At 68.3% G+C, this 55,395-nt stretch carries 57 protein-coding genes (2 of these 57 only partly in view); 34 read left to right on the top strand and 23 right to left on the bottom strand.

Annotation, left to right across the window (positions count from 1 at the left end; translation table 11 throughout):
* The 4 genes from AC1Q6V_RS10700 to AC1Q6V_RS10685 form a co-directional block, all read left to right on the top strand.
* Nucleotides 1-1,593: the 3' portion of a type IV pili methyl-accepting chemotaxis transducer N-terminal domain-containing protein gene (locus tag AC1Q6V_RS10700; protein WP_058697357.1), read on the top strand. 432 nt of this gene lie to the left of the window's left edge; 1,593 of the gene's 2,025 nt are visible here — the last part of the coding sequence; its start codon lies off the left edge, out of view; the stop codon is at nt 1,591-1,593.
* Nucleotides 1,590-2,246, top strand: coding sequence for a response regulator (locus AC1Q6V_RS10695; RefSeq protein WP_010810652.1), 657 nt, complete (start codon nt 1,590-1,592; stop codon nt 2,244-2,246). The genes AC1Q6V_RS10700 and AC1Q6V_RS10695 overlap by 4 nt, the downstream gene beginning before the upstream one ends.
* Nucleotides 2,247-2,446: 200 nt before the next feature.
* Nucleotides 2,447-2,605, top strand: coding sequence for a DUF3309 family protein (locus AC1Q6V_RS10690; RefSeq protein WP_010810653.1), 159 nt, complete (start codon nt 2,447-2,449; stop codon nt 2,603-2,605).
* Between the two features lie 159 nt (nt 2,606-2,764).
* Nucleotides 2,765-2,953 (top strand): DUF3008 family protein, encoded by a 189-nt coding sequence (locus AC1Q6V_RS10685; protein ID WP_010810654.1) that lies wholly within the window; start codon nt 2,765-2,767, stop codon nt 2,951-2,953.
* A gap of 77 nt (nt 2,954-3,030) precedes the next feature.
* Here the strand turns inward: AC1Q6V_RS10685 and AC1Q6V_RS10680 are convergent, their stop codons facing one another.
* The 3 genes from AC1Q6V_RS10680 to AC1Q6V_RS10670 form a co-directional block, all read right to left on the bottom strand.
* Entirely contained in the window at nt 3,031-3,750 is a 720-nt protein-coding gene (locus AC1Q6V_RS10680) for a ParB-like protein (protein ID WP_010810655.1), read from the bottom strand.
* Nucleotides 3,734-4,168, bottom strand: coding sequence for a hypothetical protein (locus tag AC1Q6V_RS10675; RefSeq protein WP_010810656.1), 435 nt, complete (start codon nt 4,166-4,168; stop codon nt 3,734-3,736). The genes AC1Q6V_RS10680 and AC1Q6V_RS10675 overlap by 17 nt, the downstream gene beginning before the upstream one ends.
* A gap of 172 nt (nt 4,169-4,340) precedes the next feature.
* Nucleotides 4,341-5,198: an SDR family oxidoreductase gene (locus tag AC1Q6V_RS10670; RefSeq protein WP_058697358.1), complete on the bottom strand. Its 858-nt coding sequence runs from the start codon at nt 5,196-5,198 to the stop codon at nt 4,341-4,343.
* A 324-nt stretch (nt 5,199-5,522) separates the two neighbouring features.
* Between AC1Q6V_RS10670 and AC1Q6V_RS10665 the strand changes: the two genes are divergently transcribed.
* Both AC1Q6V_RS10665 and AC1Q6V_RS10660 read left to right on the top strand, forming a co-directional pair.
* On the top strand, nt 5,523-6,590 hold the full coding sequence (locus tag AC1Q6V_RS10665) for a BON domain-containing protein (protein WP_010810658.1): 1,068 nt from the start codon (nt 5,523-5,525) through the stop codon (nt 6,588-6,590).
* A gap of 7 nt (nt 6,591-6,597) precedes the next feature.
* Complete coding sequence (locus AC1Q6V_RS10660; RefSeq protein ID WP_010810659.1) at nt 6,598-7,233, top strand: ParB-like protein; 636 nt, start codon at nt 6,598-6,600, stop codon at nt 7,231-7,233.
* Between the two features lie 47 nt (nt 7,234-7,280).
* On the opposite strand, the gene AC1Q6V_RS10655 is transcribed toward AC1Q6V_RS10660, so the two are convergent.
* The 7 genes from AC1Q6V_RS10655 to AC1Q6V_RS10625 form a co-directional block, all read right to left on the bottom strand.
* Entirely contained in the window at nt 7,281-8,147 is an 867-nt protein-coding gene (locus AC1Q6V_RS10655; protein ID WP_010810660.1) for an alpha/beta hydrolase family protein, read from the bottom strand.
* Nucleotides 8,134-9,327 (bottom strand): DUF3182 family protein, encoded by a 1,194-nt coding sequence (locus AC1Q6V_RS10650; RefSeq protein ID WP_011617801.1) that lies wholly within the window; start codon nt 9,325-9,327, stop codon nt 8,134-8,136. The genes AC1Q6V_RS10655 and AC1Q6V_RS10650 overlap by 14 nt, the downstream gene beginning before the upstream one ends.
* 54 nt (nt 9,328-9,381) lie before the next feature.
* Nucleotides 9,382-9,948 (bottom strand): low affinity iron permease family protein, encoded by a 567-nt coding sequence (locus AC1Q6V_RS10645; RefSeq protein ID WP_037024718.1) that lies wholly within the window; start codon nt 9,946-9,948, stop codon nt 9,382-9,384.
* A gap of 772 nt (nt 9,949-10,720) precedes the next feature.
* Nucleotides 10,721-11,194, bottom strand: a complete 474-nt coding sequence (locus tag AC1Q6V_RS10640; protein ID WP_010810663.1) for a PRC-barrel domain-containing protein — start codon at nt 11,192-11,194, stop codon at nt 10,721-10,723.
* 86 nt (nt 11,195-11,280) lie between these two features.
* Entirely contained in the window at nt 11,281-11,655 is a 375-nt protein-coding gene (locus AC1Q6V_RS10635; RefSeq protein ID WP_010810664.1) for a hypothetical protein, read from the bottom strand.
* A 201-nt stretch (nt 11,656-11,856) separates the two neighbouring features.
* Entirely contained in the window at nt 11,857-12,663 is an 807-nt protein-coding gene (locus AC1Q6V_RS10630; RefSeq protein WP_011617805.1) for a sensor histidine kinase, read from the bottom strand.
* A gap of 140 nt (nt 12,664-12,803) precedes the next feature.
* Entirely contained in the window at nt 12,804-14,204 is a 1,401-nt protein-coding gene (locus AC1Q6V_RS10625; RefSeq protein WP_454750106.1) for a sigma-54-dependent transcriptional regulator, read from the bottom strand.
* Between the two features lie 356 nt (nt 14,205-14,560).
* Between AC1Q6V_RS10625 and AC1Q6V_RS10620 the strand changes: the two genes are divergently transcribed.
* Nucleotides 14,561-15,625, top strand: coding sequence for a sigma-54 interaction domain-containing protein (locus AC1Q6V_RS10620; RefSeq protein WP_454750107.1), 1,065 nt, complete (start codon nt 14,561-14,563; stop codon nt 15,623-15,625).
* Here AC1Q6V_RS10620 and AC1Q6V_RS10615 read toward each other — a convergent pair.
* A complete protein-coding gene (locus AC1Q6V_RS10615; protein ID WP_454750108.1) occupies nt 15,610-17,622 on the bottom strand; it encodes a hybrid sensor histidine kinase/response regulator in 2,013 nt (670 codons plus the stop codon). The two genes, AC1Q6V_RS10620 and AC1Q6V_RS10615, sit on opposite strands and share 16 nt — an antisense overlap.
* Nucleotides 17,623-17,780: 158 nt before the next feature.
* On the bottom strand, nt 17,781-18,788 hold the full coding sequence (locus AC1Q6V_RS10610) for an SDR family oxidoreductase (RefSeq protein ID WP_454750109.1): 1,008 nt from the start codon (nt 18,786-18,788) through the stop codon (nt 17,781-17,783).
* Between the two features lie 253 nt (nt 18,789-19,041).
* On the opposite strand from AC1Q6V_RS10610, the gene ligD reads away from it, so the two are divergent.
* The 4 genes from ligD to ku all read left to right on the top strand — a co-directional run bounded on the left by ligD (nt 19,042) and on the right by ku (nt 25,860).
* Nucleotides 19,042-21,774, top strand: a complete 2,733-nt coding sequence (gene ligD, locus AC1Q6V_RS10605) for a DNA ligase D (protein ID WP_454750110.1) — start codon at nt 19,042-19,044, stop codon at nt 21,772-21,774.
* Nucleotides 21,775-21,914: 140 nt separating this feature from the next.
* Nucleotides 21,915-22,310: a hypothetical protein gene (locus AC1Q6V_RS10600; protein WP_010810672.1), complete on the top strand. Its 396-nt coding sequence runs from the start codon at nt 21,915-21,917 to the stop codon at nt 22,308-22,310.
* A 306-nt stretch (nt 22,311-22,616) separates the two neighbouring features.
* Nucleotides 22,617-24,626 (top strand): response regulator, encoded by a 2,010-nt coding sequence (locus AC1Q6V_RS10595; protein WP_010810673.1) that lies wholly within the window; start codon nt 22,617-22,619, stop codon nt 24,624-24,626.
* A 214-nt stretch (nt 24,627-24,840) separates the two neighbouring features.
* Entirely contained in the window at nt 24,841-25,860 is a 1,020-nt protein-coding gene (gene ku, locus AC1Q6V_RS10590; RefSeq protein ID WP_058697362.1) for a non-homologous end joining protein Ku, read from the top strand.
* A gap of 83 nt (nt 25,861-25,943) precedes the next feature.
* On the opposite strand, the gene AC1Q6V_RS10585 is transcribed toward ku, so the two are convergent.
* On the bottom strand, nt 25,944-26,384 hold the full coding sequence (locus AC1Q6V_RS10585; protein WP_058697363.1) for a BON domain-containing protein: 441 nt from the start codon (nt 26,382-26,384) through the stop codon (nt 25,944-25,946).
* Between the two features lie 287 nt (nt 26,385-26,671).
* On the bottom strand, nt 26,672-26,932 hold the full coding sequence (locus AC1Q6V_RS10580) for a hypothetical protein (protein WP_037024800.1): 261 nt from the start codon (nt 26,930-26,932) through the stop codon (nt 26,672-26,674).
* A 236-nt stretch (nt 26,933-27,168) separates the two neighbouring features.
* Here AC1Q6V_RS10580 and AC1Q6V_RS10575 point away from each other — a divergent pair, with 236 nt between their 5' ends.
* From AC1Q6V_RS10575 to AC1Q6V_RS10535, 9 genes are all read left to right on the top strand, one after another.
* A complete protein-coding gene (locus AC1Q6V_RS10575; RefSeq protein WP_454750111.1) occupies nt 27,169-28,125 on the top strand; it encodes an oxygenase MpaB family protein in 957 nt (318 codons plus the stop codon).
* A gap of 752 nt (nt 28,126-28,877) precedes the next feature.
* Nucleotides 28,878-29,204, top strand: a complete 327-nt coding sequence (locus AC1Q6V_RS10570) for an RNA chaperone Hfq (RefSeq protein WP_439669415.1) — start codon at nt 28,878-28,880, stop codon at nt 29,202-29,204.
* 225 nt (nt 29,205-29,429) lie between these two features.
* Nucleotides 29,430-30,908, top strand: a complete 1,479-nt coding sequence (locus AC1Q6V_RS10565; RefSeq protein WP_454750112.1) for a flagellin N-terminal helical domain-containing protein — start codon at nt 29,430-29,432, stop codon at nt 30,906-30,908.
* A gap of 139 nt (nt 30,909-31,047) precedes the next feature.
* The gene (locus tag AC1Q6V_RS10560) at nt 31,048-31,398 is read left to right on the top strand and encodes a flagellar protein FlaG (RefSeq protein WP_454750113.1); all 351 of its coding nucleotides are present in this window, start codon (nt 31,048-31,050) and stop codon (nt 31,396-31,398) included.
* 33 nt (nt 31,399-31,431) lie between these two features.
* Nucleotides 31,432-32,838 carry a flagellar filament capping protein FliD gene (fliD, locus tag AC1Q6V_RS10555; protein WP_454750114.1) on the top strand — a complete coding sequence of 469 codons (1,407 nt, stop codon included), beginning with the start codon at nt 31,432-31,434 and terminating at the stop codon, nt 32,836-32,838.
* Nucleotides 32,839-32,860: 22 nt separating this feature from the next.
* Complete coding sequence (fliS, locus tag AC1Q6V_RS10550) at nt 32,861-33,280, top strand: flagellar export chaperone FliS (RefSeq protein ID WP_454750115.1); 420 nt, start codon at nt 32,861-32,863, stop codon at nt 33,278-33,280.
* A gap of 1 nt (nt 33,281) precedes the next feature.
* Nucleotides 33,282-33,623 carry a flagellar protein FliT gene (locus tag AC1Q6V_RS10545; protein ID WP_454750116.1) on the top strand — a complete coding sequence of 114 codons (342 nt, stop codon included), beginning with the start codon at nt 33,282-33,284 and terminating at the stop codon, nt 33,621-33,623.
* A gap of 70 nt (nt 33,624-33,693) precedes the next feature.
* On the top strand, nt 33,694-35,019 hold the full coding sequence (gene fliK / locus AC1Q6V_RS10540) for a flagellar hook-length control protein FliK (RefSeq protein ID WP_454750117.1): 1,326 nt from the start codon (nt 33,694-33,696) through the stop codon (nt 35,017-35,019).
* Nucleotides 35,016-35,309 carry an EscU/YscU/HrcU family type III secretion system export apparatus switch protein gene (locus AC1Q6V_RS10535; RefSeq protein ID WP_058697365.1) on the top strand — a complete coding sequence of 98 codons (294 nt, stop codon included), beginning with the start codon at nt 35,016-35,018 and terminating at the stop codon, nt 35,307-35,309. The genes fliK and AC1Q6V_RS10535 overlap by 4 nt, the downstream gene beginning before the upstream one ends.
* 84 nt (nt 35,310-35,393) lie before the next feature.
* Here the strand turns inward: AC1Q6V_RS10535 and fliE are convergent, their stop codons facing one another.
* On the bottom strand, nt 35,394-35,717 hold the full coding sequence (gene fliE, locus AC1Q6V_RS10530) for a flagellar hook-basal body complex protein FliE (protein ID WP_058697366.1): 324 nt from the start codon (nt 35,715-35,717) through the stop codon (nt 35,394-35,396).
* Between the two features lie 406 nt (nt 35,718-36,123).
* Between fliE and fliF the strand changes: the two genes are divergently transcribed.
* From fliF to AC1Q6V_RS10480, 10 genes are all read left to right on the top strand, one after another.
* Nucleotides 36,124-37,854, top strand: coding sequence for a flagellar basal-body MS-ring/collar protein FliF (gene fliF / locus AC1Q6V_RS10525; protein WP_010810687.1), 1,731 nt, complete (start codon nt 36,124-36,126; stop codon nt 37,852-37,854).
* Nucleotides 37,841-38,851 carry a flagellar motor switch protein FliG gene (fliG, locus tag AC1Q6V_RS10520; protein ID WP_010810688.1) on the top strand — a complete coding sequence of 337 codons (1,011 nt, stop codon included), beginning with the start codon at nt 37,841-37,843 and terminating at the stop codon, nt 38,849-38,851. The genes fliF and fliG overlap by 14 nt, the downstream gene beginning before the upstream one ends.
* Entirely contained in the window at nt 38,838-39,656 is an 819-nt protein-coding gene (gene fliH, locus AC1Q6V_RS10515; protein WP_011617819.1) for a flagellar assembly protein FliH, read from the top strand. Before fliG ends, fliH begins: the two co-directional genes overlap by 14 nt.
* Nucleotides 39,649-41,124: a flagellar protein export ATPase FliI gene (fliI, locus tag AC1Q6V_RS10510; RefSeq protein WP_058697368.1), complete on the top strand. Its 1,476-nt coding sequence runs from the start codon at nt 39,649-39,651 to the stop codon at nt 41,122-41,124. The genes fliH and fliI overlap by 8 nt, the downstream gene beginning before the upstream one ends.
* Nucleotides 41,102-41,560, top strand: coding sequence for a flagellar export protein FliJ (gene fliJ / locus AC1Q6V_RS10505; RefSeq protein WP_035823346.1), 459 nt, complete (start codon nt 41,102-41,104; stop codon nt 41,558-41,560). Before fliI ends, fliJ begins: the two co-directional genes overlap by 23 nt.
* Nucleotides 41,561-41,586: 26 nt before the next feature.
* Nucleotides 41,587-43,005 (top strand): flagellar hook-length control protein FliK, encoded by a 1,419-nt coding sequence (locus AC1Q6V_RS10500; protein ID WP_454750118.1) that lies wholly within the window; start codon nt 41,587-41,589, stop codon nt 43,003-43,005.
* Nucleotides 43,006-43,201: 196 nt separating this feature from the next.
* Nucleotides 43,202-43,378, top strand: a complete 177-nt coding sequence (locus AC1Q6V_RS10495; protein WP_439672183.1) for a type II toxin-antitoxin system HicA family toxin — start codon at nt 43,202-43,204, stop codon at nt 43,376-43,378.
* Between the two features lie 50 nt (nt 43,379-43,428).
* Nucleotides 43,429-43,845 carry a type II toxin-antitoxin system HicB family antitoxin gene (locus tag AC1Q6V_RS10490; RefSeq protein WP_010810694.1) on the top strand — a complete coding sequence of 139 codons (417 nt, stop codon included), beginning with the start codon at nt 43,429-43,431 and terminating at the stop codon, nt 43,843-43,845.
* Between the two features lie 30 nt (nt 43,846-43,875).
* Nucleotides 43,876-44,538 (top strand): DNA oxidative demethylase AlkB, encoded by a 663-nt coding sequence (alkB, locus tag AC1Q6V_RS10485; protein ID WP_454750119.1) that lies wholly within the window; start codon nt 43,876-43,878, stop codon nt 44,536-44,538.
* 84 nt (nt 44,539-44,622) lie between these two features.
* The gene (locus tag AC1Q6V_RS10480) at nt 44,623-45,111 is read left to right on the top strand and encodes a GFA family protein (protein ID WP_041688226.1); all 489 of its coding nucleotides are present in this window, start codon (nt 44,623-44,625) and stop codon (nt 45,109-45,111) included.
* A gap of 49 nt (nt 45,112-45,160) precedes the next feature.
* On the opposite strand, the gene cysK is transcribed toward AC1Q6V_RS10480, so the two are convergent.
* From cysK to AC1Q6V_RS10460, 4 genes are all read right to left on the bottom strand, one after another.
* The gene (gene cysK, locus AC1Q6V_RS10475) at nt 45,161-46,078 is read right to left on the bottom strand and encodes a cysteine synthase A (protein ID WP_454750120.1); all 918 of its coding nucleotides are present in this window, start codon (nt 46,076-46,078) and stop codon (nt 45,161-45,163) included.
* Nucleotides 46,079-46,233: 155 nt separating this feature from the next.
* Entirely contained in the window at nt 46,234-46,851 is a 618-nt protein-coding gene (locus AC1Q6V_RS10470; protein WP_439669422.1) for a DUF938 domain-containing protein, read from the bottom strand.
* 74 nt (nt 46,852-46,925) lie between these two features.
* Nucleotides 46,926-47,438, bottom strand: coding sequence for a GNAT family N-acetyltransferase (locus tag AC1Q6V_RS10465; RefSeq protein ID WP_011617843.1), 513 nt, complete (start codon nt 47,436-47,438; stop codon nt 46,926-46,928).
* Between the two features lie 111 nt (nt 47,439-47,549).
* Nucleotides 47,550-49,535 carry a PhoX family protein gene (locus tag AC1Q6V_RS10460; RefSeq protein WP_010810700.1) on the bottom strand — a complete coding sequence of 662 codons (1,986 nt, stop codon included), beginning with the start codon at nt 49,533-49,535 and terminating at the stop codon, nt 47,550-47,552.
* A gap of 294 nt (nt 49,536-49,829) precedes the next feature.
* Between AC1Q6V_RS10460 and AC1Q6V_RS10455 the strand changes: the two genes are divergently transcribed.
* Both AC1Q6V_RS10455 and AC1Q6V_RS10450 read left to right on the top strand, forming a co-directional pair.
* Complete coding sequence (locus AC1Q6V_RS10455; protein WP_058697406.1) at nt 49,830-50,447, top strand: IMPACT family protein; 618 nt, start codon at nt 49,830-49,832, stop codon at nt 50,445-50,447.
* Nucleotides 50,440-50,754 carry a 2Fe-2S iron-sulfur cluster-binding protein gene (locus AC1Q6V_RS10450; protein ID WP_058697407.1) on the top strand — a complete coding sequence of 105 codons (315 nt, stop codon included), beginning with the start codon at nt 50,440-50,442 and terminating at the stop codon, nt 50,752-50,754. The genes AC1Q6V_RS10455 and AC1Q6V_RS10450 overlap by 8 nt, the downstream gene beginning before the upstream one ends.
* Nucleotides 50,755-50,917: 163 nt before the next feature.
* Here AC1Q6V_RS10450 and AC1Q6V_RS10445 read toward each other — a convergent pair whose 3' ends face one another.
* A complete protein-coding gene (locus tag AC1Q6V_RS10445) occupies nt 50,918-52,015 on the bottom strand; it encodes an extracellular catalytic domain type 1 short-chain-length polyhydroxyalkanoate depolymerase (protein WP_454750121.1) in 1,098 nt (365 codons plus the stop codon).
* Between the two features lie 132 nt (nt 52,016-52,147).
* Here AC1Q6V_RS10445 and AC1Q6V_RS10440 point away from each other — a divergent pair, with 132 nt between their 5' ends.
* Together AC1Q6V_RS10440 and AC1Q6V_RS10435 are read left to right on the top strand one after the other, a co-directional pair.
* On the top strand, nt 52,148-52,348 hold the full coding sequence (locus AC1Q6V_RS10440) for a DUF3606 domain-containing protein (protein WP_010810704.1): 201 nt from the start codon (nt 52,148-52,150) through the stop codon (nt 52,346-52,348).
* 313 nt (nt 52,349-52,661) lie between these two features.
* The gene (locus AC1Q6V_RS10435) at nt 52,662-53,411 is read left to right on the top strand and encodes a carbonic anhydrase (protein ID WP_010810705.1); all 750 of its coding nucleotides are present in this window, start codon (nt 52,662-52,664) and stop codon (nt 53,409-53,411) included.
* Between the two features lie 96 nt (nt 53,412-53,507).
* On the opposite strand, the gene AC1Q6V_RS10430 is transcribed toward AC1Q6V_RS10435, so the two are convergent.
* The 3 genes in view from AC1Q6V_RS10430 to AC1Q6V_RS10420 are tightly spaced (at most 27 nt apart) and all read right to left on the bottom strand, a layout consistent with a single transcriptional unit that may run on beyond the window.
* Nucleotides 53,508-54,263, bottom strand: coding sequence for a sulfite exporter TauE/SafE family protein (locus AC1Q6V_RS10430; RefSeq protein ID WP_454750122.1), 756 nt, complete (start codon nt 54,261-54,263; stop codon nt 53,508-53,510).
* A 12-nt stretch (nt 54,264-54,275) separates the two neighbouring features.
* Nucleotides 54,276-54,632 (bottom strand): antibiotic biosynthesis monooxygenase family protein, encoded by a 357-nt coding sequence (locus AC1Q6V_RS10425; RefSeq protein ID WP_010810707.1) that lies wholly within the window; start codon nt 54,630-54,632, stop codon nt 54,276-54,278.
* A 27-nt stretch (nt 54,633-54,659) separates the two neighbouring features.
* A protein-coding gene (locus AC1Q6V_RS10420; RefSeq protein ID WP_454750123.1) for a cytochrome P450 family protein crosses the window boundary here: on the bottom strand, nt 54,660-55,395 show its 3' portion. 389 nt of this gene lie beyond the right edge of the window; only the last 736 of its 1,125 coding nucleotides appear in the window; its start codon lies beyond the right edge, outside the window; it ends in the stop codon at nt 54,660-54,662.

Genomic DNA, 55,395 nt, shown 5'->3' with positions numbered 1-55,395 from the left:
ACGGGCGAGCACGCAGCGCCGGCAAGCTATATCGCCGCACTGCCCGGCTTCGTCGCGCAGGCCGATCGCCTGGTTGGCATGATCGAGCATGACAGCGCGCGCAAGACCGACTGGCTGCGCTTGTCGCAGATCGCGCTGGCGGCAATGGCCTGCGTCGGCACCGTGGCCGTGATCTACCTGCTCTACCTGTGGATCATCCTGCCGGTGCTGCGGCTGCAGGACGGCCTGCGGCGCATGGCCGCGCGCGAGTTCTCGCTGCGCCTGCCGGTGGAAAGCCGCGACGAGTTCGGCACCCTCAGCGAAGGCTTCAACCGCATGGCCGGCGAACTGCAGGGGCTGTACCACGACCTGGAGACGCGCGTGGCACAGAAGACCGCCGAGCTGGAACGCCAGAACCGCGACCTGGAGACGCTCTACGACATGGCCGCCTTCCTGAACCAGGCCGCCGATGCCGAGGCCATGGCGCGCGGCTTCCTGGAACGCGTGATGCGCCAGTTCGATGCCGATGGCGGCAGCGTGCGCGTGCTGGACAGCCGCCATGGCAGGATGCACCTGCTGGCAGCCGCCGGCCTGCCGGCCGCGCTGGCAGAATCCGAATCCTGCGCGGCGGCCAACGCCTGCCATTGCGGCGACGCCACGCGCGAGGCCGTGGTCGCCATCGTCGACCTGCGCGCGGCGCAGCGCCAGGGCGCCGCCGGGGATGCCACGCCCTGCAGCCGCAACGGCTTCCAGTCGCTGGCGGCCTTCCGCATCGAAAGCCAGCGCGGCGCCACCGGCGTGTTCGCGCTGCACTTCCGCACGCCGCGCGCGCTGCCCCCGTCAGACCGCCAGATGCTGGAAACACTGGGCCAGCACCTTGGCACCGCGCTGGAACACCTGCGCCTGTCCGCGACCGCGCGCCAGCTGGCGGTGGTGGAAGAGCGCAACCTGGTGGCGCAGGGCCTGCACGACAGCATTGCCCAGGGCCTGAACTACCTGAACCTGCAGGTGCAGCTGCTGGACGCCGCGGTCGAACGCGACGACCTGGCCGAGACCCGTGAGATCGTGCCGATGCTGCGCCACGGCGTGGAAGAGAGCTACCAGGACGTGCGCGAACTGCTGAACAACTTCCGCTCGCGGCTCGGCACCGGCGAGCTGCGACCGGCGGTGGAAGAGACCGTGGGCCGCTTTCGGCGCCAGTGCCGCACCGAGGCCACGCTCGCCATTGACGAGAGCGGCGGCGCCTGGCCGCTGGCGCCGGAGCAGCAGCTGCAGGTGCTGTTCATCCTGCAGGAGGCGCTCTCCAATGTGCGCAAGCACGCCATGGCGGCGCACGTGGCGGTGGCGCTCAGCCACGGCCGCGATTTCCGGCTGGTGGTGCAGGACGACGGCGAGGGCTTCGATCCGGAGGAAATCGCCACGCGCGCCGAAGCGCATATCGGCCTGAACATCATGCGCGAGCGCGCGGCGCGGCTGGGGGCGCAGCTGCACGTGCAGGCCCGCCCCGGCCACGGCGTGCGCATCGAACTGGTGCTGCCCGCCGGCCGCTCTTCCGGCGCCCGCGAGTTCGCCGACACCCGCCCCGCCCCCACGACCACCGAGACCCAGCCATGACCATCCGCATCCTGCTGATCGACGACCACACCCTGTTCCGCTCCGGCATCCGTGCGCTGCTGCAGCGGCAGGCCGACTTCGAGATCGTCGACGAAGCCGCCGACGGCGTGGAAGGCATCAAGCGCGCCAAGCAGCACCGTCCCGACGTGATCCTGCTGGACCTGAACATGCCCGGCCTGTCCGGCCTGGAGGCCCTGCAGCTGCTGGTGGAAGACCTGCCGCGGACCGCCGTGATCGTGCTGACCGTGTCCGAGGAAGCCGAGGAACTGGCTGCCGCGCTGCGCGGCGGTGCGCGCGGCTACCTGATCAAGAATATCGAGACCGAGGCGCTGATCGCCGGCATCCGCCGTGCCGCGGCCGGCGAGCCGGTCATCTCCGACAGCATGACCGCCAAGCTGGTGGCCCAGTTCCGCGCTCCCGCACCGGTGGCCGCGGCGCGCCAGGACGAAGCGCCGCGGCTGACCGCGCGCGAGCGCGAGATCGTGCAGGGCCTGGCGCGCGGCGAAAGCAACAAGGAGATCGCGCGCGACCTGGGCGTGGCGGAAAGCACGGTGAAGATCCACGTGCAGAACATCCTGAAGAAGCTGAACCTGGCCAGCCGCGTGCAGGTGGCCGTCTATGCCGTCGAACACGGGCTGAACGCAGCGTGCTGAACGCGGCGCAGTGACCGCCACGACAGCCCTGCATGTTGCGCGCCCGACACCCCAACGTCGTCCGATTCCTACAGCGATTTCAGCCCTAGTCCGGGGGGACGCCGGCGCCCCCTGATCTAGGCTGAACTGTAAGCAGTTGGCTCTCCGAGGCCACCCGGTCCGGAAGCCCGGCTTGCCAGATCCACAACAAGGAGCACGCCATGGGAATCGGCACCATTCTCCTGATCATCCTTATCCTGCTGCTGATCGGCGCGTTGCCGGCCTGGCCCTACAGTTCCGGCTGGGGCTACTGGCCTAGCGGCGGCCTGGGCCTGATCGTCCTGATCGTGGTGCTGCTCGTGGTGCTTGGCCGGATCTAGCGTTCCCGGCCAGCCTGCGGGCAACGCACGCCGGCTGGCGCACGCAGCGGCGCCAGCGCGGGGCTACCCTTGTCGCTGCCGCGCCGGCGCCCTATAACGAAGCGCGGGCGTGTGCCACCGCATCGCCCGGTTCCTTCCCCCATTTGCAAGGAGACCCAGATGCCAGCCAAATCCAAGGCGCAACAGCAGGCCGCGGGAGCGGCGCTCTCCGCAAAGCGCGGCGAAAAGAAGGCCGGATCGCTCAAGGGACCTTCCCGCTCGATGTATAAATCGATGAGCGAGAAGGAACTCGACAAGATGGCTTCGACCAAGACCAAGGGCATGCCGAAGCACAAGTCAGACAGTTGATCGGCAAGCTTGCTCACTCTCCCGCCCGTGGGCGAGCGAGCAAGCCCAAGCGGGCTGCCAGGGCCAGCCACCACCTGCTATCTGGCACCGCCCTTCTTTCCCCCGACCCTCCCCCTCGCCGGCCCGCCGCAATAGCCGGGCAAACGTCTTGCCCGGGCGCTGCGCGCCAGCCGGATCGACTCCGCCAGCGCCAGCCCGAATCCCGCAACGCTGCCCAGGTCCTGTTCCACCCGCTCGCGCAGGAAGGCGGCCCAGGAGAAATCGCCGGCAGCGCTGCCAGGCTTGCGGTAAGCCCCGGCCTCGCGCGCAAAGGCCGCCAGGCTGCGATAGGGATCGTCGCGCATGCCCCGCACAGTGGGCGGCAGCGCCTTCGGGCCCAGCAGCTTGCCGTGCTCGTCATAGGGATGGACATGGCCGAGACGGCGCATCCGTTTCCAGAACGCCGACGGGCTCAGGCGGCTGAAGTCATGCAGCACGCGCACCGGTGCCTGCTCGTAGCCGAGATCCAGCCACGCCCGCGCCCAGTGATGGTGATCGATGATATAGAGGCTGCCGCCCGGCCCGGCCACGGTCTTGACGCGATGGCGGCGCATGAAGCGCCGCAGCGCCGCGTGGTCGTCCGGGTTCGCGTGGCGCTGCGTGACATCCATCTTGTAGCTGACGTGGGCATAACCGAGCGTCAGCTGGGTCGGGCGCAGGCGAGCCAGTTCGGCAACGGCGTTGCCTCGCGCGCTGCGCGGCGTGCCTGGTTCAGCGCTGTCGGCTGCGGCGACGCGGCGCTCAGTCGTTCTCGGCACGCTTCTGGTCGACGAAGTGCTCAAGCTCGCTGCCCGGGTCTTCGTTGCCGGTGCTCTCTTCGGCAACCGCCTCGCGTGCGAGCGGGCGTGGCCAGTACTCACCCTCGCCGCCGCGTATGGGCTCGCCGTGGCGGGCGGGATTGAAATCCGTCCACTGGCCGCATTCCCAGTTGCCTTGCGCGCATTCCAGTGCGCTCGCCCCGGCTTCACGCAGCACGTCCACGGCAACGGAATCGAGGCCGTTGTTGACGCATGCCGCCAGCATGACGCGGTCCACCGCGCCGCTTTCCGGCGCACTGTCCGGCCCCACCGACATGATGGATACGTCCCACACGGAGAAGCCGCGCGAGAACAGGGTACGTGCCACGTCTTCGGCGCTGGCAATCGAATCGAAACGTCCGGCTACGATCGATGACATGATGACTGACTCCCATGATGGTGGCGATGGTCATGACTGCTGTCATCCACATTGCAAGAGCCACGCCTGCGCCTGCTGTGCGGCACGCCGCGCGCACGGCCTGCATGGCGCGCACGCCGGCGTGCAATATTTGCAAAGGCGGCCCCGGAACTACATGCCCCGCCCTGGCGCCTCAGCCGTTGACGACCTCGCCGCCGTTGATGTGCAGGATCTGCCCGGTGATATAGCTGGCCGCGTCGGACGCCAGGAATACAAAGCCCGCCGCCACCTCGAACGGTTGTCCCGGGCGGCCCATCGGCGTCTTCTTGCCAAACTCGGCCACTTCCTCCGCGGTGAAGGTCGACGGGATCAGCGGTGTCCAGATCGGGCCCGGCGCGACGCCGTTGACACGGATGCCGCGCTCGACCACCTGCAGCGCCAGGGAACGCGTGAACGATACGATCGCACCCTTGGTGGCGGAATAATCCAGCAGGTGCTTGCTGCCGCGATACGCGGTCACCGAAGTGGTGTTCAGTATTGACGCGCCCGACTTCAGGTGCGGCAGCACCGCGCGCGTCAGGTGGAACATCGCAAACACATTGGTGCGGAAGGTGGCCTCCACCTGGCTGGCGTCGACCTCTTCCAGCGAGGCCTTGGGGTGTTGCTCGGCGGCGTTGTTGACCAGGATGTCGAGCTTGCCGTACTGCTGCAACGCCTGTCGCGCCACGGCCTCGGCATGCGCGCGGTCGGCGAGGTCGCCGGCGATTGCCAGGCATTTGCGGCCCGCCCCCTCCACCAGCTCGACGGTCTCGCGCGCATCGGCATGCTCATCGAGATAGGCGATGGCGACATCGGCGCCTTCACGCGCAAAGGCCACCGCAATGGCCCGGCCGATGCCGCTGTCGCCGCCGGTAATCAGCGCCGCGCGCCCGCGCAGGCGGCCGCTGCCGACATAGTCGTCAGCGCCGCTGTCCGGCTGCGGCCGCATGGCGGACTCCAGGCCAGGTTGTCGCGACTGGTGCTGGGGCGGGATGCTGGTCGGTGTGGACATGGCTGGCTCCTGTCTGCGCGGCCGCATCGCGGCCCTTGCAGGTGCCGCGCAAATTCCATGCCGCAAACGGCGAGCCCGGGCCACGCCGCGGCCCGCGGCCGTGGCTGACACGCCGCCCGTAACCCTTACATCGCCCGGCAATCCTTACAGCGATCCGGGACGGCCAGCCCGCCTGGCCCCCGCGCGCGCGTCGGGGCACGGATATTGCGGCCATTGCAGGCATGAACATCACCGGCCCGGCGCGCCTGCGGCGGTTGCCGCACGGGCCCGCCGCACCAGGCAGTGCGGCGGAGGACGCCCGGGCCCCACAGCCAGGAGGCAACCATGTTCAACTTCCGCAACGAGCGCAGCCGCAGCGGCCCCCGCAGCGGCAGCGAAACGCAGCGCCGCGAGCGCGGCCCGGCGCAACGGACGCGCGACCAGGGCCGGGGCAGCGGCTCGGAGGACTGGGGACAGGAATGGGGCGAGGACTGGCGCGGCGACAGCAGCGGCCAATCCGCGCCTCCGGGCCGCGAACGCGAGTCCGATCTCCATGGCGGCCCGTGGTACCAGCAGGACACGCCTGCCGGCCAGCGCCGCGGCAGTTGGGGCGAACCGGGCTATGGCGCGGCCGACACGGGCGGCACCGGCCATCCGTACAGCAGCGGCTATGGTGGCTACCGGCCGGCCCCGCAGGACAGCGGCTACCGCAGCGAAGAACGCGAATCGGGCTATGGCTACCGCGATGAAGACCGCTTCGGCCCGCGCGGACGCCGCAGCGAACTCAGCGATGAGGATGACCCGCGCCAGCCTGGCCGCGGCTGGCATGGTGGTGAAGAAGAATGGGGTGAACGCGGCGGCCGCGCCATGCACTGGCGCGAAGGCATGGAACGCGACCGCGCGCAGCGCGCCGGGCAGCCGAGCTATGGCGGCGGCTATTTTGGCGATGCCGGCAGCGGTGGCCAGTCGTACAGTGGCGGCCAGCGTGTGTACCCGGATGATCCGGGCTACCGGCGCCACGCGTCCTATACGGCGCAAGCGGGAGCGCCAGGCGGCCAGCGCGCCGGGCGCCGTCCGGTCGGCCCCAAGGGCTACCGCCGCGCCGATGAGCGCGTACGCGAGGATGTGTGCGAACGCCTGGCGATGAACCCCTATGTCGATGTCCACGATGTCAGCGTGGAAGTGGCCAACGGCGTGGTGACGCTGGACGGCACCGTGCGCGAGCGCCGCGAGAAGTACGTGATCGAGGACATCGCCGATGCCGTGTTCGGAGTCACCGAGGTGAATAATCACCTGCGCGTGCAGCGCCAGCCAGGCGCCGCGTGGGCGGCGGGCTCCGAGGTCGGCGGCGACGATGCGGCCGGCACCGATACTTCGGGGATCTCGCCTGAGCGCACGCTGAACAAGAGTTGATGCGCCCATGCGCCGCCAGCCTCGCAAGCTGTGCCCGGACAGCAAGCTGATGGTGCCGCTGGATGCCCTGCGTCCCACCCAGATCACAGTAGGCGGCTACCACGTCGCGCAGAAGGTCCATGTCACCCGGCGCGTGCCGCCGGAGGACCGCGCCGCGTTCCTGGACCGGCACCGCGTACACCTGGTGATCGGTCCTGAACAGGCCCTGTACGTGGTCGATCACCATCACTGGGTGCGCGCCTGGCACGATCTGGGGCTCACCCATGTGCCGGGCGTGGTGCGCGCCGACCTGAGCGACATGGACGTGCCGGCGTTCTGGCGCCACATGGTGGCCGAGCACATGGTCCACCCTTACGACGAACACGGGCGCCGCCGTCCGCTGACGGAACTGCCTGCCGGCATCCACGACATGCGCGACGACCCGTATCGCAGCCTCGAGGCCTTCGTGCAGCTGGCCGGCGGCTATCGCAAGGTCAAGACCGCCTATATGGATTTCCGCTGGGCCGACTATTTCCGCCGCCACGTGGCGGGCCCGTTCGACACCCCGCATCACTTTGCCATCGCGCTGGCGCAGGCGTTCCGGCTGGCCCACGCCGCGGGCGCGCGCGGCCTGCCGGGCTACATCGGCCCATTGGGGTGCTGAGCCGGTTCAGCTGTCCTGGCCTGCTGCCATCGACATGGCGCAAGCCGCTATTGGGCGCCGGATACCGCCGCCGGCACGCTTGCGGACTCGGCCTGCGGCATGCCCGGCTCGCCGGTGGCCGCCTGCGGTGCGGGCCGCTCCGCGGGCCGCTCGGCGCGCTCGGCGCTGACCGGGCCGGCGCGCGCGACGGTGATCATCTCGCGCAGCCAGTTGACCAGCAGGCTGCTGTAGCCGCGCTGGCTTTCCTCTTCCGTCAGGCCGTGGTCGGCACCCTTGATCACGCGGTAGGTCATGGAGCTGGCGTGCACGCAGGCATCCACGTAGCTCATCACCGCGGCGTGCGGCACCACCTGGTCGTGCTCGGATTCGATCACCAGCACGTCGCCGGCAAATTCCGCGCAAGCGCGCAGGGCGCGGTTGCTCTCGGGCGGCACCACGCTGCGCCGGTAGGCCACCAGGTCCTGTTCGCGATGCAGCTGGCGCTTGGGCAGTTCCCAGCCCGAGTCCATGTACAGCGCCGGCGCGCGGAACGCCATCCAGCGCACCTGGCGCAGCGTGCTCAGCAGCGCAGCCAGGTAGCCGCCGTAGCTGCTGCCCACCACCGCGATGGCGTTGCGGTCCACTTCGGGCTGGCGCACCAGCACATCGTAGGCGGCCACCACGTCGGCCAGGTTGCGCATGCGGCTGACGGTCTCGTATTGCGCCTGGGTGCCGGCGTGCCCGGTCAGGTCGAAGGTCAGGCAGACGCAGCCCAGGCCTGCCACCTTGCGCGCGCGGGCCAGGTATTGCTGCTGGCTGCCGCCCCAGCCGTGGACAAACAGCACGCCCGGCAGCCTGGTTTGCGGGCTGATCAGGGTGCCGGCAATGGTGCCGCCTTCGCTTTCTATCTGCAGCAGGTCTTCATGCGTTGCCATCGGAATCAGGCTCCAGTCGTGCGTATTTGGTCAACGGACCGGCGTGCCGGTCTTCTCCCTGGAAGTAGATCTCGGCGTCGTCCGGCACGCGCACGCCCTTGCCATAGACCTCGCGCGTGGCAGCCACCACGCGGGCGCGGCGCGGATCCTCGCGCAGCGCGGCCAGCGCCGCCAGTTCGGCGCCGGTCGCGCCGCCCACCCGCCAGGACTGTTCCAGCACGCCCCCAAGCACCTGCCCGTGGCCGGCGCTGCCCGCGGGCGGGCCGAAGGCGACGTCGTAGTTGCAGCGCGACAGCACCATGTTCCCGGCATCGCCATAGCACGCGAGCGCGGCTTCGTGGTACACCATCGCGGCCCGCACCGCGGCCAGCGTGCGCGCGTCGAACGGGTGCCGCAGCAGCGCCTCGAGGCCGCCGCGCACCATCGTCAGCGTCGAGCCACCATAGACCTTCTGCCCGTGGTTGTTGGCAGTGAGCCCTTGCGTGCCGCAATAGCTGGCCCGCAGGCCCGCCAGTTCCACCTGCCCCACGCTGTAGGTCTGCGGCGCGTCCAGGTCGCGCTCCGCCACCAGGCCATGGGCTTCCACCACGTCGGGCGCCATCGCGGCAAGCGCCTCGTCCAGCGAGCGTTCGTCGTGGACCACGCGCTGGCCCAGCCCGCCGACGCCATACGGTTCTTTCAGCCGTACCGGCCCCAGCGCCAGCAGGCGCATTGCCGCAATCCGCGCGTCGCCGAGCGTGAAGGCGGTGAAGCCCGGCAGGGTAGCGCCCACCACGCGCTGCACAAAGTCCTCGGACCAGCCCTGCGGTGCTGCCGCGCCGGGTGCCACCAGGCCGTGCGTGATCGCCTTGGTGGCCACGAAGGCGTAAGGCACCACCCCGCCAAACAGGTCGCCCGCGCCCCGCACGCCGAGGTCCTGGGCCAGCTTGCGCCCCACCAGCGTCTGCGCGGGCACCAGGTACGGCACAGGCAGCCCCGCATCAGGCGCGGCGTAGGCGCCTGCAAAGGTGAGACCCGCGATGTCGGCGACCTTGCGGGCAATATTGGCAAGGGTCGTGCCATGGTGGCTGTCGGCCTTGCCCAGGGTCTCGCAACCGTAGACCATCACCGCGCGGCTGCGCGCCGGCAGGTTGCCCGGGGCGGCGCGCTTTTGATTCGTTGCCTTGCTCGGTTCGGACACGGGCGGCTCCTTGCTGGTGGCTGTCGCTCGATGGAATGGAAGGGGCCGCATGGGCTAAGAGCTGGGTGCCACGGTGGGTGAGCGGCTCCCGGCATCGCTGCCGTCCAGCCGGCGCCCGCGCGCTGCGCGCGCCTGCCGCTTGGCGGCGTGGTTCTCGCGCGCCTCGTCCAGCGAATGGCTCGACTTGATACCGTCTTCCTTGTCAGCCAGCTCGGCCAGGTGGCGATAGAAGGTCACCAGCTGGCGCAGCTCTTCCTCGTCCAGGTCCTCGATCGACACCAGCATATTGCTGGCTTCGCGGTGCGAGGCGAGCAGTTCATTGAGCTTCAGGTGGACCGCGACCGCGTCCTTGTTCTGGCTCTGCTGAATCAGGAACACCATCAGGAAGGTGACGATGGTGGTGCCGGTATTGATGACCAGTTGCCAGGTCTCGGAATAGGAAAACAATGGGCCGGTGATGGCCCACGCGGCCACCACACCGACGGCCAGCACGAATGCGACCGGCGATCCGGCCTGGCGCGTGGCCGCGCCGGCGAAGCGGTCAAACGCATGCAGCAAGCCATGCTTGCCGGATCCGGATCGATGGTCAATGCCTGGAGGGATTGGGCTGGAATTGTTCATTGTTGGCGCTCCCACAGAGTTGTGGCTTGTTTGTGATTGGCGTCATTTGGTGGCTTATGGCGCTTGGCGGGCGTGGCTCTTTGGCTTGGTGCCATGCGGTCGGTTTTCGCCCTTGGCGGGCGTGGCTGTTTCGCCGGCGTAGCCGGCGAGTCACTTTTTGTCCGAGCGACAAAAAGTAACCAAAAAACGCGTCGCCTGAGCGGCTGGCAATCAATTCCACGGCGTTGGTGGTTCGCACGGTGGTGCTTGCCGTTCGGCGTGGGTGCCCGTTCGACCCTGCTAACGCCATGTGAGTGTGGGGCAGTGCCTCCGTTAACCCACTATTGAACGATCCCCATGCAGGGTGTAGGCCGCCTGCTGCCAGCCGCATCGCGGGGACGCCTACGGCTGCTACGCAGGCCCAAAATGCGCTGACGGTCATTGGGCGCTTGCGCGAAGCGCAGCCGAAGGCGTTGATGCGATAACGCTAGAGAGCGCGGGCCACCGCCCGACTTGGGGATCGTTCAAAAGCCGGTTATCGCAGGCACTGGCACACACTCACATGGCGTTAGCAGGGTCGAACTGCGACCACATCCAAACGGCAAGCACGGCCGCCCATATGACCAACGCCGTGGAATTGATTGCCAGCCGCATAGGCGACGCGTTTTTTGGTTACTTTTTGTCGCTCGGACAAAAAGTGACTCGCCGGCTACGCCGGCGAAACAGCCACGCCCGCCAAGGGCGACAAGCGGCCGCATTGGCGCCAGCCTAAAGGGCCGTCGCCCAATCCCCATCACCTCCTCCTCTCATCCCAAGGGTCATACCGATCCGCCTCCCAATAAGGCGAAATCCCGTAATACTGGTGAATGCTGGTCGCCCACTGCGAATCCGCCATGCTGGGCCAGTGGTCCTTGTCAAACCCCGGCGCGGCCTTGAGCCGATCCCTTTCAACACCAAGCACAAAACACTTGCGCCGCGTATCGAGCGTGAGCGCCGACCACGGCAAGGCGAAGAGTTTTTCACCAATGCCAAGGAAGCCGCCCATGGCCAGCACCGCGTAGGCCACGCGCCCACCCAGCACGTCGATCATGATGTGGTCGATGGTGCCGATATCGTCGCCGGCGGGGTCAACCACCTTGTTGCCCTCGAGCGTGTCGGCTGCCATCACGAATGGGCCAGGGCCCGGGGAATCGCGGTCGATGCCGCCGACGATGGATGCGCCGTGCGGCGGCCGTTCTTCAGGGGGCTCAGGTTGGACTCGGGTCATGGCTATCTCCGTTTGGCGGGCCGCGGCGCGGGGCCCTGGGTAGAATCCCGCCGCGGCACCTGGACTCAGGGTTGCGGAAATGCGCTTCAGCGCTTGCTGGCCGACCCCTTGCGCTGGCCGGCCGGCTTGGCGCCCACGGGCTGCTCGTCACTGCCCCGTTTGAGCTTCCAGTCGACATCGTCGCGCGCGGTCTGCGTCTTCTTCTCGGCGTGCATGGCTGCGCTCGGCGAGATCGGGTCGCTGGCCGGGAACGTCATCTCCAGCGAGTCGTCCACGGCGGCCTGGTAGGTCTTGGCTTCCTTGCCCCGTTGCTTGTCGCCTGCGGCGGCCTTGCTGCCTGCGTGGGCCTTGCCCGCGGATGGCCCGCTCATGCGGGCAGCCAGGGACTTGTCGGATTTCGCGCCGGACGGCTTGTGAGCAACCTGCGCGGCCTTGTCGGATTTGCGGCTGGCTTTGGGCATGGTTGTACCCTCCTTGGTTGGGTCATTCATCCATGCAAGGCGCGGGCCAGAAACGGGAAAGGACAGGAGAGTGGCGGGGGAGCGGTGCGGGCGCTGCCGTGACGCCGCAGGTATGGCAAGTGCAACCAGGGCCGGCCGGCAAGCGCTACGCGTAGCGCACGCGACAGGCCGGTAAAAACTACATGAATGCGCGGCGCCGCTTCAGGCGCTCATGTGGCGCGGGAACCTGACGGCGATGCAAACCCTGATCCGGTCGTTATCGCAGCCATCGCTTTCCGCGCTCAGCGCCGCCCCGTGCATTTCGACCATGCGGCGCGTCAGTAGCAGCGCGCTGCTCTGCCGGGCCGGGGTCGCGCCGTCCGGCGCCGCCCGGCGCCCGAAGAAATCGGTCAGCGCGGTCAGCCGGCTGGCGCTGCGCTGCTGGTCCAGCGGCGGGCTCTCGGTAATGCGCAGCTTCACGTGATCCGGCTCGCTCAACACCTGCACGCCGACCGAGCCGCCGGCCGGCGCGCGCCAGATGCAATGCACCAGCAGGTGCCGCAGCAGCGGGGCCAGCCGCTCGGCGTCGCCATCGATCAGATAGGCTGCTTCCGACGAATCCGCCGCACCGTCAGTGGCGACCGGCGACAGCAGCACGCCACGGGCTTCGGCGGTGGGACGCCGGTCGGCAATGGCCTGGGCCGTGAGCGCCAGCAGGTCCAGGCGCTGCCAGCGCGGTGCGCTCTCGTCGGCCAGCAGCCGCACGGCCTCTTCCATCTCCTCGATCAGCGCCAGCTGCTGCTGCATGCCGAAGCGAATCCCGTCCAGCGCGCGCTGCGCGGGCGCCGGCATGGTATCGAAGGCACGGTCCAGCACGTAGGCCCAGCTCTGGATGGCGTTCAGCGACGAACGCAGGTCATGCGCCGATTGCTCAATCAGCGCGCTCACCTCTTGCACGCTGCGCACGGCGCCGGCCGGCGAGGAAAGCGGAGCGTCCGGCATCGCGGATTGCGGGGGGTGCTGCGTCATGTGCGGCTCGGCATTGGCACGTCCCCGGCCAGATTGGCCGGGTTGTATGCGTTGGAGGAAGCAAGAAACGTGCTGCACAGGGCGCTGCGGCTCACTGGCACGGGCCCGATCCCCGCTAACGCAGGCGCTGCCTCACGCCATCAGCCGGTAGCCGACGAACCGGTGTCGTTGCGCGAGGCGCGCAGCCACTCTGGCAATTCGCCGCGGGCGGCATAATCTTCCAGCCGGTTGTACAAAGTCTTCAGGCTGATGCCGAGGATCTCGGCCGCGTGCTTCTTCACCCCCGCGCATTGCTCCAGCGTGGCGAAGATCAGCTGCCGGTCGGCATCGGCAAGGGACATGCCCACCGGCACCGACACCACCGCCGCGCCCGGCGCCTGCGTGGCCGCGACCTGCAGCGGCACCTGCACTTCGGTGATGAGGTCGTCGTCGGACATGATGAAGGCGCGCTGCACGAAGTTGCGCAGCTCGCGCACATTGCCGGGCCAGGCGTGCAGGCGCAGGCTGTCCAGCACATTGGGCGCGAAGCGGCGCTGGGTGCCCTGCTCGGCATTGAGCTGGTCCAGCATCAGGTTGGCGATCTGGATCACGTCGTCGCCGCGCGCGCGCAGCGGCGGCAGTTCTACCGGGAACACGTTCAGCCGGTGGAACAGGTCCGCGCGCAGCTTGCCGTCGGCCACCACATCTTCAGGGTTCCGGTTGGTGGCGGCCAGCACGCGCACATCGGCATGGCATTCGCGGTTGGTGCCCACGCGCATGAAGGTGCCGGTCTCCAGCACGCGCAGCAGCTTGACCTGCAGCTCGGCGGGCATCTCGGTGATCTCGTCCAGGAACAGAGTGCCGCCGTCGGCGCGCTCGAAATAGCCCTTGTGCTGGCGGTCCGCGCCGGTAAAGCTGCCGCGCTCGTGGCCGAACATCTCGCTTTCGATCAGCGTGGGCGAGATCGCGCCGCAGTTGACCGCCAGGAACGGCTGCCGCCGCCGCGACGAGAGCTCGTGCACGGTCTGCGCGGCCAGTTCCTTGCCGGTGCCGCTTTCGCCGATCAGCAGTACCGTGGCTTCAGTCGGGGCCACGCGCGCAAGCTGGTCGTAGACCACCTGCATCACTTCGGAACTGCCCATCAGCCGGCCGAAACGGCCGTAGCGGCGCAACTCGCCGCGCAGCGAATGGATCTCGGCGCGCAACTCGCCGGTGGTGGCCAGGCGCCTGAGCACGGTCTGCAGCCGCGCCACGTTGATGGGCTTGACCAGGTAATCGGTGGCACCGGCGCGCAGCGCTTCGACCGCGCTTTCCACACTGGCATAACCGGTCGTGAGGATCACTTCGACGCCCGAGGCGCCAACCTCGTCGAACAGCTCCATGCCGTTGCCGTCCGGCAGGCGCAGGTCTGCCACAATCGCCTCCGGCATGCGCCAGCCGATCTGCAGCCGCGCCTCGCGCAGGGTGCCCGCGGTGGCGGAGGTGAAGCCTTCCATGGCCACGATCTCGGCTAGCGCGGCACATGCGTTTTCGTCGTCATCGACAATCAGGATGTGGGGCATACGATCCGTCAGTGAGACCTATTGGAAACTTGGGCGAAATCCACTGGCACCTGCTTTCGCGCGCCACGGCGGCCATTGCTGCCGGGCTCGGGATGCCCGCCGGCGCGCTCCATGCGATGCGTGGCGCGACGGGCACAGGGGCGGCACGGGCTTCGACTGCGACATTATCAGCCGGTTGCACAAGTCCACTGCGTAATGCCAGTCTAAGCGGGGGCAGGCACGGTCGTTGCCGGTGTCCGTCTGACACAGCTGTCGGATGTTTCCGCGCGGGCTCAGACATCTATGGCAAGCCCCTGCGCCAAAGGCTAGCATAGGAACTTCTCACGACAAGCGCGCCCCCGACAGAGGCCTTAATCGTGCCCGTCACCGCCAGCACACCGCAGCGCAGCAACGCCGCTCCCTCCTCGGGCCAGCCCGCCGGCCACGCCGCCAGCACATCCGAGCCGGCACGCGAGGCCGCGCCACGCCGCGCCATACCCTCGCAGGTCTCGCTGCTGTGGGAAAGCACGTCGCCCGCCATGCAACGCTTGCTGGCCCAGATCGAGCGCGTGGCGCCCACCGATGTCACCATGCTTGCGGTAGGCGAAAGCGGCTCCGGCAAGGAAGTGGTGGCGCGCGCGGTGCATGAGCGCAGCGCGCGCCGCAACGGCCCGTTCATTGCGGTCAACTGCGGGGCGATCCAGCCCACACTGATCGAGTCGGAACTGTTCGGCCACGAGAAAGGCGGCTTTACCGGCGCGATCGAGCAGAAGGCAGGCTACTTCGAGCAGGCCCATGGGGGCACGCTGTTTCTCGACGAAGTCACTGAAATGCCGCTCGATATGCAGATCAAGTTGTTGCGGGTGCTGGAAGGCCGCACCTTCCACCGCGTCGGCGGCGACACGCCCATCGCCACCGACGTGCGCATCCTGGCAGCCACCAACCGCGACCCGGTCGAGGCAGCGCGTGCCGGCCAGTTGCGTGAAGACCTGCTGTACCGGCTGGCCGTGTTCCCGCTGCATATCCCGCCGCTGCGCGAGCGGCCCGACGATATCGTGCCGCTGGCACGCCACTTCCTGGCCGAGTACAACGCCATGGAGCGCACCGACAAGGCCTTCTCGGCCGCCTCGCTGGAGCGGCTGGTGCGCTATGACTGGCCGGGCAATGTGCGCGAGCTGAAGAACGCCGTCTACCGCGCCTTTATCCTGGCCGACAAGGTCGTGGAGATCGGCAACCCCAACCTGGCCACGCAGCCGCCGCGGCCCACCACGGTAGACGGCGTGGTCAGCGTGCGCGTCGGCACCACGCTGGCCGACACCCAGCGCGAAATCATCATGGCCACGCTGGCGCGCTTTGACGGCGACAAGCGCCAGGCCGCGCGCGCGCTCGGCATCAGCCTGAAAACGCTGTACAACCGGCTGGACGCCTACCGCTCCTTGTAAGGCAGCGGCGCAGCCAGCGCGCGCGACAGGGCCTCGATCGCCAGCGGCTTGGTCAGGTAGGCATGGAAGCCGGCCAGTTCGCCGCGCCGCTGGTCCTCGGCAGTGCAGCGCCCGCTCAGCACCAGGAACTGCACCGCGCGCGGGGCGCACGCCTGGCGCAATGCCGGCAGGACTTCAAAGCCCGACATGTCGGGCATCTCCAGGTCGAGCAGCACGCAATCCGGGCGGAATTCGGCAACCAGGTCCAGTGCCTGCTGGCCGCCATGGGCCGCGCGCGCCTCATGGCCGAGCAGGCCCAGCAACTCGGCCATGCTGTCGGCCGAATCGGCATTGTCGTCCACCACCAGCACGCGTCGCCGCGGCCCCGGCCCCGGCCCCGGCGGCGGCGTGCCGGCCTCGCGCCGGCGCGCGCTGGCGCGCGGCAGGATCACGGTGAAGGTGCTGCCCTTGCCCGCGCCACCGCTGTCGGCCTGGATCGCGCCGCCGTGCGCTTCCACCACGGCCTTGGCCAGCGCCAGCCCGATGCCCAGGCCGCTGCGGCTGCCGGCGTCGGCCTCCTGCGCGAACAGGTTGAAGATGCGGTCCAGCGCCGCCGGTGCGAGACCCCGGCCGGTATCCGACACGGCGGTGATCACGCGCGCTGACTCCACGCTCACATGCACGCTGACGGTACCGCCGCGCGGGGTGTACTTGACCGCATTGCTGAGCAGGTTCAGCAGCACCTGCCCCAGCCGCGCGGCATCGGCGCGCACATAGGGCGAGCTTGCCGGCAGCGCCAACACGAGCCGCTGGCCGGCGGCTTCCAGCACCGGGCGGATTGCCTCGATGCTGGTGGTTACCACGTCGTTGTACGAGGTGGGCGTCAGCTCTATCTTCAGCTTGCCGGCGGTCACGCGGCCTACGTCGAGCAGGTCGTTCACCAGCCGCTCCAGCTGGTGCAGCTGGCGGTCGATGATCCCGGCGCAGCGGCGCACGCGCGTGTCGGCATCCGGGGTCAGCTCGATCACTTCGACCGCGTTGCGCACCGCCGCCAGCGGATTGCGCAGTTCATGCGCCAGGATGGCCAGGAACGATTGCAGCCGGCGGCTGCCGGCCTCCAGCATTTCCAGCCGCAGCGCATCGCTCAGGTCGCGCACGGTCCACAGCAGGCTGGTCGGGCAGCCGGCGGCGTCGCGCACCAGCACCATGCGCATATGGCAACGCACCACCGAGCCGTCCTTGCGTGCCACGCGCTCTTCGCCGGCCCACTGGCCGCACGCGCGCGCGGCTTCCAGCGCCGCGCGGTCGCGCCCCGCGGCGGCATCCTGGCGGGAATAGAGCAGTGCCAGCGGCTGGCCGACGGCTTCGGCCTCGACGTAGCCGGCCAGCGCCTGCGCGCCGACGTTCCAGCTGCGGATGGTGCCGTCCAGGTCAAGTTCGCACACCGCGGTGCCGGGCAGGTTTTCAGCCAGCAGCCGCATCCGGGTATCGGCGAGCCGGGCATGCTCGGATGCAGCCTGCTGCACGGTAATGTCGCGGCACGACACGATAAAGCCGGAGGCCTGGCCTGCCGCGGACTCCACGGACGAGGCATCGCCATGCCTGGCCGCTACGTCCGGCCCGTCGGCAGCGCCAATGGCCCGCATGAGGCAGGACGCCTGCAGCAGGCTGCCGTCGCGCCGCACGCGCCAGCCCTGGTCGCGCGCGCTGCCTCCGAGTGCGGCCGCCTGCAGCCATTGCTGCGGCAGGCCGGCAGCGACATCGTCAGGACGATGCAGGCAGGAAAGGTGACGGCCGGTGATTTCCTCGGCGCTGTAGCCGAACACGCGCCGCGCGGCATCCGGCCACATCGCAATACACCCGTGCGCATCGGTCTCGAACACGGCGCAGTCTTCCACCGCGTCGAGCAGGCGCCGGTACTGTGCCGCCAGCAGGAGGCCGGCATCGTCCGCCAGGGTGCCGTCCGGCTCGCCGACGAGTGACGTACGGATGCCTTTTGCCGCATGCGGCTCGGACATGAGCATACCTTCTGTGTGATGGGGAAGACAGCAGGCCCCGTGCGCGGGCGGCCTGGCGCCGCCGCCCGGCGGAGGCCCGAATGCCCGCAACTGCGGGCATTCGAGTCAATGATAGGCGTTCGCGGCCCACGCGCCACCAATGTGCGCGGCACAGGACACTAGCGCTTGTGCCGCAACTGGTACACCGCGGCAACCGCGGCGGAGGCGCCCACCACCAGCGCAGTGGCCAGCATCGGGTGCCGCGCGGTGGTGGTGTAGGGGCAGGAGTGCAGCGCGTTGTGGCTGCCGCTGCGTTCCTGCAGGCCACTGCCGCTGCCATACAGCGCGTTGTCCTCGAGCGGACCCGCGGGGTGATGCGTCTGTTGCGCGCGGCCCATGAAGCGGCGCATGAAGCGGTCGAAGGTGTGCGGCGCGTGGTACGCCGCGGCCGAGAACGCCTTGGCGGCCGCACCGACGAAAAGCTCGCGGCGCGGGTTCGCGGCGGCAAACAGGATCGCGTCGGCCGCCAGCGCCGGGTCATACAGCGGCGGCGGCATGCGCGGCTCGACATCGAGGAAATTCTTGGCGTGCATCGCCAGCGGCGTTTCCAGTCCGGCAGGCTTGATCAGCGTCACGCTGACCGGCGCCTGCTCCTGCTCCAGTTCCAGCCGCAGCGAATCGGTAAAGCCCTTGATCGCGTGCTGCGAGGCCGCATAGGCGCTCTGCAGCGGCAGCGGGCCGTCCGCCGCCTCGCTGCCCATGTTAATGATGGCGCCGCCGTGCTCGCGCAGGTGCGCGGCCGCCGCCAGCGAGCCATGCACGGTGCCCCAGTAGTTGGTATCGAACAGCCGCCGCTGGTCTTCCAGCGGCACGTCGCAATGGCGGCCGAAGATGGTCACGCCGGCGTTGTTGATCCAGGTATCGAAGCCACCGAAGCGCTCGATCGCAGCCTGCGCCACCTTGCCAACCTCTTCATGCTTGCCGACATCGGCCACCACGGTGATGACTTCATTGCCATGCTCGCGCAGCTCTTCGGCCAGCTGGTGCAGCGAGCCCTCGCTGCGCGCCACCAGCACCAGCCGCGCACCCTGCTGCGCCGCCTTGCGCGCCGTCACCAGGCCCACGCCGCTGCTGGCACCGGTCAGGACGATGACCTGCGAGCCAATGTTCTTCAGGGTTGGTTTCATCGCCGCTTCTCCTCGGGGAGACCCGGCACGGTGCCGGGCATGCCGCTGGGGAGTTGCAAGGAGCGTTCCTGTCCGGGGCGGCCCTGGCTGGCGGCGCCACGGCAGGCGGGCTGCCGCAGATTTACAACACCCGGTAAGAACCACATGGCGCGACGCGCATGGGGCTGCCGCCGGGCGCTGTAGGACGGGCGCCGATTTCAGCGGCGGCATGTGCTGCCTAAGCTGGATACATCCCACCTAACCGGCGACAGCAATGGCCAAGACCACGCGACCGACAGCGCCAAAGGATCCAGGCAAACGCCGCGCCGCGGCAAAAGGCGCCGGCAAGCCCACCGGCAAGCGCGCCAGCACGGCCCGCCCGGCGGCACGCGGCGCGCCAGCCGCCAAGGCCGCTCCCGCCGCGCTCGATAAATACCGCCGCATGCGCGACTTCGGCGCCACGCCTGAGCCCAGCGGCGCCGCGCGCACCCGCGGCAAGGTGCACAAGCGCGCCGGCGAGCTTTCCTTCGTGATCCAGAAGCACGCGGCGCGTCGGCTGCACTATGACTTTCGCCTCGAACTCGGCGGCGCGCTGAAAAGCTGGGCCGTGCCCAAGGGCCCGAGCCTGGACCCGGCCGACAAGCGCATGGCCATCCATGTCGAGGACCATCCGCTGGACTATGCCGGCTTCGAGGGCGTGATCCCCGCCGGCCACTATGGCGCCGGCACGGTCATCGTCTGGGACCGCGGCACCTGGTTGCCGGTAGGCGATGCCGAGGCCGGCTACCGCGCCGGCAAGCTGAAGTTCGAGCTGCGCGGTGAAAAGCTGCACGGTCACTGGACCCTGGTGCGCATGCACGGCAGCCGGCAGAAGGAGCAGGACGCCTGGCTGCTGATCAAGGAGCGCGACGAGACCGCCGTGCCGGCATCGGAGTTCGATGTGGTCGAGGCCTTGCCGGACAGCGTGCTGGGCGGCACGCAGCGCAAACCCGCGGCAAAGCGCGCGAAGTCCGCGCAGCCGCCTGACGAAGCCGCACCAGATGCACACGGCACGGCGAAATCCCTGAAGCCGCCGCGCGGCGCGCCGCGCGCGGCCTTGCCGCTGGCGCTGGCGCCGCAGCTGGCCACGCTGGTGGAGCAGCCTCCGTCCGACGCGCAGGCGTGGCGCTACGAGATCAAGTTCGACGGCTACCGGCTGCTGGCCCGCATCGACGGCAAGGATGTGCGCCTGTTCACGCGCCAGGGCAACGACTGGACCAGCAAGCTGCGTGCGCTGGCGCGCGACGTCGGCACCCTGGGCCTGCCCGATGGCTGGCTCGATGGCGAGATCGTGGTGCTCGGCAAGCATGGCGCGACCGACTTCCAGGCGCTGCAGAATGCCTTCGATACCGCGCGCGTCGAGGGCATCCAGTATTTCGTGTTCGACCTGCCCTACTTTGCCGGCCATGACCTGCGCAAGGTACCGCTGGTGGAGCGGCGCGCCCTGCTGCGCCGGATCTTCGCGCACAACACCTCGCCGCGCCTGCAGTTCAGCGAGGACTTCGAGGCCGGCCCTACCGACATGCTCGAGGCAGCCTGCCGCATGAAGCTTGAAGGCGTGATCGGCAAGCGCGCCGACGCCGCCTATGTCAGCGCGCGCACCAGTACGTGGATCAAGCTGAAATGCACCTTGCGCCAGGAGTTCGTGGTGGCGGGCTTCACCGACCCGAAGGGCAGCCGCGCCGGCATCGGCTCGTTGCTGCTTGGCGTGCACGACAGCGGCGGGCGGCTGCGCTACGCGGGCAATGTCGGCACCGGCTTCGACGCGCGCACGCTGGGCGCGCTGCGCACGCAGCTGGACGCGTTGCGCGCCGATTCCGCGCCCTTTGAGAACGTGCCTGCAGGCGTAAAGGGGCACTGGGTGCGGCCAAAGCTGGTGGCCGAGGTCTCGTTCGGCAGCTGGACCCGCGAAGGCCGCGTGCGCCATGCCGTGTTCCACGGCCTGCGCACCGACAAGCCCGCGCGCGCGGTGTCGGTGGAGCGGCCGGCAACGCCGGCGGCCAACGGCAAGCCCGCGGCAACCACGGCAAAGCATGCCGGCACACGGCCGAAGGCCGCGGCAAAGCGCACCACCGCCGCCGGCGGCAAGGTCGCGATCAGCCATGCCGAGCGCGTCATCGACACAGCATCCGGCCTGACCAAGGGCGACCTGGTGCGCTACTACGAACGCGCCGCGCCGTTGATCCTGCCGCACCTGCGCGGGCGACCGATCGCGATGGTGCGCGCGCCATCGGGCGTGGGCGGCGAGCAGTTCTTCCAGCGGCATAGCGACACGCTGCGGGTGGACGGCCTCAACGTGCTCGATCCGGGCCTGTGGCCTGGGCATCCCGCGCTGCTGGAAATCGCGTCGGCCGAAGCCCTGGTGGCCGCGGCACAGCTCAATGTGGTGGAGTTCCACACCTGGAACGCCGGCAAGCGCAGCATCGACCGCCCCAACCGCATCGTCTTCGACCTGGACCCGGGCGAAGGCGTGCCCTGGCCACAAATGCAGGAAGCCGCCGCGCTGATGAAGGCGCTGCTCGATGAACTCGGCCTCGCCAGCTTCCTGAAGACCAGTGGCGGCAAGGGGCTGCACGTGGTGGTGCCGATCACGCCGCGTGCCGGGTGGGACGAGGTGAAGGCGTTCGCGCATGACGCGGTGCGCCATGTCGCCGCCACCGTGCCGCAGCGCTTCGTGGCCAAGAGCGGTCCAAGCAACCGCGTTGGCAAGATTTTCATCGATTACCTGCGCAATGGCATAGGCGCCACCACGGTGGCGGCATTCTCGGCGCGGGCACGCCCGGGGCTGGGGGTATCGATGCCGGTGTGGTGGGAGGAACTCGATAGCCTGCAAGGCGCGGCGCAGTGGACCGTGGCCAATGCCGGCCCGAGGCTCGACGCCGTGGCGGCCGACGACCCATGGGCGGATTACGCCGAAGCCCGGCAGGCGATCACGCGCGCCGCGGCGCGACTGGCACGCGCCCGATAGCCCCCGTTCCCGCCGGAGATCCACAGCAGTCGCCAAGCGGCACATTTCTTGCCGCATCCCGGTCATGACACACGGCCCGGCACCCCCGCCGCGTGCGCCACGTTGCACTGTTGCCAGTGCAGCGACGACATGGAGACGTGATGATGAGCCAACTCAGGATCGCCGCGAAGATTCGAGCCACCGCTGCCGCGCCACGCAACCGCCGCGCCTTGCGCCACCTGCTGGTTTCCTGCGCGATGCTGTCCTTCGCCGCCAGCCCGGTGCAGGCACGCCTGCCGGCACCGACGCCCGAGCAGCAGCAGGCCGCCGAAGCCAAGAAGTCGAAGGAAGCCGAAGCGGCCAAACAGCAGGCCGAGGCATTAAGCCGGGTCCAGGACCGGATCGCTGCGCGCTTTGGCAAGGGCGCCACCGGCGGCGGCACTACCGAGCCCGGCAAGATCCCGCAGAAAGCTGTCGAAGCAACCGGCTCAGCCGGACCGCACGGCGGCACCTCCCCCAGCGCCGAAGCGCATGGCGGCGAGGCGGCCCGCCGCTGAAGCGCGCCACGCATGGCCACGCGGTTGCCGCGCTGCGTGCCGGGCGACGCCTGCCCGGCACGCCTCTTGCCACTCTGCCAGCGCAACAGCCTGGCAAAGACCGCAGGCGTGCTGATGCATAAGGGGGAATGACGATGGACGACATCTGTGCGCATGTAATACCTACAACCGGCGGCCGCGCCGGCGCGGCAAAGCTTGCAAGCGGGGCAGCGCGGCCGGCGCGGTTTTACACGGCGCCGCCGCGGACCATCCCGGGTCCTGAGCAAACCTCCGCGCGGGCGCGCAAGCGCCTGTCAGCGTGATGCCATGACGCCGCATGCCGCCAACCCGGCCCCGCTGATCCTGAATGTCGATGACCGCGAGGGGCCGCGCTACGTCAAGAGCCGCATCCTCCATCGCGGCGAGTATTCCGTGATCGAGGCCGCCACCGGCCATTCGGCGCTGTCGCTGGTGCGACAGCATGCGCCGGTGCTGGTGCTGCTGGCCGCACGCCTGCCCGATATCAGCGGGCTGGAAGTCTGCCGGCTGCTCAAGGCCGATCCACAGACCGCGCACACGCTGGTGCTGCTGACCTCGCCAGGGCTGGCGCAATCGCGCCAGCGAGTAGAGGCGCTGAACTGCGGCGCCGACGGCTACCTGGTCGAGCCTGCCGAGCCGGAAGAGGTGTTGTCGAGCATCCAGGCGCTGCTGCGGCTGCGCGGGGCAGAGGACGCCTATCACCGCACCTCGCGGGCACTGCATGAGCATGAAGACATGTTCCGCCAGCTGGCCGAATCGCTGGCCGACGTGGTGTGGATCCTGGACCCGGCCGAGCCCCGCCTGCTGTTCGCCAGCCCCTCGCTCGCCACGTTGTGCGGCCATAAGCCCGAGCAGCTGACGCAAGAGCCGCGCCGCTGCCTGGAGCGCGTGGCGCCGGCCGACCGTGCGCGCGTGGAAGCGGCGTTCGCCAGCATGCTGGGCGACGGCAGGCTGGACATCGAGTTCCGCCTTGCGCGCCCGGACGGCGAGCTGCGCGATATCCGCGCGCGCGCGTTCCCGGTACGCGGCGCGGAAGGCCAGCCGGGCGACGACCGCACGCCGCCGTTGCGCATTGCCGGCACCTGCCAGGACGTGACGCTGCAAAACCGTGCCGGCCGCGCGCTGCATGACGAGGAACGGCGCAAGGACCAGTTCCTGGCGATGCTGGCGCATGAACTGCGCAATCCGCTGGCGCCGCTGCGCAGCGCCGCGGACCTGTTGCAGCAGCTCTCGCCCTCGCGCGAGGACATGTTCCGCGCGCGCGACATCATCGGCCGGCAGCTGCACCACCTGACCCGGCTGGTGGACGAGCTGCTCGACATCTCGCGCTTCAACCAGGGCCGCATCACGCTGCGCGAGGACCTGGTGGAACTGCGCACCGCGCTCAATACCGCGGTGGAAGCCGTGCGCCCCACGATGGACGCCTGCGGCCATACGCTGCGCCTGTCGCTGCCCGAGCAGCCCCTGCCGGTACGTGGCGACCTGGTGCGCCTGGCGCAGATCTTCAGCAACCTGCTGCAGAACGCCGCGGCCTACACGCCCGCCGGCGGCCAGATCGTCGTCGATGCCAGTCTCGAGGACGGCGCGGCGAACACCGCGCCCGATGCCGCGTCCGGCGCCCGCGTCACCGTGCGCGTGCGCGACAACGGCGCCGGCCTGTCCGAGGCACTGCAGCGGCAGCTGTTCGATCCGCTGGCCGCGCGCGACGACGGCACCCAGCCCGAACCGCCGCGCAGCGCGATCCAGCAGGACGGTCCCGGCATCGGCCTGACGCTGGTGCAAAAGCTGGTGCGGCTACATGGCGGCACCATCCGCGCCGACAGCCCCGGCCCCGGACAGGGCAGCACCTTCACCGTGACGCTGCCGGTGGAGCCGTGGCAGAAGTGGCACCCAGGCTCCGGCCGCACCGCGCCGCACCGCGGCGTGCCGCGCCGGATCATGGTGGTGGACGATAACCCTGACGCGCTCGAGGCCATGATGATGACGCTGCAGACACTTGGCCATACGGTGGTGACCGCCGCCGACGGCCCCAGCGCGCTGGCGCGCGCCACCGATGCCCGGCCGGAGGTGGTGCTGCTGGACCTGGGCATGCCCGCCATGGACGGCTTCGAGACCGCGCGCCGCCTGCGCGCGCTGCCCGAGATGCGCGGCGCCACGCTGGTGGCGCTGACCGGCTTCGGCCAGCCCGAGGACCGCCGCCGCGCGCTGGAAGCCGGCTTCGACCAGCACCTGGTCAAGCCGGCCGACCTGGACGCGCTGACACGGCTGCTGGATGCACTCAGCGCGGACCATTCCTAGCGCGATGCCGATGCCAGCCGCCGCTCCCATCCACCCTTGAACAAGGAAGCTCCGTGCATACCACGCCCGATCCCGACATCCCGCCGCGCAAGCCTGAAACCCCGCCGCCGGAACCTCCGCCGGGCCCGCCCGAACCAGTGGCAGACCCGCCTCCGGGCGATCTGCCGCCACCGCCGCCGCAACGTGCCCGTGCGGCTGGCAAAGGAGCCCTCACGTGTCACGCATCATCTGGAAAGGCGCCATAACCTTTGGCCTGGTTAATATCCCGGTAGTATTGCGGCCCGCGTCGCGCAGCCAGACGCTGGACCTTGACCTGCTGGACGTGCGCGACATGGCGCCGGTGGGCTACCAGCGCATCAACAAGAGCACCGGCAAGCCGGTCGACAAGGAGTATATCGTCAAGGGCTACCAGTACGCCAAGGACGAATACGTGCTGCTGAACGAGGAAGACTTCCGCCAGGCCAATGTCGAGGCCACGCAGACGGTGGATATCGTCAGCTTTGTCGACGCGCAGAGCATCCCGCCGTACTACTTCGACACGCCCTACTACCTCGAACCCGACAAGCGCGGCGAGCGCGGCTACGCGCTGCTGCACGAAACCATGCGCCGCACCGGGCGTGCCGCGCTGGCGCTGGTGGTGCTGCGCGCCCGCCAGCACCTGGCCGCGATGCTGGTGCACGGCGACGCGCTGGTGCTCAACACCATGCGCTTTGCCGACGAGGTGCTGCCCATCTCCGAACTGCGCCTGCCCAAGGCGGCCACCGGCAAACCCACCGGCGCGCATGCGCGCGAGATCGAGATGGCCACCAAGCTGGTCGAAGACATGAGCGAAGACTGGGAGCCGGAACAGTACCGCGACAGCTATCGTGACGACCTGATGGCGCGCATCGAAGAAAAGATCGACTCCGGCAAGACCCACCAGCTGACCCCGCCTGCGGAAGAGGAAGAAGCGCCGCGCCAGGGCGCCAAGGTCATCGACATGGTGGCGCTGCTGCGCCAGAGCCTGGGCCAGCGCGGCAAGGAAGACAAGGAGGACGCCACGCCCGCGCGCCGCAAGGCCCCTGCGCGGCATGCCGCCGCCAGGAAGCAGCCCGCTGCCAAGCGGGCTGCGACCCCGCCTGCCAAGCGCGCCAGCACCGCCGCCAAGACCAAGCGTGCACCGGCCAAGCGCGAGTCGCACGCGCCGGCCGCGCGCAAGAGTTCAAGCACTACGCGCAGGAAGCACGCGGCTTAGGCAGGGGGGCCAAATTCCGATTGCGTTCTCCCTCTCCCGCGCGCGGGAGAGGGGAGCAAACCCTCAGCATCGGACAAACCCGCTTACCGCGATGACACCTTCAGGTTGTCATTGACCGACGTCACGCCCTCGACGCTGCGGATCGCGTCGAGCGCCAGTTCGTGCTGCTGCTGGCTCGGCACCGTGCCGCTCACGTCGACCGTGCCCTGCCTGGTTTTCACACGGATGCCGGTGGACTTGAGGTCCTTGGTCGTGAGCAGCTTGGTCTTGATCCTGGTGGTGATTGCACCGTCCTCGACGGCCCGCTTGGCCTTGTCGGCGCTCATGTCCGGGGCGGCGCCCCGGTCAGGGTCGGCACGGCCGGGCATGCCCGGCGCGGAATTGACGGGTGCCACAGGGGTATCGTCGGCCGCAACCAGGATCAGGCCGCTCTTGTCGAGCGCCAGCGCGCTACCGGCTACCGCCAGCGCCGCAGCAACACAGGCCATCCGCACGGTGCGCGCGGGAATTCGGGAAAAACGCATGGCTGCCTCCTTTTTCGGGTCACCAGCGCATCCGTTGCCGGACTTGCCTGGCACGCGGAACCACTGGTAAGGCATATTTCAGCAAGCTCCATACCTGCCGGGCAGGCCGCACCAGGCGTCCGCGGCGGGGCCCACGGCGTGTAAATCGGGCCACCCGTTGTAAAAGCGCCCGCCGCGTGATGTGCTGCATCCCCCGTTACAGGCCGTTGCTGGCGGCACCCCGGTCCTTCCATCCTTGGCATGGCGATTGCGAAACAGGGGATGCGGCAGTTCGCCGCGTCAAGGAGCTAGCAATGGGACAGCAGCAACAGCCGGGTCAATCGCAGTCGGGCCAGAAGCCGCAGGAACAGAAGCAGCAGGAACAATCTGGCCAACGCGGCAGCCAGCAGCAGCCGGGACAACAACAAGGCGGCGGTCAGATGGGTAACCAGGACCGCAAGCAGGACCAACAGCAGCAGCAGGATCGCGGCAGCTCGCAACCGGGCCAGCAAAGCGGCCAACGCAGCGGCCAGCAAAGCGGCCAGGGCGGGCAACAGGGTGGGCAACAAGGCGGACAACGCCAGCCGTAAGTAAGCCGCGCCAGCCACGATAACACGCAGCTTTCCGGGTATGTGCGGCCGCAACATGCGGTGCGGCCGCAGGGGCATACGCCGGAGATTGACAGGCCGGGACTCCCGCAAGGGGGCTCCGGCCCTTTTTGCGGCAACCGCCGCGGCATGACCCCGCGCACATCGCCCCGCATCCCGTGTATGCTGGCCCTGACTTCCCCATTCAGGCACCGGCCTTGTCCAGCTTTACCGACCCCGCCGCCGGCCGCTCTGCGCAGCCACGACGCGGCCCGCTGAACCAGCTCTCCACCAGGCTGCGTGAGCGCGCCGGCGCGCACGTGCGCGCGCTGACCCGCAGCAATTCCGGCGTGACCCTCGACTACGACAACCCGCCGGGCGATCCCGGCCTGTTCGGGCCCGACGCGGTCTGCTGGCGCGTGCATGCCGACTTTCCGGCAATGCTAGCGGGCGGCGTCAGTGCGCTGCTGCTGCAGACACTGCATCCACTGGCACTGGCCGGGGTCTGGGACCACTCCAGCTTTCGCACCGACATGCAGGGGCGCCTGGGGCGCACCGCGCAGTTCATCGCCGGCACCACCTACGGCAGCCGTGCCGATGCCATGGCGCTGATCGGGCGCGTACGGCGCATCCATGCCGGCGTGGTCGGCGTGGCCCCGGACGGGCGGCACTATGCCGCCTCCGACCCGGCGTTGCTGACGTGGGTGCACGTGGCCGAGGTCTCAAGCTTCCTGGCTGGCTACCTGCGCTATGTCGGACCACTGAGCGGCACCGAGCAGGATCGCTACTACGACGAGGTTGCGCGCATCGCCCAGATGCTGGGCGCGGCCGACGTGCCGCGCTCGCGCGCCGAAGTCACGGCCTACCTGGAGGCCATGCGGCCTGCGCTGCTGGCTAGCGAACGCACCAGCGAAGTGGTGCGGCTGGTGCGGCAGATGCCGGTGGCCAACCCGCTGCTGCAGCCGGCGGTGCGGATCATGGCCGACGCCGGCATCGCACTGCTGCCGCCGTGGGCACGGCAACAGCTCGACCTGGACGGCCCCTCGATACGGCGCCCGGCAGCACTCGCGGGCATGCATGTGCTGGCACCGGCGCTGCGCTGGGTGCTGGGCGCCGGCCTGGCAGCGCGCGCACGGCGGCGCGTGGCCCGCGGCACCGCCACGACGGCAGGCTAAGGGCCGCGCCGGCTATCGGCGTTCAGCTGAACTTCTTGAACGGAAATGAGAATTGGCGGCAAAAATCCTCCCATTTCGGAGGATTGCGCGGCGCGAAAGTGGCGTTAAATCTGCCTGGGCATTCCGAACGGCCGGTCGGTTTTTACTAACCGCACCAGCCACAGCGCCACAGAGCGCGATTCAAACGACGCAGGCAAAAAAAAAGAAGCCTACGCGCGGGGTGCTCGTAGGCTTTCCAGGACTGCTCGAGCTGAAAAGCTCTTGCCAAGAATATAAACGCGCTTACATGAGGTGTAAATCCCGCTTCTATCAGGGGATTCCCTCATGACAATATGAGACTGATTGGGCACTTTTAATTATTTTTGCCCTGACGCTACATCAGGGCATTTTTTGCATGGGCTGGCAATTTCCTCGCGGGCCCGGTCCATACCGAGCCTGCCGGCTCGCCGACGTGGCCGCAGTATGCGATAGCGCACTATCGGGTACAATATCACGGCCTCGAGAGCAACAATTTTTATAGAGCAAAGCCTCTATTCCAAGAATGGCGTGCGGTTCGTCAACGCTTGAAAAAACTTTGTTACTCTCGACCCTGAAGTATCCCCCTTCTCTTCTGGCAGCGCCAACCGCCGGCACCTGCGCCGTTACCGAGAGCGGATGTTTCTCCTGCCGCCCTGGCCGTGGCGCACCCCAAGCCGCCGGTCAATGGACTGTTATCAGCCGCCAGAACCCTTGCGGGCTCTTCCGGAGTCGTTGTGAAGAAGAAGGAAACCCGGCCCAGGTCACGCAGCCGGAAACAACTGCAGCATCTGCAATTTGCGGCATACAGCTCCAGCCAGGCTCCGGTGATCGTCCACCTGTCCACCGGCGCCCGGCTGCAGGGCCTCGTCCTGGCGTCAGACGACTATGTGGTGCTGCTTGGCCGGCAGCCGGACGACATCCGGCCAACGGTGGTCTACAAGCAGGCCATCTGCCTGGTCACGCTGGCCAATGCGCCGGACGCGCCGGCGGTGGCACCGGATCCGGCCCCGGAGCCGGACTTCCTGCCGATCTACATCCCCCGCACCAGCAAGCGCCGCTAGACCAACGCCCGCCCCACACGCCTTCCCGCCCCGCCGCTCCCTGCCGCAAGGCGCCTCTGCCGGCCCTGCCGGCACCCCGCGCAACTATCGCGGAGATCACTCTAAACCTTTGCCTTGCCCGGTCGATAACCCAAGCAACGGAGGCACTCTACGCCCTGCAAAGCAGGCCGCCAACGTTACGGCACTAGCCGGAATGCCCAAAACTTTGCATATAGGAGTCGTACCATGGCGCAAGTCATTAACACCAATTCGTTGTCTCTGATGACTCAGAACAACATGAATGCTTCGCAATCGTCGCTGAACACGGCGATCCAGCGCCTGTCGTCGGGCCTGCGCATCAACAGCGCCAAGGACGACGCCGCTGGTCAGGCGATTGCGAACCGCTTTACCGCGAACATCAAGGGTCTGACCCAGGCAGCCCGAAATGCAAATGATGGCATTTCGATGACCCAAACGACGGAAGGCGCACTGACTGAAATTAATAATAACCTGCAGCGCGTACGGGAACTCACCGTCCAAGCATCGACTGGCTCGAATTCGGATAGCGATCTGACCTCGATCCAGGCCGAAATCCAACAGCGCCTGGAAGAAATTGATCGTGTCTCTGGCCAGACTCAATTCAACGGTGTCAAGGTTCTCGCACAAGACAACACGATGAAGGTACAGGTCGGTGCCAATGATGGCGAAACCATCACTGTCGACCTGAAGAAGGTTGATGCCAAGAGTCTGGGCCTCGACAACTTCAAGATTGATGGTGCCCGCCAGGCCACCGCCGGCGATTTGATCAGCCGCTTCAAAGCCACCGGTACCGACAACTACACCGGCGGCTACACGGTAGACATCAACTCCGGCGCCGTAAAAACTGGTGCAAATGCGGTCTATGTGAGCGCTGCCAACGGTTCGCTTGTGACGACCGCCACGGTTGCAAATACCGTCTCTGCTGTGTACGACACCACCGCGAGCGCAAATGGCACCGCAACCAGCTTGGCGACCTTGGGCGCAGGCAAAGCGGCCGGCGACAAGCTCAGCTTTGATGGCTTTGAATTTACCGTCGGTACCGCTGACGCGAACGGGAATGGTACCTACACGGCCAAGGTTGATGGCAAGACGGTAACGTTCACTATTGCCGCATCCACGGACGCGACGGGTACGGCAGCCACGATCGCCACGAGCGTAAACCTCTATACCTCGCAAACCGGCACGCTGACCACCAATTCCACGACCGCCAACCGCGCAGCAGTCGCCTCGGATCTGGACGTCGCCGGACAAACCAAGACTGGCAGCACGCTGACGGCCGGTGGTGTCGTGTACAGCGTTGACGTGGATGGCCAAGTGAAGAACGGTGGCGGCAACGTCATGTATCTCTCGAAGACTGCCGGCGGCACTCCGACGCTGATCACCGACGCCGTGGCCGCCTCGGAAAAATCCAGCTCGGATCCGCTGGCAAAGCTGGATGCAGCGCTCGCTAGCGTTGACCAGCTGCGTAGCGATCTCGGCGCAGTTCAAAACCGTTTCGAATCGACTATTGCAAACCTGAACAATACGGTTAACAACCTGTCCGCCGCTCGTTCGCGCATTCAAGACGCCGATTACGCAACCGAAGTGTCGAACATGACCCGCGCTCAGATCCTGCAACAAGCTGGTACCTCGGTCCTGGCGCAAGCCAACCAGACCACGCAAGGCGTGCTGTCGCTGCTGCGTTAATCGCATCCGCGAGCAGGCACATGAGGCTGGGCCGCAAGGCCCGGCCTTTTTGCCGAAGCGCGTTTGGAGCGTTTCGCAGGTAGACCGCTGCCTGCCAAGCGCTTCAACCTGATCAAGAACCACGCCAACGGAGCAGACCATGGCGCCTCCCCCGACCGTGAACCCGACAGCAGTGCGCCTGCCGTCCGAAGCGCTGACCCACAGCACTTCGACTCGCGCACCTGCCGGCTTGCGCGCGCTGGAACGCGCCGCTGCTGCGCCGGTGGAAGCCGTCGATACCTCTGCCGCCATCGGCGAGCTGGTCGAAGCGCTCAAGACCACCTCGATCGGCTTGCGCTTTGAGATTGACGAGACCACGCATCGCATCATCACCAAGGTGATCGACAGGGAAACCGGCGACCTGATCCGGCAGATGCCCACCGAAGAGGTGCTGCGCATCGCCCGCGCCATCGACAAGCTGCAAGGGCTGTTCATCAGCCAGCCGGCCTGAGACCTGAATATCAGTTGAAGACGAGACAATAATATGGCAACGATCTCCTCCATCGGCATCGGCTCCAACCTGCAACTAAGCGACCTGCTTGACCAGCTGCAGAAGGCCGAGCAGGCGCCGCTTGACGCCATCAACACGCAGGCCAAGAGCTACCAGACCAAGCTGTCGGCCTACAGCCAGATGCAGAGCGTTCTGGACGCCTACAAAGCCGCCGCGAAGAAGCTGTCTGAAGCCGCTACCTTCGGCGTCGTGAAAGCGAACGTCGGCACGCCGGACGTGATGTCAGTCACCACCGCAGCCAATGCGGTGCCCGGCAACTACAGCATCACCGTCAGCACCCTGGCTACCGCGCAGTCGCTGGTCAGCGGCAATGTAGCCGACCAGAAGGCAGCCATCGGCGGCGGCGAACTGGTATTCGACTTCGGCGAGGCGCTGGCTACCGGCGGCGCCGCCACCAACACCAAGAAGGTCACCATCCCGGCGGACTCGTCGCTCGAAGGCATGCGCGACGCCATCAACAAGGCGGACATCGGCGTGACCGCGAGCATCGTCAATGACGGCAGTGCCAGCCCTTACCGCCTGGTGCTGACCTCGGATAAGACCGGCACGCAAGCCACCATGCGCGTATCGTCGACAGACGCTGCGCTGAACAGCGTCGTTGCCTTCGATCCGGCCGCGGCGCCCGGCGTCAACAAGATGGAACAGAAGGTCCCGCCGGTCAACGCGACGCTGAAAATCAACGGCATCGACGTGGTCAGCCAGAGTAATTCGGTGGTGGATGCTGCCCAAGGCGTTACCCTGAACCTGACCAAAACTGGCACCACGTCAGTGGTGGTTACGCGTGACAACGATGCAATCAAGTCCGCGGTCCAAGCTTTCGTCACTGCGTACAACAATGTCCAGAGCACAGCAAAGACATTGACAGCATTCGATATCGACACTGGTAAATCCTCTGCATTGACCGGCGACAACACACTTCGCTCAATCCAGTCCCGATTGCGTTCAATGGTCGGCGGCGCCATGGATAGCGGCAATGGCGGCAAGATCACGCTAATCGACGTCGGCATCGCGTTCGAGAAAGACGGCACGATGAAGCTCGACGACGCAAAGTTGACCAAGGCTCTGAATACCAACCTCGGTGGTGTCACCGCCTTGTTCTCCGGCACCGAGGGCAGCGGAGGCATCGGCAAGCAGGCGAACGACTATATCGATGGCTTGAGCAAGGCCGATGGCGCGCTGAAAGTGGCCCAAGACGGCATCACCAAGACGCTGAAAGACCTTGAAGACGACTACGACCGAGTGGAGGAACGAGTCAATAGCACGGTCGAACGCTACAAGACGCAGTTCACGAAGTTGGACCTGCTAGTGTCGCAAATGAACCGCACCAGCAGCTACCTGACGCAGCAGTTCAGTGCCCTAAGCAACAGCAACTCCAAGTAACCGTACCGGAGAGAAGCCAACCATGTTCGCCCGCCAAGCCATCAACGCCTACGCCCAGGTGGGCGTCCAGACCGGCGCCATGAGCGCCAGCCCGCACAAGCTGATCACCATGCTTTACGACGGCGCGCGCGCAGCGATCGCGCGGGCGAAGTTCCACCTGGAGGGCGGCAACGTCATCGAACGCGGCAACGCTATCTCCAAAGCCATCGACATCATCGACAACGGCCTGCGCGCCGTGCTCGACCATGAGGCTGGCGGCGAGATCTCCGCCAACCTGGAATCCCTGTACGAATATATGGTGCGCCGGCTGATGCTGGCCAACCTGCGCAGCGACGCGGCCCTGCTGGCCGAAGTCGACACGCTGCTCGAAAGCCTGGCTTCGGCCTGGGCGCAGATCGACGACACGGCCGCGGATCGGCAACCCGCCTTACAGGACAACTGACATGGCTTCCCTTCCCGAGTTTTTCCCGATCGTGGACTGCTACGAGGAAATCCTCGCGCTGTCCGCACGGATGCACGAGGCCGCCCAGGCGGCTGACTGGGACACCGTCACCGAGCTGCAGCAGGGCTACCTGGCCCAGGTGGACCGCCTGCGCCAGATGGACCACGACGCACCGTTCTCCGATGCGGAACGCATGCGCCGCTACCAGTTGCTGGACCGCATCCTCACTTACGATGCCCGCATCCGCGACCTGGCCATGCCGCAGCTGAAGAAGCTCGGCGACATGCTGACCAGCTCGCGCCGCCAGATCGAACTGTCCGCCGCCTACGGCGCCACCGCCTGACGCAGCCTGACCGCTGCGCTACTCCCCGCGGCGGGCCGGAAAGCCCGCCGTCTGCATTCACGCGACCCGTATGACCGGCATCCATCTGCCTCCAGGCCTGGCACCCGGTCAGGCCCCGGACCCACAACCGCTGCGCACGGCGCTTGCCATCGACAAGCTGGCGGCGCTGCAGCCCGTGCCCGAGGCCACCGAGTCGAATGTCCAGAACTCCACCGGCCAGGCGATCCGCCACAGCCAGCACGCCACCGGCCCCAACGCCTTGGCAGGCCAGGCTACCTTGCTGCCGGGCACTTCGACGCAGGAATCGCTGAGCGCGGCGGCGCGGGCCATCCTGGCGGTGATGGACGGTACCGAGGCCCAGCCGGTGCGCAGCGCCGGCCCGCTGCTGGCCGCCGCGCCCACGCCAGCGTCGGCGCAGGCTGCGGCGTCGGCGCTTGCCAACACGGTCGGGCAGAGCGGCCTGTTCTACGAATCGCACCTTGCACAGTGGGTTGCCGGCGCACGCGCGTTGCCCGGCATCCGCCAGGAGCCGCAGGCGCAAGTACCGGTGCCGGCCCGGGCGGCTGCCCCAGGCGGCACTGCGCAGGCCGCCGCAACCACGCTGCCGTCTGCGCTGCTGACCTATACCGGCGGTGCCGCAGCGGCAGAGCCGGGGCGGCCCTCAGCGCCGCCGCTGATTCCGGCCTCGCAGGTGCTGGCTGAAGCGCTGGCCTCGGCCGGCAATCCGCGCGTGGCCCACAGCCATGCGGCGGCGGAACAGGCGCTGCGGCAAGGCGCCGCCACCACGGCGGCCTACAGCCGCGAAGCCGCTGCCGAACCGGGGGCCCAACGCCAGTCCGCCGCGGCGCTGGCCACGCAGGCCTACCAGAGCACCGCGGAGGCTGGCGCGCGCGCTGCAGCGCCGGACAGCCTCATCCCCCACGCGGCGCGCGCCGCCGCTGGCCTGCCGGACACCGCCTCGGCAGACGCCGGCAGGCAGGCCGCGGCAGCCGGCCCGGCCATCCATCCGGCAACCGAAGGCGTGGTCCGCCAGCAGCTGGAATTGCTCGCCACGCAGCAGTTCCGCTTTGCCGGCGAAGCCTGGCCCGGCGTGCCGATGGAGTGGGAGTTGCTACGCCCCGACGCGGATGGCGCAGCGCAGGCCCATGACGACAGCGCCCGGCCATGGTCCAGCCGCCTGCGGCTGCAATTGCCGAGCCTCGGCATCGTCGAAGCGGTGCTGACACTGGGACCGGCGGGGCTCGACGCCCGCGTGGCAACGCTTGAGACCGATGTCGCGGCGCGTTTCATCGCGGCACGGCCGCTGCTGCGCAACCAGCTCGAGGCGCAGGGCATCGTGCTGCAGCGCCTGAGCGTGCAGACCCAGGACAACATGACGGTAGGAGCGGCGCGATGAGCGAAGCGGCGCAAGACCGCGGCGCGGCGATCGCGCTGTCCTACCAGCACAGCGACAGGGCCCCGCGCGTGGTCGCCAAGGGCTATGGCGTGGTGGCCGAAGCCATCATCGCCCGCGCGCGCGAAGCGGGCGTCTATATCCACGATTCGCCCACCCTGGTGAATCTGCTGATGCAGGTCGACCTGGACAGCCACGTGCCGCCGCAGCTCTATGTGGCCGTGGCGGAACTGCTGGCGTGGATCTACCACCTTGAAGCGGGCAGGGCCGCAGGCGCTGAAGCGCAGGCCTGAACCGGCAGGCCTTCCTGACGACAAGAGCCCCTGGCCGCTTGCGCGCGCCAGGGGCTCTTTGCGTTCAGGGCAGGCCGGTGGGCTTTACACCGCCATATTCATCATTTCCTGGTAAGCCGCCACCAGCCGGTTCCGCACCTGCACCCCGGTCTGGAACGACACATTGGCCTTCTGCAGGTCGACCATCACATCATTGAGCGCCACGCCGGGCTTGCCCAGCTCGAACGCCTCGGCCTGGCCGTAGGCGCGTTCCTGCGCGGCGTTTATGCGGCCCAGCGAGCGCTGCAGCTCGCCGGCAAAGCCGCCGCCGACCGGCGCGGCGGACTGGCTGGCACTGTTGCCCGAGGCAACCTGGGACATCCCGCGCAGTTGCTGCAGCATGCTCTCGATGGAAGAGATAGTGGTCATTTGGGTCGTTGTATGCCGGTCCACCGGCAGAGTTCGTCTTGTGGTGCGCCCTTGCATCACAGAGTAGCCTGCCGGCAGGCGGGCCTCAGGCGGTTCGCACCCAGTTTCAGCCCCCGCAGAGTACCCGCCGGTGCCGCCCCACCATGGGCCGAAATCGGACAAAAAACCGCGTCTATTCGCCGGATTGTCGCGCTCAAGTCTGGCCGATCATTGCCACCGTGCCGGAAGAGCGCGGGCTGTCGTCCCGTGCTGGCTCCGGAAATCACCAGACAATCATCGATTCGGGAGTACGCGTGTTTTCTCTGCAGCGTAATGTGAGCCGTGCCGTGAGCCGCGCCGACGACCAAGGCGGTCAGCATCGCCCGTGCCGTCGCCAGCATCGCGGCGCCGGATCCGGAGCACGCGCATGACCGCGACCGTGGCACTGCCCGGGCGCCCGGCAGAAGTGATCGAGCGCCTGAAGGCCAACCCGAAGCTGCCGCTGATGCTGGCCGGCGCCGCCCTGGCCGCGGCCATCGCGGTGGGCGTGCTGTGGTCGCGCAGCCCGGACTACAAGGTGCTGTACAGCAACCTGTCCGAGCGCGATGGCGGCGCGGTGCTGCAATCGCTGCAGCAGATGAACGTGCCGTACAAGTTCGCCGAAGGCGGCGGCGCGGTCATGGTGCCGGCCGAGAAGGTGCATGAGACGCGCCTGCGCCTGGCATCGCAGGGCCTGCCCAAGAGCGGCACGGCCGGCATGGAGCTGATGGACAACCAGAAATTCGGCATCAGCCAGTTTGCCGAGCAGGTCAACTACCAGCGCGGGCTGGAAGGCGAGCTGGCGCGCTCGATCGAGTCCATCGCCGCGGTGCAGTCCGCCCGCGTGCACCTGGCCATCCCCAAGCCGACGCTGTTCGTGCGCGAACGCCAGAAGCCGACCGCGTCGATCGTGCTGCAGCTTTACCCGGGCCGCGCCATCGATGAAGGCCAGGTCGCTGCGATCAGCCACCTGGTGTCGTCGAGCGTGCCGGAGCTGACGCCCAAGTCGATCTCGATCGTCGACCAGCACGGCAACCTGCTGTCGAACACCGGCAACGAGCGCATGCTCGACGCGACCCAGCTCAAGTACGTCCAGGCGCTGGAGCAGAACTACCTGAAGCGCATCGAAGCGATCCTGACGCCGATCGTCGGCAAGGACAACGTGCGCGCACAGGTGACCGCCGACGTCGACTTCTCCATCGTCGAGCACACCGACGAGAGCTACAAGCCCAACCAGGACCCGACCCGCTCGGCGATCCGCAGCCAGCAGACCAGCGAGTCGACCCAGCAGGGTGTCACGCCGCCGGGCGGCGTGCCCGGGGCGCTGTCGAACCAGCCGCCGGCTGCCGCCGCCGCGCCCGTGACCACGCCGCAGACGCCGCGTGCGGGCCAGGCGCCGGGACAGGCCGGTGCTCCGGCTGCCGGGCAACCGGGACAGCCGGGGCAAGCTGCCCAGCCAGGTCAGGGCGCCCAGGTCGCCAATGCCACCGCTTCCAGCGGCCCCAGCAGCAATCGCCGTGACTCCACCGTCAACTACGAACTGGACCGCTCCGTGCGCCACGTGCAGCAGGCACCGGGCGGCGTGCGCCGCCTGTCGGTGGCGGTGGTGGTCAACTACCGTCAGCAGGCCGATGCCAAGGGCAAGCTCGTGGCCGAACCGCTGCCGCCGGCACTGCTGGCGCAGATCCAGAACCTGACCAAGGAGGCGATGGGGTTCTCGGCCGACCGCGGCGACTCCATCAACGTGGTCAACAGCCCATTCACCGCCGAGCGCGAGAAGGCCGCGCCCGAGGTGCCGCTGTGGAAGCAGCCCGACATGATCGAGCTCGGCAAGACCCTTGCGGGCTACCTGCTGCTGGCACTGCTGGCGCTGTTCGTGTGGTTCAAGGTGGCGCGGCCGGTCCTGCGCCGCTACACCTCGCCGCCGCTGCCGGCGCCGGAACCCAGGGACGAGACCGAGGCAGTGCTGCTGCCGCCGGACGAGCCCGCCAACCCGGAAATCCTGCGGCTTGCCGCCAAGTATGAAAGCGACCTCGCGCTGGTGCGCGACGCCGCACAGCGCGACCCGCGCCTGGTCGCCAGCGTGATCAAGAACTGGATTGCCAATGACAACCGCTAAGGGCATCTCCGAATCCGGCCTGCAAAAGAGCGCCGTCCTGATGATGGCGATCGGCGAGGATGCCGCGGCCGAGGTGTTCAGGCACCTGTCGCAGCGCGAAGTGCAGGAGCTGGGCTCGGCCATGGCCACGCTCAGCTCGGTCACCCGCGAGGAAATGGCCGAGGTGCTGGGCGAGTTCCGCACCGAGACCGAGCAGTACCTGGCCCTGAACGTCGATTCCAACGCCTTTATCCGCAGCGTGCTGAACAAGGCGCTGGGCGAGGAACGCGCCCAGTCGGTGATCGAAGACATCCTGGAGTCGCGCGATCCGGGCGGCGGCATCGATTCGCTGAACTGGATGGACGCCACGGCCATTGCCGAGCTGATCCGCGACGAGCATCCGCAGATCATCGCCACCATCCTGATCCACCTGGACCGCCAGAAGTCGTCCGAGGTGCTGGCGCTGTTCACCGACCGCCTGCGCAACGACGTGATCCTGCGTATCGCCACCTTCGGCGGCGTGCAGCCGGGCGCGCTGCAGGAACTGACCGACGTGCTGACCAAGCTGCTGGCGGGCCAGAGCCTGAAGCGCAGCCGCATGGGCGGCGTGCGCACCGCGGCCGAGATCATCAACCTGATGAGCACCGCGCACGAAGAGGCTGTGATCGACGGCGTGCGCCTGCACGACGGCGACCTGGCGCAGAAGATCATCGACGAGATGTTCCTGTTCGAGAACCTGCTCGAGGTCGACGACCGCGGCATCCAGCGCGTGCTCAAGGAAATCGCCACCGAGTCGCTCATCGTCGCGCTCAAGGGCGCGCCGCAGGAACTGCGCGACAAGTTCATTCGCAATATGTCCACCCGCGCCGGCGAGATGCTGCGCGAGGACCTGGACGCGCTGGGCCCGGTGCGCGTGTCGCAGGTCGAGGCCGAGCAGAAGGCCATCCTGCAGGTGGTAAGGCGCCTGGCGGATGCGGGCGAAGTGCAGATCGGCGGAGGCGACGATGCCTATGTCTGAGGCAAACCCTGAGCGCGGCCAGGCCGCACGCCGCGCGCCGCGCGGCGACCCGCTCTCTTCCCTTGCCGGCAACGGCGCGGCCGCCGATCCTGGCGGCTTTGCGCCGTTCGAGCCCCCGCGCCGCGCGCGTGGCGGCGCGGCCGGCTGGCAGCGCTGGCAGATGGGCTCGCTCGATCCCCGCGAAAGCGAGCCGCCCGAAGCCCTGGCCGCCATGCCATCCGAGCCCGCACCGCCGCCGATCGATTTCGAGGCGCTCGACGCGATGCGCGAAGGCGCGCGCAAGGAAGGCTATGCCCAGGGCTACACCCAGGGGCAAACCCAGGGCTACGGCGACGGCCACCGCGAAGGCTACGCCCGCGGCCTGGAAGCCGCACGCAACGAGGCCACGCAGCTGCAGGCGCTGGCCACCAACTTCCGCAGCGCGCTCGGCGGCGTAGACGACCAGGTCGCGCGCGCGCTGGTGTCGCTGGCGCTCGACGTGGCGCGCCAGCTGGTGCGCACCGCCCTGGCAAACGACCCCGCGGTGCTGCTGCCGGCCGTGCGCGAGCTGCTGACCAGCGAACCCGCGCTGTGCGGATCGCCCAGCCTGCTGCTGCATCCCGACGACGTGGCGCTGGTGGAAACCCACCTGCATGGCGAACTGGCGGCCGCCGGCTGGACCGTGCGCGCCGACCCGTCGGTGGCGCGCGGCGGCTGCATCGCCAGCGCCGCCAGCGGCGAGCGCGATGCCACGCTGCCTACGCGCTGGACCCGCGTGGTCAAGGCGCTGGGCCGCGACGATCCATGGGAGCCGCCACATGCCTGATGCCGCCGAGCAAGCCACGCCCGCGCCGGATTCCGCGCTGGCCCACGCGCAACGCTGGATCGGCGCGCTGGACAGCGCCGCGGCCGGCATCGCCGGGCTCGACAGCAAACGCAGCTGCGGCCGCCTGACGCGCGCCGCGGGCCTGGTGCTCGAAGCCGTGGGCCTGCGCCTGCCGGTGGGCAGCGACTGCCTGATCGAGCTGCCCGCCGGGCAGTTCACCACCGACAGCAATGCCCCGCGCACCGCGGAAGCGGAAGTGGTGGGCTTTGGCGCCGACCGGCTCTACCTGATGCCGCAATCCGATGTGGTGGGCTTGCTGCCGGGCGCGCGCGTCTACCCGCTGGAACCATCGCCGCAGCCGGCCGGCATCACCACGCCGCGCGAGCCGGGCTCCAAGCGCCTGCCGGTTGGCGCCGGCCTGCTGGGCCGCGTGCTGGATGCCGCGGGCCGCCCGCTCGACGGGCTGGGCCCGATCACCGCCGCCATGGAGGTGCCGCTGGCCGGCGAGCAGATCAACCCGCTGATGCGCGCGCCGATCGAGACTGTGCTCGATACCGGCGTGCGCGCCATCAACGGCATGCTGACGGTAGGACGCGGCCAGCGCATGGGACTGTTCGCGGGCTCGGGCGTGGGCAAGAGCGTGCTGCTCGGCATGATGGCGCGCTATACCAGCGCCGACGTGATCGTGGTCGGCCTGATCGGCGAACGCGGCCGCGAAGTGAAGGAGTTCATCGAGAACATCCTTGGCCCCGAAGGCCGCGCACGATCAGTCGTGGTGGCCGCGCCGGCCGATACCTCGCCGCTGCTGCGCATGCAGGGCGCCGCCTATGCGACGCGGCTGGCCGAGTATTTCCGCGACCAGGGCCAGCATGTGCTGCTGATCATGGACTCGCTGACGCGCTACGCCATGGCGCAGCGCGAGATCGCGCTGGCCATCGGCGAGCCGCCGGCCACCAAGGGCTATCCGCCCTCGGTCTTTGCCAAGCTGCCGACGCTGGTCGAGCGCACCGGCAACGGCCCCGAAGGCGGCGGCTCGATCACGGCGTTCTACACGGTGCTGACCGAAGGCGACGACCAGCAGGACCCGATCGCCGATTCCGCGCGCGCCATCCTGGACGGCCATATCGTACTGTCGCGCAGCCTGGCCGAATCCGGCCACTACCCGGCCATCGACGTGGAAGCATCAATCAGCCGCGCCATGACCGCGCTGATCCCGAATGAGCAGTTCGGCTCGGTGCGTCGCTTCAAGCAGCTGATGTCGCGCTACCAGCGCAACCGCGACCTGATCAGCGTAGGCGCCTATGTGCCGGGCAACGACCCGGAGCTGGACCTGGCGATGCGCCTGCACCCGCGCATGGAAGCCTTCCTGCAGCAAGACATCCACGAGCGCGCCGGCTACGACGACGCCATCGCCCAGCTTCACAGCCTCTTCGACAGGAGTGAACATGCTCAAGCATTCACCGCTTAATACGCTGGCTGACCTCGCCCAGAACGATACCGATGCCGCCGCGCGCGAGCTGGGCAGGCTGCAGGGACTGCGCACGCAGGCTGAGCAGCAGCTCAACCAGCTCACCGAGTACCGCCATGAGTACCGCGCGCGCATGCAGGTGGTGGCCGCCGAAGGCATGACCTCCAGCCGCTGGCAGGACTTCTCGCGCTTTCTCGATTCGCTCGACCATGCCATCCGCCAGCAGGGCGCGGCGCTGGCCAAGGCCGAAGCCGACCTGCTGGCAGGGCGCAACCACTGGCAGCACCAGAAGCGCCGCCTGAACTCGTTCGACACGCTGATCGCCCGCGCCGAAGCGAAGGAAGAACAGGTTGCCGCGCGCCGCGAGCAGCGCGCCAACGACGAATACGCAGCCCGCCTGGTCCGCACCACGGCCAGCCGTCTCAGCGAAGCCTGACCCAGGCCACCCCCGTAGCCAACTCCATGATCGATATCAGCCAGATTGTCAGCAGCGCCGCCAGTGCGGTCGAAGGCGCCAGGCGCGCCAGCGCCGACGCAACCGCGAGCGGATTCGGCGACGCGCTGTCGCGCGCCCGCGAAAGCAGCAAGGCGCCCGCGCCGCCGGCCGGGGAAACCGCCGCGCGCGACCAGCCCGCATCGCGCCAGCCCGCGGCGCAGGCCGACGCCGGCAAGCCGCAGCCAGCCGCCGCGGCCGGCAAGAAGCCCGCGGCCGGCCACAAGGATGAAAACCAGGACCAGGATGACACCGCGGCGGCCACGCCGACGGATGCCGCAGCCGCTGCCGCAGCGGCCCTGGCACTGATGCTTCCCGCCGCAGCCCCGGCCAGCCCCGCTGCCGCGCCGGCCGGCGCGGCGGGTTCCGCCCTCGCCGGCGTTGCCGACACCGGCGCCGCCGCACTGCAGGCGGCACTGGCAAATGCCGCGCAGCCGGCCACGGCAGATGCCCAGGCCGAGGCCATGCCGGCGGCCGCCACGCCGCTGCCGGACACGCTGCAGGTCGTCACCACCGAAGCCCGGCCCGCACAGCCTTCGGTTGCCGACACGCTGGCCACCATCGCATCCCAGCGCGCCGCGATGCAGGCCAGCGCCAGCGCAGGTACCGACGGCAAGGCCGGCACGGCGCAGGCCATCCCGGGCGACGTGCTGGCCGTCCAGCAGCAGGACGCCAGCGGCCAGTCTGCCGGCGGATCGGGCAATCGCCCGGAAAGCGGCATCGCCCGGCACCGCGCCGATCCGCTCGCCGCCAACCCCGGCACGGCGGATGCCAGGCCCGTGGCAACGCCGTTCGCCGCCGCACAGGCTGCCGCCCGCACCGGCGAGGCTACCGCGGCCAGCCCCGACAACACACCAGCCGTGGCCGCCGCGCTGGCCGGCCAGGCTACCCCGTCGGCTACTGCAGCCGCTGCGGCCGCCCGTCCCGTGGTCACCCCGCCGCTGTACGACAGCCAGTGGCCGCAGGCCCTCGGCCAGCAGATGATCCGCATGAGCACGCAAGGCCAGCAAAGCGCCGAACTGCAGCTGAACCCGCCCGACCTCGGGCCGCTCAAGGTCGTGCTCAACGTGGTCAACGACCAGGCCCAGGCCCAGTTCGTCTCACCCCACCAGGCCGTGCGCGCCGCGGTGGAAGCGGCGCTGCCGCACCTGCGCACCGCGCTGTCGGAAAACGGCATCCAGCTTGGCCAGACCTCGGTGGGCGCAGACGGCTTTGCCAGCCAGGCGGGCAATGGGAACGGGCAGCAACAGCAGGCACCGGGGAATGGGCGCGGGCAAACCGGCTTTGGTAGCGGCACGCTGGCGGCTGTTGAGCCGGCGGCAGGGGCCAGTACGACGGTGCGTCCCGCGCGTGTGCTTGGGCGTGGCGAGATCGATACGTTTGCCTGAGTTCGCGCTGCATAGCGAGTGTTGATTGCGCCACGGAGAATGCAAGGCCGCCCGACGGGCGGCCTTTGTTATGTCAGCGGCAGGGCGATTCATGTATTTCGCTCACAATCCTGCAACCAGATTTAACGGATTGCTGCTAGAATCAGTAAACATTTTTGCTTACCCTTGACTTTCCCTGAGGTGCAGAAGAATTCGGGTGAAGCAGAGTGAATTCCGGCGATGGCTCGCCGGACAGGGCGCCACCTTCAGTGAAGGCGCGAAGCATGTGAGGGTGTATCTCAATGGCAGGAAGACCACGCTGCCACGGCATCCCAGCCACGAGATCCGGGAGGGGTTGCGCAAGTCGATTCTCAAGCAACTCGGCCTGTCATGAGTCTTCCATCTCACGCCCCAACTTGCCCTTGTCGTCAAAGGAGTCCCAATATGCTGCGTTTCCCTGCCAACATCGTCCCGGACGACGGTGGCTTTGCTGTGTCGTTTCCCGATATCCCCGAAGCCCTGACCAGCGGCGACACCATCGAGCAGGCCCGCGAGATGGCCGCCGATGCGCTCGCCACGGCCATGGAGTTCTATTTCGAAGATGGCCGCCCGGTGCCACTGCCGTCGAAGGCAAAACGCGGCCAGCATCTGGTTGAACTGCCGGCCAGCGTGTCGGCGAAGGTGCTCCTGCTTAACGAGATGATCGCGCAGGGCGTGACGCAGGCGGAACTGGCGCGCCGGCTGAATACGCGCAAGCAAGAGGTGCAGCGTATCGTCAACCTGGACCATGCGACCAAGATCGATACGATCGAGGCTGCATTCCGGGCGCTGGGGAAGCGGCTGGAACTGACGGTTGCCTGACCGCGCCAAGGCGTCCGCAAACCTCCACCCATGACTTTCGACCTGTTCGACGACCTGCCACCGAGCGGCCCCGCCAGCCCCGCCATCGAACCCCTCGCCGACGGCGCCGTAGTCCTGCGCGGCGTGGCCCGTGCGGATGCCGAAGTGCTGCTGGCCGACGTCCAGGCCATCATCGCGCTTGCGCCCTGGCGGCACATGATCACCCCCGGCGGGCTAAGAATGTCAGTGGCGATGGTCAACTGCGGCACGGTCGGCTGGGTCTCCGATGCGCGTGGCTATCGCTATGACCCCGTCGATCCGCTGAACGGAAAGCCGTGGCCGGAGATGCCGGCGAGCTTCCGGAAGCTGGCCACCACTGCCGCGGCGCAAGCGGGTTTTGCCGGTTTCGAACCGGATGCCTGCCTCATCAATCGCTACGAGCCGGGCACCCGGCTCTCGCTGCACCAGGACCGCGACGAGCGCGATTTCAGCGCGCCCATCGTTTCGGTCTCGCTGGGACTGCCCGCGGTGTTCCTGTTCGGCGGCATGCGCCGCGCCGACCGCCCGCAGCGGGTGCGGCTGGCGCATGGCGACGTGGTGGTGTGGGGCGGGCCGTCGCGGCTGGCCTTCCACGGCGTGGCGCCGCTGGCCGACGGCGACCATCCGCTGCTGGGGCGGCTGCGCATCAACCTGACATTCCGCAAGGCGCTTTAGCCATCACCGCCGCCTTGGCACTTTGCCGGGGGTTTTCTACAGTCAATGGACTGTCCTGAACGCCACCGTGCAAAGGCCCACACCATGCATCTCGACGGCTCCTGCCATTGCGGCGCGATCCACTTCTCGCTTGAATCCGACTCACCCAGTCCGTATATGCATTGCCATTGCTCGATCTGCCGCAAGACGGCCGGCGGTGGGGGCTACGCGATCAACATCGGCGGCGACGCGGCCACGCTGCGCGTGCGCGGGCGCAAGCACCTGGGCATTTACCACGCCGTGCTGCGCGAACCCGGCAAGCGCGCGCGGCGCTCGCCGGCGCAGCGCCATTTCTGCGTGAAATGCGGCAGCGCGCTGTGGCTTTGGGACCCGCGCTGGCCGGAGCTGGTGTATCCGCATGCATCGGCTATCGACACGCCGCTGCCGCGCCCGCCGGAGGTGGTGGAGGCCTCGCTGGAATCGGTCGCGCCCTGGGTCGACGTGCCCAAGGGCAAAGGCCATGTGCACTGCGACACCTGGCCGGAGGAATCGCTGGCGGACTGGCACAAGCGGCACGGCCTGTCGTCGCGCTGAAAGACTCCCGTTCGCGATATGAACGTTTTCATCGGCCGGCCTTGGCAGCTCAGGCGGGCAGGAACCCTTCGACGGTCAGGTAGCGCTCGCCGGTGTCGTAGTTGAAGCCCAGCACGCGCGCGTTGGCCGGCAGCCCGGGCAGCTTCTGCGCGATCGCGGCCAGCGTGGCGCCGGACGAGATGCCGACCAGGATGCCTTCCTCGCGCGCGCAGCGGCGTGCCATCTCGCGCGCGGGCTCGGCATCGACCTGGATCACGCCGTCGAGCAACGAGGTATCGAGGTTCTTCGGGATAAAGCCCGCGCCGATGCCCTGGATCGGGTGCGGCGCCGGCGCGCCGCCGGAGATCACCGGCGAGGCCACCGGCTCCACGCCAAAAACCTTGAGCTGCGGCCACTTGTCCTTGAGCACGCGGGCGCAGCCCGTCAGGTGGCCGCCGGTGCCGACGCCGGTGATCAGCACATCCAGCCCCTCGGGGAAGTCATTCAGGATTTCCTGCGCGGTGGTGCGCGCGTGCACGTCGACATTGGCGGGATTCTCGAACTGCTGCAGCATCCATGCGCCCGGCGTGGCCGCAACCAGTTCCTCGGCGCGAGCGATCGAGCCCTTCATGCCCTTCTCGCGCGGGGTCAGGTCAAAGGTGGCGCCATAAGCCAGCATCAGGCGGCGGCGCTCCACCGACATGCTGTCCGGCATCACCAGCACCAGCTTGTAGCCCTTGACCGCGGCGACCATGGCCAGGCCGATGCCGGTATTGCCCGAGGTCGGCTCGATGATGGTGCCGCCCGGCTTGAGCACGCCACGGCGTTCGGCGTCTTCCACCATCGACAGCGCGATGCGGTCCTTGATCGAGGCGCCGGGGTTGCTGCGCTCTGACTTGATCCAGACCTCGTGGCCGTTGCCGAACAGCCGGTTGATGCGGATATGCGGGGTATTGCCGATCGTCTGCAGGATGTTCTGGACCTTCATCGTGTTCTCCGTGGCGGGCGCGGTGTCGCAGGCTTGGAAGCCGCTGGCACCGCAGGATCGAATGACGGGATGATTTTAGAGCAAGGCGCCGCTCGGGCTGCCCGACTGCCACCGTGATCGTGATGCTGGTGCGCGGCTGAAGCGCGCGCAGCGGGTTACTTGCGGAACACCAGGCTGAAGTTGTTGGCCGGCATCGGCACCGGCTCGTCGCAGCGCATGCCCTGCGCCTCGCCCAACGCGATCACGGCTTCCATGTCGCGCACGCCCCAGTCGGCATCGGTGGCGCGCAGCTGCGCGTCGAAGGCGGCGTTGCTGGGCGCCGTATGCGCGCCGCCGCGGCGATAGGGGCCGTACAGGAACAGCACGCCGCCCGGGCCCAGCAGCTTGCCGGCGCCTGCGAAGAGCGCCTCGGCCGCAGCCCACGGGGCGATATGGATCATGTTGATGCAGACCACCGCATCCGCGGCGTCGATGCCCCACGGCTGGCGGCAGACATCCAGCGCCAGCGGCGCGCGCACATTGGCCAGGCCCGCATGCGCGGTCCACGCGGCGATCGACGCGCGCGCGGCGGCTTCCGCATCGCTTGGCTGCCAGGTCAGTCCCGGCAACGCTGCCGCGAAGTGCACGGCATGCTGGCCGGTGCCGCTGGCAATTTCCAGTACCGTGCCGCTGGCGGGCAGCACTTTGCGCAATACCGCAAGGATCGGCTCGCGGTTGCGCTCGGTGGCGGGCGCCATGCGGCGTGCATCGGGGTCTTGGGTGGAGCCGGTCATGATGGCATGCTCAGCGGGGGAAAGCGCCTAGCGTAGCAGAATCGGCGCGCCGGGGGGCGCGCTGCCGCAGTGCGTCAACGGCCCCCCGGAATCCGGTAGATCAAGCGCTCAAACTTGCGCGTCGTGGCCTGGCCCACGACCGTGCCGCCAAGCGACTCTGCGATCCGGCGGCTGGGCCAGTTCGGTTCGGCCACGGGATAGACCAGGTGCGCCGGCGACAGGTTGTCCTGCGCCCATTGCGCCAGCGCAGTGACCGCTTCCAGGCCGAAGGCATGGCCGTGGCAGTCCTCGCGGATCCAGATGCCGAGTTCCGGCGCGGGCGTGTCGGCATGGTGCAATCCCGCCAGCCCCAGGAACAGCCCGTCGTCGGCACGCCGGATAGTGAGCACGAATTCCGAGCCTCGCGCCATGCCTGCCAGCCAGCCTTGCCACACGGTCTCGAAAGCCGCCGGCGAGGGCGACGGATCCCAGTCCATGAATCGGGCAAGCGTCGGGGTGATGCAGGCAAACGCCTCGGCTGCGTCGTCGCCACGAAAGGGCAGCAGGCTGAGGCGCGCGGAGTGGATGTGCGGAAGCTGGTCAGGCATGACGGGCGGGAGGCTGGGCATGGTGCCGGAGTTGCCATGTTAAACGATCGCGCGCCAACAAAAAACGGCGGGCCGAAGCCCGCCGCCCTCATCCTGGCACTGCGCGACGCGTCAGGCCTTGGCCAGCCTGACGCCGGTCGGATCGGCCGTCAGGTAGCCCACGGCGGCACCGAAGCGGTCCTTGTAGTTGGCCATCACCTTGGCTTCAAGCGTCGGCCGGACCTTGTCGTGCAGCGGCGATTCCCAGTCGCCAACGTGCTGGAAGTTGCTCATCACATAAGTCCAGCCGTTGATCTCGTCCACCGCGTGCAGGCCCGTGGATTCGGCGCCGACCGGGCACGACAGCACGCGGCTGAGCACCTTGGTATCGACGTTGTACGCCCACAGGAAGTTGTTGACGTGGGTATTGCTGTCCTCGCCGACAAACAACGTGCGCAGCTTTTCCGAGAACTTCAGGTTGTCGGGCGTGGCGACCTTGTCCGGGTTGGCAAAGTTGCCCAGCGCATCCTGCTGCTTCATCTTGCCGCCCCCCAGGTCTTCGCTGACCAGCGCGGGCACCGCCGCCATGTCGACCGGCACCCATTCGCTGTTGATGGCCGTGCCGGTCTTGTCGGCCTGGCCGCCCTTCAGGTTCAGCTCATAGACCGCGCCGGAGTATGGGCCTTCCACCTGGATATCACCGGCGTTGGCGGCATTGCCCGTGAGCATGCTCGACTCGATGCGGGACATGGCCGAGTAGGCCTTCTTGTCCTTGATGTTGACCGTGGTGCCTTCCATCTTGGTGAAGCCCAGGCTGCCGCCGACCAGGGCGGCGTAGCGGTGCGTTTCCAGGAACGCCGCGGCCTTTTCCATGCCCGGCATCAGCTTCACCCAGTTCGGCTTGCCGTTGTAGATGATGCGGGTGTAGCTGACGTCAGCGGGATCGGTGGTCTTGACATCCATGATGTCGGCCAGCCTGATGCCGCCGTCGACCAGCGCGCGGATTTCGGCACTGGTGGCGCTGCCCAGCCTGATCCACGACAGCGTGGCGCTGCCCGGGCCCACGCCCGAGGTCTGGTGCCACTTGGCCACGTACAGCGTGCCGGACGACAGGTCGCGGGCGCGGTCGGCGATAAACAGGAACAGGCCGCCGTTGGTGGCATCGTCGCCCATCAGCACGGTGCGTTCGTCGGGCATGACCTGTACCAGCTCATGCGAGATGCGGCCCAGGCAGTAGTGCTTCTTGATGGTGCCGGTGCCGTCCGGGTTGACCGTGACTTCCGGCAGGTGGCCGTAGTTGTAGGCGTTGGCGCGGGCCGGGTCGCCGTACAGGTTCTGGCTGTAGCCCTGCAACTGCGTGACCGCGCTGGCGTTCAGCAGGTCGGTCTCGTACTCCTCGCTCGACAGGTGGGTGTTCCACGGCGACAGGCTGGCGCCGCAGGTGATCCACAGGCCGTTGACGCCCGAGGTATCGACATTGTGGTACTTGACCGGGGTCAGCTTGCCGGTGGCCGGGTCCTGGTCCAGCGTCACCACGGCGATCGGCGACGGCAGCAGGCCGTACATGCTGACATTGCCCTGGTTGCGCGTGGTGTACTCGAACTGCACCACCGCAAACACCGTCTTGCCCTTGACGCCGGGCACGGTCGGGTTGGCCAGGGTCAGCAGTGAGCTGCCGTCCGGCGCGTCGGAGAAAAACTGGCGCTCCTTGCCGGCCACGGAGGTGTCCATGATCGGCTTGTTGTTGATGTCGTAGTAGCCGCCGGCCAGGATGGTGCCGCCCTTGCCGTCGGGCAGGGTGTCGCCGGTGATGAAGAACGGCTGGTAGGCCAGCTTGTAGGTCTGGCTGCTGCCGTCGCTGAACGACACCTTGAGGCTGGAGCCCACCGTGGTGGTCGCCATGGCGTCGGGCGTTGCCAGCGTCGGCGCGCTCATGCCAACGAATTCGGCCGTAGTGAACGTGGCCGCCTGGGCCGGCGGAAGCGGCGCGGCGACAGCGTCGTCGCCACCGCCGCAACCTGCCAGCAGGCTGGTGGAGGCAAGACCAAGCGGCAGCATCGGCGCGCCGGCCAGGAGCTTCAGGGCCTTGCGGCGGCCTGCATTGGGTTGTTCAAGCATGTTCTCGATCCGGGGAAGAGGAAGGGATATGTTGTTCACTGCGTATTTGCGCCGGTCCCGCTGGCGGGGCCGGGCACCTGTTGGCACAGGCGGGCGGCGGGCGGCATTGCGCATGGCCGGAGCGGATCGTAGGCGCTGTTTGTGACACCAAGTTGACGATACAACACAAAAGCGGCGCTTTCGGCTGAGCCAGGATGCCGCTGCGGTACACTCGCCCTTTGCATCCGCGGCTCCACAGGCGCGGATCCGTTGAATGCCGGCAGCCGCCGTTTCTGCCTACTTCCGCCCTTCCGCTTGCCCACTTACACGCTAGCCAACCCCGTCCGGGCCGAGATCGAAATCCGCAAGAGCCGCTTCCTGGCGCTGGCGCTGCCCGTTGCCGACCGTGACGCCGCCATGGCGGCGCTGCAGGCGCTGCGCGCCGAGCACCCCACCGCCACCCACGTGTGCTGGGCCTTGCTGGCTGGCGGCGCCTCGGGCATGTCCGACGATGGCGAGCCCTCCGGCACTGCCGGCCGGCCCATCCTTGAAGTGCTGCGCCACCATGACCTGGACGGCGTGCTGGCGGCGGTGGTGCGCTATTACGGTGGCGTCAAACTGGGGGCGGGCGGGTTGGTGCGCGCTTACACCGATGCCATCGCGGCCGCGCTGAAAACGGCCGAGCGCGTGGAACGCATCGCCTATGGCACCCTGACGGTGTCCGTCGACTATGCCGACGAGCCGCGCGTGCGCCGCTGGCTCGACTACGACGCGCAGCCGGGCTGCACGCTGGCCGACACCGCCTATGGCGCGCTGGCCACGCTGGTCCTGCGCATGCCCGCAACCCAGCTCGACGCCGCACGCGACGCCCTGCGCGACGCGACCCACGGACGCGCCCAATTCCCGGAAGCGGAGGATGAGGCCCATGGCTGAACGCGAGCTGGTGGCGCCCGACGACCGCGCCGAATTCACCGCAAGCGTGCTGCCAGGCAATACCCGCTTCGCCGCGCCGGCGGAGCTGAGCCTGCTGGAAGCTGCCTTGCTCGAAGGCGTGGCGCTGCCCAACTCCTGTCGCAATGGCACCTGCCGCGCCTGCGCCAGCCGGCTGCATGCAGGGACGATCCGCTATCGGATCAAATGGCCGGGGTTGAGTCTGGATGAGAGGGAAGAGGGGCTAATCTTGCCGTGTGTGGCTTGTCCGGCCAGTGATGTGGTGATTGAGCCGGTAAGTTTGGGGTAGGGGTCAGTCGAAGGTACTATTCGACACTTTTGTCGAGGTCGGGCAGCCGTGTCAGATCTTGCAGGAAGCCGAGACGAGACTTCGCCGTTCGCTCGCTCGGAGAAAACGCGATCACCTTCGTAACCGGATGACAGCGCGATATCCATGAGGCGTCAAGCCTGCCTCACCCCCCAACCGCCAGAAAAAATCGCAACGCCAGCTTCAACCCATCCGGCCCCGCCGGATCGGAGAACGCCTGCCCGCCTGCCCCGCCGCTCCAGGCGTGACCCAGGCCCTCGATCCGCACCAGGCGCACGTAAGGCGACTTTCCCTCCGTCCAGTCGAACACATCCATGGCACGGCGCATGCCGCGCTGGATGCGCCGTGCCGGCGCCGCGGACAACGCGTGCGCATCCTCCGGCTGCAGGTGCATCCACATGCCCGCCGCGGCGGTGGCGTTGCTGAAGTCGACCACGTGGTCGGCATCGCCATGCAGCAATAGCAACGGCGGCGGGCGGCGCCCTGCCAGTCCGAACCGCAGCGCCTGCATGGCCTTGGCATCGGGCCCGTGTCCCCCGCGCATGGAGCGCGCTGCCTGGGCGGCATTGCTGGCGCTCCATGGCACCGCGCCGGAGTGCGACCCCACTGCGGCAAAGCGTCCCGGATAGCGCAGCCCCAGCATCAGCGCCATCGCGCCGCCCGCGGACAGCCCCAGCACGCTGATGCGGTCCGCGGCAACCGGATGGCCGCGGCAAGCCTGGTCGATCAGCGCCATCAGCAGACCGGCCTCGACGCCACCCTGCGCGCCGGGCCGGAACCAGTTCCAGCAGCGCTGTGCGTTGGCCTGCGAGGTCTGTTCAGGCAGCAACACCACCCAGCCGGCTTCGCGCGCCACCGCGGCGGCGCGCGTGACCGCGGCAAAGCTGGCGGCATCCTGGCCGCAGCCATGCAGCAGCACCAGCATCGGGGCGCGCCGCGACGCCGTGACGCCGGCCGGCACAAAGATGCGGTAGCGGCGCGGCGCCACTGGTGCACCCCATGCGCCTTCTTCCCAGCGCCCGCTGCCGCGGTTCTGCGGCGCCTGCACCGGCGATACCACGCCCGACAGTGCGCGCTGCGTGGCGGCCGTGACTGCAGCCGATTGCTTCACCGCGTTGCGCACGATGGCCTCGGTCATCGGCCTGGTCAGGTTCTGGTTGACGGCGCGCTGCATGCGGCGCGCATTGCGGGCCGCGGCCTTGTTCAGCGTGGACCAGAGTTTTGCACCGGATGAGCGGGGCATGCGGCGTCCTGTCGGCTGGGGTAACCCATACATCATATGCGCAAGCTCAGGCCGCCTTGCATGCAACGCGTGCCGGATCACTGCCTACAATGCAAGGGCCGTGTCGCCCCGAGACATGGACAGGAGGCAAGCATGAGCGATGTGACAAACGAGTTCAGGCCTTTGGATCCTGGCCGCATCAACCTGATGGATCCGCTTGAAGTGCAGTACTGGTGCCGGGAGCTGGGCTGCAGCACCAGCGACCTGGAGAACGCCGTCGATGCCGCGGGCGACCATATCTCCGCGGTACGCGCGCAACTGGAGTCGAACCAGGCCGGCGCGCGGCCTGGCTGAAATCCCGAGACAAACGGTGGCAGGCAGGCATCCCCGGCTGAGCGGGGATGCCTGTGGAGCGTGCCACGTGAGATGTCGGCGCCGTGTCCGTTCCATGACGGCATGCGCGGCACGCATCAATCGCATGCGTGCATGCAGTCCATACCCCTGTTAAATGCAGTGCAGACCGGAATTCAGCAATGCCTTATTCGCTGGACGGCAGTTTTGCTGCATGATTTCCGGCCCGGGCAAAAGACCCGGCACTCAAGACTGGGACAGCTTGACAACACCATGTCGGAAACCAAGGGGTTACCAACACTAGGACGCATCGACAATGAACACCAGGCTGCCGATTATCACGGTTTGCACCGCCTTGCTTGCACCTGCCGCGTGGGCCGGCAATGACCCGCACTGGAGCTACACCGGACCGACCGGTACCAGCCACTGGGCCGAGCTCGACCAGGACTACAAGACCTGTGCGCTGGGCAAGCACCAGTCGCCCATCGATATCCGCACCAGCAAGGCCCGGCCTGCGGACCTGAAGCCGATCGGCTTTGGCTACGCCGCGGCGCCCGCCACCGTGGTCAACAACGGCCACACCGTACAGGTCAACCTGCCCGCAGCGGGGCAGATCGAACTCGACGGCGTGCCCTACAAGCTGCTGCAGTTCCACTTCCATACGCCGAGCGAAGAGAAGATCAACGGCAAGGCCTATCCGCTGGTCGCGCACCTGGTGCACCAGAATGCAGAAGGCAAGCTGGCGGTGGTGGCGGTGCTGTTCAAGTCCGGGCGGGAGAATGCGGCGCTGAAACCGGTCTTCGCGAGCCTGCCGGCCAAGGCCGGAGAGTCGCGCGAACTGACGGCGCCGCTGGATGTGGCGGCGTTGCTGCCGGCCCGGCAGTCGTACTGGGCCTTCACCGGCTCGCTGACCACGCCGCCGTGCAGCGAGGACGTGCGCTGGCAGGTGCTCAAGACCCCGGTGGAAGTGTCGCCGGCGCAGTTGGCCGCATTCCGTCAGCTTTATCCGATGAACGCCCGCCCGGTGCAGCCGCTCAACGGCCGCACGGTGCAGGTCAGCCACTAGAGGACGGCGCCCGATAGAAGTACCAATCGGGCGGCAATGACCGACTGTGCGCTCCCTCTCCCGCTTGCGGGAGAGGGGAGCAAGCCAGCGGCAGGGTCAGGACAGCCCGCGCAGCGCCAGCTCGCCGCCCAACACCAGCAGCCCGCAGAAGAACAGCTTGCGGAAGCGCTCGGCGCTGATCCGGTAGCGCAGCCACTGGCCCAGGAACATGCCGCCGAGCGCCGGCACCAGCGCCAGCGCCGAGGCGCCCAGCACCGGCATATGCAGCAGCGACCCGCCCATGGCCAGGCTCACCGCCAGCGCAATGGTCGATACCGTGAACGACAGCCCGAGCGCCTGCACCAGGCTTTCCTTGTCCAGCCCGAGTCCCTGCAGGTAAGGCACGGCGGGAATCACGAACACACCGGTCACCGCCGTAATGCCACCCGTGACCAGCCCGATCAACGGCCCGAGCCACCGCTCCGCCCCTGCCGGCACCACCAGCTTCACCGCTGCCAGCCCGACCACCGCGTACAGCACCAGCGCCACACCCAAGGCCGAGGTCGCGTGCGTCGTCATGCCGGCCGGCACCCATGCCGCGCACAGCCAGGTGCCGGCGCAGATCGCCACCAGCATCGGCCACAGCCGTAGCATCAGCTGCCCGAAGCGCGGCCCGCCGAACAGCTGCACCACGTTGGTCACCATCGACGGCGCCACCAGCAGCGCCGCGGCCTGCGCGGGCGGCATCACCAGCCCCAGCATGCCCACCGCAACCGTGGGCAAGCCCAGGCCCACCACCCCCTTGACAAAGCCTGCCAGCAAGAACGTCAGGCCGATAAAGGCGGCTTGGGTGGCGATTGCTTCCATCGTCATCGCTGCTCCCCCTCAGCCCGCCTTGTGGTCATGCACCGCGCGGCTGTCCGCCGGCGCCTGGTCGCGCTCGTTCAGCCCGTAGTCGCGCAGCACCTGCGCCACGCGCAGCCGGTAGCCGGCAAACACGCCGCCGCGACCGGCCGCCTGCGCCTGGCGATGAGCCAGCGTATTGCGCCAGGCGATCACCGCGGCCTCGTCGCGGAAGAACGACAGCGACAGCAGCTTGTTGGGGTTGGTCAGGCTCTGGAAGCGCTCCACCGAGATAAAGCCGTCGATGGCCTCCAGCTGCGGGCGCAGGTGCGCGGCGATATCGAGGTAGTTGTCCTGCCGGCCCGGCGCGGGCTCGACTTCGAAGATGACTGCGATCATGTTGTCTCCTGGGGGCAATGGCGGGAATCAAAGGAAATGCGGAATGCGTGCGTTCAGCGACGGACGATAGCGGAATGCCTGCGCCAGCGCGGCCGGGTCGGCCCCACGCGCACGCAGCGCCGCCACCGTGGCGGCAGCCAGCGCCTGCGCCAGGCGGTCGCCGGGACAGGCATGGCGGCCGTGGCCGAAGGTCCATGGCCGTTCGCCGGCCGCGGCACCACTGCACGACGCCGCGGCCAGCAGCACCAGCACCGCGTCGCCGGCCTTGACGGCGTGGCCGCACAGTTGCGCATCGGCGGCCAGGAAGCGCCGCGTATTCTGCACCGGCGGATCCTCCCGGGCGACCCGCGCCACCACGGCATCGAGCGGCAGCCCTGACTGCGTCGTGTCGCGACCCAGCCGCAGCAGCGTATTCCCGGCCAGCGCCGCGGTGGCTTCGCAGGCTTGCACCAGCAGGCCGATGATGTTGGCGGCGACCGCCTGCGCGTCGATGCCGGCGGCACGGGCTGCCTGCCGCAGCGCCGGCAGCGGCCCTGCGCCGTCCGCCGCATCGGCAAGCCAGTGCCCCAGCCATTGAGCGGCCTCGGCGCCTGCGCGCACGGCCGGTGCATCGGCCAATGGCGACTGCGCGCCGGCGAAGGCCGCAACCCGTTGTGCGGCTTCGGCCGCGCTGCTGCCTTCGTTGGCAACCGGCAGGCCAAGCAGGTCGGCGACCGTGACGACCGGCAGCGTGAACAGCCAGCGATTGATGCACTCGCCGGAC

The sequence above is a fragment of the Cupriavidus sp. GW823-FHT07B10 genome (assembly GCF_058794355.1).
Note: the sequence above shows the minus strand (reverse complement) of the source record. Positions and strands in the feature narration are given on the sequence as shown.

Coding starts and splice junctions, on each gene's coding strand:
- AC1Q6V_RS10695 (WP_010810652.1), top strand. CDS start 1,590: ATGACCATCCGCATCCTGCTGATCGACGACCACACCCTGTTCCGCTCC.
- AC1Q6V_RS10690 (WP_010810653.1), top strand. CDS start 2,447: ATGGGAATCGGCACCATTCTCCTGATCATCCTTATCCTGCTGCTGATC.
- AC1Q6V_RS10685 (WP_010810654.1), top strand. CDS start 2,765: ATGCCAGCCAAATCCAAGGCGCAACAGCAGGCCGCGGGAGCGGCGCTC.
- AC1Q6V_RS10675 (WP_010810656.1), bottom strand. CDS start 4,168: ATGTCATCGATCGTAGCCGGACGTTTCGATTCGATTGCCAGCGCCGAA.
- AC1Q6V_RS10670 (WP_058697358.1), bottom strand. CDS start 5,198: ATGTCCACACCGACCAGCATCCCGCCCCAGCACCAGTCGCGACAACCT.
- AC1Q6V_RS10665 (WP_010810658.1), top strand. CDS start 5,523: ATGTTCAACTTCCGCAACGAGCGCAGCCGCAGCGGCCCCCGCAGCGGC.
- AC1Q6V_RS10660 (WP_010810659.1), top strand. CDS start 6,598: ATGCGCCGCCAGCCTCGCAAGCTGTGCCCGGACAGCAAGCTGATGGTG.
- AC1Q6V_RS10655 (WP_010810660.1), bottom strand. CDS start 8,147: ATGGCAACGCATGAAGACCTGCTGCAGATAGAAAGCGAAGGCGGCACC.
- AC1Q6V_RS10645 (WP_037024718.1), bottom strand. CDS start 9,948: ATGAACAATTCCAGCCCAATCCCTCCAGGCATTGACCATCGATCCGGA.
- AC1Q6V_RS10640 (WP_010810663.1), bottom strand. CDS start 11,194: ATGACCCGAGTCCAACCTGAGCCCCCTGAAGAACGGCCGCCGCACGGC.
- AC1Q6V_RS10635 (WP_010810664.1), bottom strand. CDS start 11,655: ATGCCCAAAGCCAGCCGCAAATCCGACAAGGCCGCGCAGGTTGCTCAC.
- AC1Q6V_RS10630 (WP_011617805.1), bottom strand. CDS start 12,663: ATGACGCAGCACCCCCCGCAATCCGCGATGCCGGACGCTCCGCTTTCC.
- AC1Q6V_RS10625 (WP_454750106.1), bottom strand. CDS start 14,204: ATGCCCCACATCCTGATTGTCGATGACGACGAAAACGCATGTGCCGCG.
- AC1Q6V_RS10615 (WP_454750108.1), bottom strand. CDS start 17,622: ATGTCCGAGCCGCATGCGGCAAAAGGCATCCGTACGTCACTCGTCGGC.
- AC1Q6V_RS10610 (WP_454750109.1), bottom strand. CDS start 18,788: ATGAAACCAACCCTGAAGAACATTGGCTCGCAGGTCATCGTCCTGACC.
- ligD (WP_454750110.1), top strand. CDS start 19,042: ATGGCCAAGACCACGCGACCGACAGCGCCAAAGGATCCAGGCAAACGC.
- AC1Q6V_RS10600 (WP_010810672.1), top strand. CDS start 21,915: ATGATGAGCCAACTCAGGATCGCCGCGAAGATTCGAGCCACCGCTGCC.
- AC1Q6V_RS10595 (WP_010810673.1), top strand. CDS start 22,617: ATGACGCCGCATGCCGCCAACCCGGCCCCGCTGATCCTGAATGTCGAT.
- AC1Q6V_RS10585 (WP_058697363.1), bottom strand. CDS start 26,384: ATGCGTTTTTCCCGAATTCCCGCGCGCACCGTGCGGATGGCCTGTGTT.
- AC1Q6V_RS10565 (WP_454750112.1), top strand. CDS start 29,430: ATGGCGCAAGTCATTAACACCAATTCGTTGTCTCTGATGACTCAGAAC.
- AC1Q6V_RS10560 (WP_454750113.1), top strand. CDS start 31,048: ATGGCGCCTCCCCCGACCGTGAACCCGACAGCAGTGCGCCTGCCGTCC.
- fliD (WP_454750114.1), top strand. CDS start 31,432: ATGGCAACGATCTCCTCCATCGGCATCGGCTCCAACCTGCAACTAAGC.
- fliS (WP_454750115.1), top strand. CDS start 32,861: ATGTTCGCCCGCCAAGCCATCAACGCCTACGCCCAGGTGGGCGTCCAG.
- AC1Q6V_RS10545 (WP_454750116.1), top strand. CDS start 33,282: ATGGCTTCCCTTCCCGAGTTTTTCCCGATCGTGGACTGCTACGAGGAA.
- fliK (WP_454750117.1), top strand. CDS start 33,694: ATGACCGGCATCCATCTGCCTCCAGGCCTGGCACCCGGTCAGGCCCCG.
- AC1Q6V_RS10535 (WP_058697365.1), top strand. CDS start 35,016: ATGAGCGAAGCGGCGCAAGACCGCGGCGCGGCGATCGCGCTGTCCTAC.
- fliE (WP_058697366.1), bottom strand. CDS start 35,717: ATGACCACTATCTCTTCCATCGAGAGCATGCTGCAGCAACTGCGCGGG.
- fliF (WP_010810687.1), top strand. CDS start 36,124: ATGACCGCGACCGTGGCACTGCCCGGGCGCCCGGCAGAAGTGATCGAG.
- fliG (WP_010810688.1), top strand. CDS start 37,841: ATGACAACCGCTAAGGGCATCTCCGAATCCGGCCTGCAAAAGAGCGCC.
- fliH (WP_011617819.1), top strand. CDS start 38,838: ATGCCTATGTCTGAGGCAAACCCTGAGCGCGGCCAGGCCGCACGCCGC.
- fliI (WP_058697368.1), top strand. CDS start 39,649: ATGCCTGATGCCGCCGAGCAAGCCACGCCCGCGCCGGATTCCGCGCTG.
- fliJ (WP_035823346.1), top strand. CDS start 41,102: ATGCTCAAGCATTCACCGCTTAATACGCTGGCTGACCTCGCCCAGAAC.
- AC1Q6V_RS10500 (WP_454750118.1), top strand. CDS start 41,587: ATGATCGATATCAGCCAGATTGTCAGCAGCGCCGCCAGTGCGGTCGAA.
- AC1Q6V_RS10490 (WP_010810694.1), top strand. CDS start 43,429: ATGCTGCGTTTCCCTGCCAACATCGTCCCGGACGACGGTGGCTTTGCT.
- alkB (WP_454750119.1), top strand. CDS start 43,876: ATGACTTTCGACCTGTTCGACGACCTGCCACCGAGCGGCCCCGCCAGC.
- AC1Q6V_RS10480 (WP_041688226.1), top strand. CDS start 44,623: ATGCATCTCGACGGCTCCTGCCATTGCGGCGCGATCCACTTCTCGCTT.
- cysK (WP_454750120.1), bottom strand. CDS start 46,078: ATGAAGGTCCAGAACATCCTGCAGACGATCGGCAATACCCCGCATATC.
- AC1Q6V_RS10470 (WP_439669422.1), bottom strand. CDS start 46,851: ATGACCGGCTCCACCCAAGACCCCGATGCACGCCGCATGGCGCCCGCC.
- AC1Q6V_RS10465 (WP_011617843.1), bottom strand. CDS start 47,438: ATGCCTGACCAGCTTCCGCACATCCACTCCGCGCGCCTCAGCCTGCTG.
- AC1Q6V_RS10460 (WP_010810700.1), bottom strand. CDS start 49,535: ATGCTTGAACAACCCAATGCAGGCCGCCGCAAGGCCCTGAAGCTCCTG.
- AC1Q6V_RS10450 (WP_058697407.1), top strand. CDS start 50,440: ATGGCTGAACGCGAGCTGGTGGCGCCCGACGACCGCGCCGAATTCACC.
- AC1Q6V_RS10445 (WP_454750121.1), bottom strand. CDS start 52,015: ATGCCCCGCTCATCCGGTGCAAAACTCTGGTCCACGCTGAACAAGGCC.
- AC1Q6V_RS10440 (WP_010810704.1), top strand. CDS start 52,148: ATGAGCGATGTGACAAACGAGTTCAGGCCTTTGGATCCTGGCCGCATC.
- AC1Q6V_RS10435 (WP_010810705.1), top strand. CDS start 52,662: ATGAACACCAGGCTGCCGATTATCACGGTTTGCACCGCCTTGCTTGCA.
- AC1Q6V_RS10430 (WP_454750122.1), bottom strand. CDS start 54,263: ATGACGATGGAAGCAATCGCCACCCAAGCCGCCTTTATCGGCCTGACG.
- AC1Q6V_RS10425 (WP_010810707.1), bottom strand. CDS start 54,632: ATGATCGCAGTCATCTTCGAAGTCGAGCCCGCGCCGGGCCGGCAGGAC.